General features: G+C 65.2%; 55 protein-coding genes (2 of these 55 cut by a window edge). 34 read left to right on the top strand and 21 right to left on the bottom strand.

Annotation, left to right across the window (positions count from 1 at the left end):
• Positions 1 to 237 carry the 5' portion of a hypothetical protein gene (locus AC1RUR_RS25200; RefSeq protein ID WP_492848954.1) on the bottom strand. Its footprint begins 123 nt before the window's first position, so the window shows 237 of its 360 coding nt (coding positions 1-237); it begins with the start codon at positions 235 to 237; its stop codon lies off the left edge, out of view.
• An 87-nt stretch (positions 238 to 324) separates the two neighbouring features.
• On the opposite strand from AC1RUR_RS25200, the gene AC1RUR_RS25195 reads away from it, so the two are divergent.
• Genes AC1RUR_RS25195 through AC1RUR_RS25180 form a run of 4 tightly spaced genes read left to right on the top strand, consistent with a single transcriptional unit; the run spans position 325 to position 3145 of the window.
• Positions 325 to 1305 carry an ABC transporter substrate-binding protein gene (locus AC1RUR_RS25195; RefSeq protein ID WP_492848952.1) on the top strand — a complete coding sequence of 327 codons (981 nt, stop codon included), beginning with the start codon at positions 325 to 327 and terminating at the stop codon, positions 1303 to 1305.
• Position 1306: 1 nt separating this feature from the next.
• Complete coding sequence (locus AC1RUR_RS25190; protein WP_492848950.1) at positions 1307 to 2044, top strand: ABC transporter permease; 738 nt, start codon at positions 1307 to 1309, stop codon at positions 2042 to 2044.
• The gene (locus AC1RUR_RS25185; RefSeq protein WP_492848949.1) at positions 2034 to 2744 is read left to right on the top strand and encodes an ABC transporter ATP-binding protein; all 711 of its coding nucleotides are present in this window, start codon (positions 2034 to 2036) and stop codon (positions 2742 to 2744) included. The genes AC1RUR_RS25190 and AC1RUR_RS25185 overlap by 11 nt, the downstream gene beginning before the upstream one ends.
• 47 nt (positions 2745 to 2791) lie before the next feature.
• Positions 2792 to 3145, top strand: a complete 354-nt coding sequence (locus tag AC1RUR_RS25180; protein WP_492848947.1) for a hypothetical protein — start codon at positions 2792 to 2794, stop codon at positions 3143 to 3145.
• 10 nt (positions 3146 to 3155) lie between these two features.
• Here AC1RUR_RS25180 and AC1RUR_RS25175 read toward each other — a convergent pair whose 3' ends face one another.
• The 4 genes from AC1RUR_RS25175 to lanM all read right to left on the bottom strand — a co-directional run bounded on the left by AC1RUR_RS25175 (position 3156) and on the right by lanM (position 5035).
• Entirely contained in the window at positions 3156 to 3365 is a 210-nt protein-coding gene (locus AC1RUR_RS25175) for a hypothetical protein (protein ID WP_492848946.1), read from the bottom strand.
• Between the two features lie 94 nt (positions 3366 to 3459).
• The gene (locus AC1RUR_RS25170; RefSeq protein ID WP_492848943.1) at positions 3460 to 4365 is read right to left on the bottom strand and encodes a DUF6662 family protein; all 906 of its coding nucleotides are present in this window, start codon (positions 4363 to 4365) and stop codon (positions 3460 to 3462) included.
• A gap of 25 nt (positions 4366 to 4390) precedes the next feature.
• Positions 4391 to 4471: a pyrroloquinoline quinone precursor peptide PqqA gene (gene pqqA / locus AC1RUR_RS25165; RefSeq protein ID WP_008562446.1), complete on the bottom strand. Its 81-nt coding sequence runs from the start codon at positions 4469 to 4471 to the stop codon at positions 4391 to 4393.
• Positions 4472 to 4642: 171 nt separating this feature from the next.
• Positions 4643 to 5035, bottom strand: coding sequence for a lanmodulin LanM (gene lanM, locus AC1RUR_RS25160; RefSeq protein WP_492848941.1), 393 nt, complete (start codon positions 5033 to 5035; stop codon positions 4643 to 4645).
• Between the two features lie 341 nt (positions 5036 to 5376).
• On the opposite strand from lanM, the gene AC1RUR_RS25155 reads away from it, so the two are divergent.
• The 6 genes from AC1RUR_RS25155 to AC1RUR_RS25130 all read left to right on the top strand — a co-directional run bounded on the left by AC1RUR_RS25155 (position 5377) and on the right by AC1RUR_RS25130 (position 11123).
• Entirely contained in the window at positions 5377 to 7041 is a 1665-nt protein-coding gene (locus tag AC1RUR_RS25155) for a methanol/ethanol family PQQ-dependent dehydrogenase (protein WP_492848939.1), read from the top strand.
• 11 nt (positions 7042 to 7052) lie between these two features.
• On the top strand, positions 7053 to 7409 hold the full coding sequence (locus tag AC1RUR_RS25150) for a c-type cytochrome (protein WP_492848937.1): 357 nt from the start codon (positions 7053 to 7055) through the stop codon (positions 7407 to 7409).
• Positions 7406 to 8329, top strand: a complete 924-nt coding sequence (locus AC1RUR_RS25145) for a substrate-binding periplasmic protein (protein WP_492848935.1) — start codon at positions 7406 to 7408, stop codon at positions 8327 to 8329. Before AC1RUR_RS25150 ends, AC1RUR_RS25145 begins: the two co-directional genes overlap by 4 nt.
• 114 nt (positions 8330 to 8443) lie before the next feature.
• Positions 8444 to 9457: an FUSC family protein gene (locus AC1RUR_RS25140; RefSeq protein WP_492848933.1), complete on the top strand. Its 1014-nt coding sequence runs from the start codon at positions 8444 to 8446 to the stop codon at positions 9455 to 9457.
• Between the two features lie 110 nt (positions 9458 to 9567).
• Entirely contained in the window at positions 9568 to 10557 is a 990-nt protein-coding gene (locus tag AC1RUR_RS25135) for a Bug family tripartite tricarboxylate transporter substrate binding protein (RefSeq protein WP_492848931.1), read from the top strand.
• A 140-nt stretch (positions 10558 to 10697) separates the two neighbouring features.
• A complete protein-coding gene (locus tag AC1RUR_RS25130; protein ID WP_492848929.1) occupies positions 10698 to 11123 on the top strand; it encodes a hypothetical protein in 426 nt (141 codons plus the stop codon).
• Between the two features lie 39 nt (positions 11124 to 11162).
• On the opposite strand, the gene AC1RUR_RS25125 is transcribed toward AC1RUR_RS25130, so the two are convergent.
• Positions 11163 to 12131, bottom strand: coding sequence for a helix-turn-helix domain-containing protein (locus tag AC1RUR_RS25125; protein WP_492848927.1), 969 nt, complete (start codon positions 12129 to 12131; stop codon positions 11163 to 11165).
• A 514-nt stretch (positions 12132 to 12645) separates the two neighbouring features.
• Between AC1RUR_RS25125 and xoxF5 the strand changes: the two genes are divergently transcribed.
• The 7 genes from xoxF5 (at position 12646) to AC1RUR_RS25090 (ending at position 20582) form a co-directional block, all read left to right on the top strand.
• On the top strand, positions 12646 to 14448 hold the full coding sequence (gene xoxF5 / locus AC1RUR_RS25120; protein WP_492848925.1) for a lanthanide-dependent methanol dehydrogenase XoxF5: 1803 nt from the start codon (positions 12646 to 12648) through the stop codon (positions 14446 to 14448).
• 109 nt (positions 14449 to 14557) lie between these two features.
• Complete coding sequence (locus AC1RUR_RS25115) at positions 14558 to 15049, top strand: c-type cytochrome, methanol metabolism-related (protein ID WP_492849046.1); 492 nt, start codon at positions 14558 to 14560, stop codon at positions 15047 to 15049.
• 60 nt (positions 15050 to 15109) lie between these two features.
• Entirely contained in the window at positions 15110 to 16219 is a 1110-nt protein-coding gene (locus tag AC1RUR_RS25110) for an S-(hydroxymethyl)glutathione dehydrogenase/class III alcohol dehydrogenase (RefSeq protein ID WP_492848923.1), read from the top strand.
• A gap of 32 nt (positions 16220 to 16251) precedes the next feature.
• Positions 16252 to 16815 (top strand): S-(hydroxymethyl)glutathione synthase, encoded by a 564-nt coding sequence (gene gfa, locus AC1RUR_RS25105; RefSeq protein ID WP_492848921.1) that lies wholly within the window; start codon positions 16252 to 16254, stop codon positions 16813 to 16815.
• A 655-nt stretch (positions 16816 to 17470) separates the two neighbouring features.
• Positions 17471 to 17923 (top strand): (2Fe-2S)-binding protein, encoded by a 453-nt coding sequence (locus AC1RUR_RS25100; RefSeq protein ID WP_027546456.1) that lies wholly within the window; start codon positions 17471 to 17473, stop codon positions 17921 to 17923.
• Between the two features lies 1 nt (position 17924).
• On the top strand, positions 17925 to 20237 hold the full coding sequence (locus AC1RUR_RS25095; RefSeq protein WP_492848919.1) for a xanthine dehydrogenase family protein molybdopterin-binding subunit: 2313 nt from the start codon (positions 17925 to 17927) through the stop codon (positions 20235 to 20237).
• A gap of 84 nt (positions 20238 to 20321) precedes the next feature.
• Positions 20322 to 20582: a hypothetical protein gene (locus AC1RUR_RS25090; RefSeq protein WP_492848917.1), complete on the top strand. Its 261-nt coding sequence runs from the start codon at positions 20322 to 20324 to the stop codon at positions 20580 to 20582.
• Between the two features lie 229 nt (positions 20583 to 20811).
• Here the strand turns inward: AC1RUR_RS25090 and AC1RUR_RS25085 are convergent, their stop codons facing one another.
• The 5 genes from AC1RUR_RS25085 to AC1RUR_RS25065 all read right to left on the bottom strand — a co-directional run bounded on the left by AC1RUR_RS25085 (position 20812) and on the right by AC1RUR_RS25065 (position 26620).
• Positions 20812 to 22539, bottom strand: a complete 1728-nt coding sequence (locus AC1RUR_RS25085) for a methanol/ethanol family PQQ-dependent dehydrogenase (protein WP_492849044.1) — start codon at positions 22537 to 22539, stop codon at positions 20812 to 20814.
• Between the two features lie 130 nt (positions 22540 to 22669).
• The gene (locus AC1RUR_RS25080) at positions 22670 to 23323 is read right to left on the bottom strand and encodes a QcrA and Rieske domain-containing protein (protein WP_492848915.1); all 654 of its coding nucleotides are present in this window, start codon (positions 23321 to 23323) and stop codon (positions 22670 to 22672) included.
• Between the two features lie 246 nt (positions 23324 to 23569).
• Positions 23570 to 24034 carry a group III truncated hemoglobin gene (locus AC1RUR_RS25075; protein ID WP_492848913.1) on the bottom strand — a complete coding sequence of 155 codons (465 nt, stop codon included), beginning with the start codon at positions 24032 to 24034 and terminating at the stop codon, positions 23570 to 23572.
• 137 nt (positions 24035 to 24171) lie between these two features.
• Complete coding sequence (locus tag AC1RUR_RS25070; protein ID WP_027546451.1) at positions 24172 to 25023, bottom strand: 3-hydroxybutyryl-CoA dehydrogenase; 852 nt, start codon at positions 25021 to 25023, stop codon at positions 24172 to 24174.
• Between the two features lie 73 nt (positions 25024 to 25096).
• On the bottom strand, positions 25097 to 26620 hold the full coding sequence (locus AC1RUR_RS25065) for an FAD-binding oxidoreductase (protein WP_492848911.1): 1524 nt from the start codon (positions 26618 to 26620) through the stop codon (positions 25097 to 25099).
• A gap of 228 nt (positions 26621 to 26848) precedes the next feature.
• Between AC1RUR_RS25065 and hisC the strand changes: the two genes are divergently transcribed.
• The 5 genes from hisC (at position 26849) to AC1RUR_RS25040 (ending at position 30404) form a co-directional block, all read left to right on the top strand.
• Complete coding sequence (gene hisC, locus AC1RUR_RS25060; protein WP_492848909.1) at positions 26849 to 27904, top strand: histidinol-phosphate transaminase; 1056 nt, start codon at positions 26849 to 26851, stop codon at positions 27902 to 27904.
• A 68-nt stretch (positions 27905 to 27972) separates the two neighbouring features.
• Complete coding sequence (locus AC1RUR_RS25055) at positions 27973 to 28317, top strand: ArsR/SmtB family transcription factor (protein WP_492848907.1); 345 nt, start codon at positions 27973 to 27975, stop codon at positions 28315 to 28317.
• A 70-nt stretch (positions 28318 to 28387) separates the two neighbouring features.
• Positions 28388 to 28798, top strand: coding sequence for an arsenate reductase (glutaredoxin) (arsC, locus tag AC1RUR_RS25050; RefSeq protein ID WP_492848905.1), 411 nt, complete (start codon positions 28388 to 28390; stop codon positions 28796 to 28798).
• Positions 28798 to 29490, top strand: coding sequence for an aquaporin (locus AC1RUR_RS25045; protein ID WP_492848903.1), 693 nt, complete (start codon positions 28798 to 28800; stop codon positions 29488 to 29490). Before arsC ends, AC1RUR_RS25045 begins: the two co-directional genes overlap by 1 nt.
• A 215-nt stretch (positions 29491 to 29705) precedes the next feature.
• Entirely contained in the window at positions 29706 to 30404 is a 699-nt protein-coding gene (locus AC1RUR_RS25040) for an ABC transporter permease (protein ID WP_492848901.1), read from the top strand.
• Here the strand turns inward: AC1RUR_RS25040 and AC1RUR_RS25035 are convergent.
• Positions 30378 to 31187: an ABC transporter substrate-binding protein gene (locus AC1RUR_RS25035; protein WP_492848899.1), complete on the bottom strand. Its 810-nt coding sequence runs from the start codon at positions 31185 to 31187 to the stop codon at positions 30378 to 30380. The two genes, AC1RUR_RS25040 and AC1RUR_RS25035, sit on opposite strands and share 27 nt — an antisense overlap.
• A 373-nt stretch (positions 31188 to 31560) precedes the next feature.
• On the opposite strand from AC1RUR_RS25035, the gene AC1RUR_RS25030 reads away from it, so the two are divergent.
• From AC1RUR_RS25030 to AC1RUR_RS25015, 4 genes are all read left to right on the top strand, one after another.
• On the top strand, positions 31561 to 32817 hold the full coding sequence (locus tag AC1RUR_RS25030) for a hypothetical protein (RefSeq protein ID WP_492848897.1): 1257 nt from the start codon (positions 31561 to 31563) through the stop codon (positions 32815 to 32817).
• 62 nt (positions 32818 to 32879) lie between these two features.
• Positions 32880 to 33152, top strand: coding sequence for a TonB-dependent receptor plug domain-containing protein (locus AC1RUR_RS25025; RefSeq protein ID WP_492848896.1), 273 nt, complete (start codon positions 32880 to 32882; stop codon positions 33150 to 33152).
• Positions 33153 to 33322: 170 nt separating this feature from the next.
• Complete coding sequence (blaBJP, locus tag AC1RUR_RS25020) at positions 33323 to 34207, top strand: BJP family subclass B3 metallo-beta-lactamase (RefSeq protein ID WP_492848894.1); 885 nt, start codon at positions 33323 to 33325, stop codon at positions 34205 to 34207.
• A 321-nt stretch (positions 34208 to 34528) separates the two neighbouring features.
• Complete coding sequence (locus AC1RUR_RS25015; protein WP_492848892.1) at positions 34529 to 36538, top strand: putative bifunctional diguanylate cyclase/phosphodiesterase; 2010 nt, start codon at positions 34529 to 34531, stop codon at positions 36536 to 36538.
• 7 nt (positions 36539 to 36545) lie between these two features.
• On the opposite strand, the gene hutU is transcribed toward AC1RUR_RS25015, so the two are convergent.
• Genes hutU through hutI form a run of 3 tightly spaced genes read right to left on the bottom strand, consistent with a single transcriptional unit; the run spans position 36546 to position 40999 of the window.
• Entirely contained in the window at positions 36546 to 38216 is a 1671-nt protein-coding gene (hutU, locus tag AC1RUR_RS25010; RefSeq protein WP_492848890.1) for a urocanate hydratase, read from the bottom strand.
• 12 nt (positions 38217 to 38228) lie between these two features.
• Positions 38229 to 39788: a histidine ammonia-lyase gene (gene hutH / locus AC1RUR_RS25005; RefSeq protein ID WP_492848888.1), complete on the bottom strand. Its 1560-nt coding sequence runs from the start codon at positions 39786 to 39788 to the stop codon at positions 38229 to 38231.
• The gene (hutI, locus tag AC1RUR_RS25000; protein ID WP_492848886.1) at positions 39785 to 40999 is read right to left on the bottom strand and encodes an imidazolonepropionase; all 1215 of its coding nucleotides are present in this window, start codon (positions 40997 to 40999) and stop codon (positions 39785 to 39787) included. The genes hutH and hutI overlap by 4 nt, the downstream gene beginning before the upstream one ends.
• A 99-nt stretch (positions 41000 to 41098) precedes the next feature.
• On the opposite strand from hutI, the gene AC1RUR_RS24995 reads away from it, so the two are divergent.
• The 7 genes from AC1RUR_RS24995 to AC1RUR_RS24965 all read left to right on the top strand — a co-directional run bounded on the left by AC1RUR_RS24995 (position 41099) and on the right by AC1RUR_RS24965 (position 47814).
• Positions 41099 to 42457, top strand: a complete 1359-nt coding sequence (locus AC1RUR_RS24995) for a formimidoylglutamate deiminase (protein ID WP_492848884.1) — start codon at positions 41099 to 41101, stop codon at positions 42455 to 42457.
• Entirely contained in the window at positions 42454 to 43182 is a 729-nt protein-coding gene (hutC, locus tag AC1RUR_RS24990; RefSeq protein WP_492848881.1) for a histidine utilization transcriptional repressor HutC, read from the top strand. The genes AC1RUR_RS24995 and hutC overlap by 4 nt, the downstream gene beginning before the upstream one ends.
• A 115-nt stretch (positions 43183 to 43297) precedes the next feature.
• On the top strand, positions 43298 to 44242 hold the full coding sequence (locus tag AC1RUR_RS24985) for an ABC transporter substrate-binding protein (RefSeq protein ID WP_492848879.1): 945 nt from the start codon (positions 43298 to 43300) through the stop codon (positions 44240 to 44242).
• A 67-nt stretch (positions 44243 to 44309) separates the two neighbouring features.
• Complete coding sequence (locus AC1RUR_RS24980) at positions 44310 to 45083, top strand: ABC transporter permease (protein WP_492849042.1); 774 nt, start codon at positions 44310 to 44312, stop codon at positions 45081 to 45083.
• Entirely contained in the window at positions 45080 to 45865 is a 786-nt protein-coding gene (locus AC1RUR_RS24975; RefSeq protein WP_492848877.1) for an ABC transporter ATP-binding protein, read from the top strand. The genes AC1RUR_RS24980 and AC1RUR_RS24975 overlap by 4 nt, the downstream gene beginning before the upstream one ends.
• On the top strand, positions 45858 to 47090 hold the full coding sequence (locus AC1RUR_RS24970) for a Zn-dependent hydrolase (RefSeq protein ID WP_492848876.1): 1233 nt from the start codon (positions 45858 to 45860) through the stop codon (positions 47088 to 47090). Before AC1RUR_RS24975 ends, AC1RUR_RS24970 begins: the two co-directional genes overlap by 8 nt.
• Positions 47062 to 47814, top strand: a complete 753-nt coding sequence (locus tag AC1RUR_RS24965; protein WP_492848874.1) for a phosphoribosyltransferase — start codon at positions 47062 to 47064, stop codon at positions 47812 to 47814. Before AC1RUR_RS24970 ends, AC1RUR_RS24965 begins: the two co-directional genes overlap by 29 nt.
• Positions 47815 to 47837: 23 nt before the next feature.
• Here AC1RUR_RS24965 and AC1RUR_RS24960 read toward each other — a convergent pair whose 3' ends face one another.
• The 6 genes from AC1RUR_RS24960 to AC1RUR_RS24935 all read right to left on the bottom strand — a co-directional run bounded on the left by AC1RUR_RS24960 (position 47838) and on the right by AC1RUR_RS24935 (position 55040).
• Positions 47838 to 48749: an acyl-CoA dehydrogenase family protein gene (locus AC1RUR_RS24960; RefSeq protein WP_492848872.1), complete on the bottom strand. Its 912-nt coding sequence runs from the start codon at positions 48747 to 48749 to the stop codon at positions 47838 to 47840.
• Between the two features lie 5 nt (positions 48750 to 48754).
• Positions 48755 to 49900: an acyl-CoA dehydrogenase family protein gene (locus AC1RUR_RS24955; RefSeq protein ID WP_492848870.1), complete on the bottom strand. Its 1146-nt coding sequence runs from the start codon at positions 49898 to 49900 to the stop codon at positions 48755 to 48757.
• A 6-nt stretch (positions 49901 to 49906) separates the two neighbouring features.
• Positions 49907 to 52048, bottom strand: coding sequence for an acetate--CoA ligase family protein (locus tag AC1RUR_RS24950; protein ID WP_492848868.1), 2142 nt, complete (start codon positions 52046 to 52048; stop codon positions 49907 to 49909).
• Positions 52045 to 52860, bottom strand: coding sequence for an SDR family NAD(P)-dependent oxidoreductase (locus AC1RUR_RS24945; protein ID WP_492848866.1), 816 nt, complete (start codon positions 52858 to 52860; stop codon positions 52045 to 52047). Before AC1RUR_RS24945 ends, AC1RUR_RS24950 begins: the two co-directional genes overlap by 4 nt.
• Before the next feature lie 27 nt (positions 52861 to 52887).
• Positions 52888 to 54036, bottom strand: a complete 1149-nt coding sequence (locus tag AC1RUR_RS24940; protein WP_492849040.1) for an ABC transporter substrate-binding protein — start codon at positions 54034 to 54036, stop codon at positions 52888 to 52890.
• Between the two features lie 281 nt (positions 54037 to 54317).
• A complete protein-coding gene (locus AC1RUR_RS24935; protein ID WP_492848864.1) occupies positions 54318 to 55040 on the bottom strand; it encodes a TetR/AcrR family transcriptional regulator in 723 nt (240 codons plus the stop codon).
• A gap of 275 nt (positions 55041 to 55315) precedes the next feature.
• On the opposite strand from AC1RUR_RS24935, the gene AC1RUR_RS24930 reads away from it, so the two are divergent.
• On the top strand, positions 55316 to 55356 hold the 5' portion of the coding sequence (locus AC1RUR_RS24930) for a catalase family peroxidase (protein ID WP_492848863.1). Its footprint extends 877 nt past the window's final position; the window shows 41 of its 918 coding nt (coding positions 1-41); its start codon is at positions 55316 to 55318; its stop codon lies beyond the right edge, outside the window.

Raw genomic sequence — 55356 nt, 5'->3', positions numbered from 1 at the left:
AGTCTCGGCGGTGACGTAGCGCTCATAGGTGACGATCGAGGCGACCACGTCGATCGAGCAGGAACATTGCTCGATCGCGGCGCGTGTCTCACCATTGGCCTTCATGCAGCCATAGACGTATTCTGCGCGCGCCGACGTCGGATAATCATTGGCCTCCCCGGCGCGCGCCGTGGACACGGTCGCCGCCAGCACCACCAATGCGGCGACAATCGGTCGTAGCTGTCCCGCCAGATTCATGAGCGTCCTCCCGCTGGTTGCGACGAAAGCTATGCTATGCGTATTGTCCTGAAAAGCATTCTATCTGAGGAAACGGCTCACAAGGTGATGAGAGCACTTGGTCGAACATTGGCGCTCGCGGCGACGCTGGCACTGACACAGGTCGCAAGCGTTAGCGCCGCGGATACCATCCGCCTTGCGGTGCAGAAGACCGGAACATTCTCCTGGGAGCTGGCCGCGATCCGGGCCGGCGGCCTCGACAAGGACGCCAACCTGGCGCTGGAGGTCACCGAGCTTGCGAGCCCCGAGGCCGGCAAGATCGCGCTGCGCGCGGGCAGCGCCGACATCATCCTGTCTGACTGGCTGTGGGTGTCGCGCGAGCGCGCGCTCGGTGCCAAGCTGACCTTCTACCCCTATTCCAGTGCACTCGGCGCGGTGATGGTGCCGGCGGCCTCGCCGATCAAGACGCTCGCCGACCTCAAGGGCCGCAAGCTTGCCGTCGGCGGCGGTGCGATCGACAAGAGCTGGCTGCTGCTGCAGGCGCGGATGAAGCAGGACGGCATCGACCTGAAATCGGAAGCGACCATCGTCTATGGCGCGCCGCCCTTGATCGCCGCCAAGGCGCTCGACGGCGAGATGGATGCCAGCCTCAACTTCTGGAATTTCTGCGCTCAGCTCGAGGCCAAGGGCTTCCGGCGCCTCGCCGGCATCGAGGACATCCTGCCGCAGCTGGGCGCCAAGGGCGCGGTCTCCGCGGTCGGCTATGTCTTCGACGAGAGCTGGGCGGCGAGCCATCGCGAGGCCGTGGCACGCTTCATCGCGATGACCCGCAAGGCCAAGCAGTTGCTGGTTACCTCCGACGCGGCCTGGGAGAAGATCGCGCCACTCACCGGCACCAGCGATGCCGTCATGCTCAAGACCTACCGCGACCGTTATCGCGACGGCATTCCGCGCCGGAGCATCACTGATGAGGAAGCGGATGCGCGCGTGCTCTACCGCGTGCTGGCCGAGACCGGCGGCCGCGATCTGGTCGGCCCAGCGGCCGAGCTCGATCCCGGGACCTTCTATCACGCAGTCCCTGGAGACTGAGGTGCTGCGTCTGCTCTCGTTTGTCCTGTTCCTGGCGATCTGGTGGCTCGCGGCGCTGTTCGTCGGCGGCGCAAAGCTGCCCTCGCCGCCGGCCGTGCTCAACGTCATCATCGCGGAAGCCTCGAACGGCGCGCTGTTCCTGCATCTCGGCGTTACGCTGGCGCGCGTCGCACTCGCCTTCGTGCTGGCGATGTCGCTCGGCAGCGCCATCGGCTATTTGATGGGGCGGGTGAAGCTCGCCGACCGGCTGGGCGATCCCTGGCTGATCCTGCTGCTCAACCTGCCGGCGCTGGTCGTGATCGTGCTGGCCTATATCTGGGCCGGCCTGACCGAGACGGCCGCGATCGCGGCGATCGCCATCAACAAACTGCCGACCGCCATCGTCACCTTGCGCGAGGGCACGCGCGCGCTCGACCGCTCGCTGGACGAGATGGCAAGCGTGTTCGCAGTACCGCGCTGGCGTGCCTTCCGTCATGTCGTGCTGCCGCAGCTTGCGCCCTATATCGCGGCCTCGGCCCGCTCCGGATTGTCGCTGGTGTGGAAGATCGTGCTGGTCGCCGAACTCCTGGGACGGCCGAACGGCGTCGGCTTCGAGATCGGTGTTGCCTTCCAGCTGTTCGACACGCCGCGCCTGCTCGCCTACTCCCTGACATTCGCCGCCGTCGTGCTCGTGATCGAGACGGTGCTGGTGCAGCCGTTCGAGGCCCGTGCAACAAGGTGGCGGCCCCGTGCGGCTTGAGGTCGATATCACAGGCAAGACGTTCAGGAGTGCCGCGGGCGAGACGCACGAGGTGCTGGCGCCGGTCAGGTTCGCGCTGCAATCCGGCGAGGTCGGCGTGCTGATCGGTCCCTCCGGCTGCGGCAAGAGCACGATGCTGCGCATCCTTCTCGGCCTCGACCGTGACTTTCACGGGACCATTGCGCGGCCACCGGACGCGCGGATCGGCATGGTATTCCAGGAGCCGCGGCTGCTGCCGTGGCGCTCTGTCGAGCAGAATGTACGCTTGGCTGCGCCTGATATCACCGACGCGAAGCTGTCGGAGCTGTTCAGGATCCTGGAGCTGGAGGCGCACCGCAGCCATTTCCCCGGCGAATTGTCGCTCGGCCTTGCCCGCCGCGTCGCGCTCGCCCGCGCCTTCGCAGTCGAGCCCGATCTGCTCGTGCTCGACGAGCCCCTCGCCTCGCTCGACGATGCGCTCGCAGGCCGCCTGCGCGACGAGATCGCGACGCTGGTGGCAAGCCGCCCCGTGATGACGCTGCTCGTCACCCACAGCATCGACGATGCGATCCGCCTCGGCGACCGCCTGTTCTTCCTGTCGCCGCGTCCCGCACGCATCGTGCAGGAGGTGCCGATTGCCGTTCCGCGCGCCGGGCGCAGCGAGGCCGAGCTTGGCCGGATCAGGGCGGAGCTCGCGGCCTTGCTGCTTGAATCGAAATGACAACTCGTGATCAACTGAACCAAACGAGAGCACCAGGGAGGTTCATCATGCGGCGTACGCTGATTGCGGTCGGCATTTTGTTGATTGCGATGCCGGGCGCAGCGCTCGCGCAGGCCAAGGGCAAGGGCATCAGGCTCTGGAATTTGACGACGGAGACGATCTCCGGCTTCCAGCTCTCGCCCGCGGGCAAGACCGACTGGGGCCCCAACCAGTGCCTGAACGACAAGGACAAGGAAGTGGACCACGACGAGCGGCTGCGCATCACCGGCGTCGAGCCCGGCCGCTACGATGCCAAGGTCAGCTATCCCAACGCGCGGCAATGCGTCGTCCGCGACATCGAGATCAGGGCGGACGCGGTGTTCTCGATCGCCGACAAGGATTTGAAGGACTGCACGAAGTAACGCCGGCGGCTCACGCCTTGTCGTTCGGATGCGGGTACTCGCAGCGCCAGCGCACCGCCTGCCACTTCGGATGCTCGCCGACCCATTGCGCGATATAGGGCGGCGCGGCCATCACACATTGCCTCGGCGACCCCGCATAGTTGAACACAATATGCTGCTCCTCGCAGGTCGCAGGCGAGAGCACCGCACACACAGTCACCACCAGGTCGATCGGGTTCATGCCGGGATCCTCGCGCAGGGACGCTGTACATTAGCACAAATGGATACGTCCCGAGGAGCCGGAAGTTTCAATCCAGCGTGAGGAAACCGCTCAGCTAGAAGTTAACACCGAACACCAGCCGGGCCTGGTGACGCTCGAAATTGACGAGGTCGAGATTGGCCCCCGTCCCGGCCGGACGGCCCCAGGCCTGCATGCTCCAGCTCAGGGTGAGGCGCGACGTCTCCGATAGCTGGAAATAGGCGGTCGGGCCGACGAACAGGGCCTGGCCCGAGAACTCGCCGAGGCCGATGCCCTCATACTGCCGGAAGTAGCGCAGCTCTCCGCCGAGCAGCATATTGGGCCGCACCCGCACAAGGCCGGCGAAGGCCGCGCCGATCGTGGAGCTTTTCTCGGACAGTCCGGCCACCTCGAAGCGCGCCCATTCCGGCTGATAGATCAGGTTGAGGGCCCCGATGGCGAAGTTCGGAATGAGCTCGCGGTCGAAGGCGAGCGTGAAGTCGGTGCCGTACATCCGCCCCTTCGCGCCAGAGGTCTCGTCGATGCGGTCGCCATGGAGCTCGGCGGCGACCGTCAATCCGAACGGCGCGCGCTCGCGGTCGAGCAGGCGATAGCGCAGGTCGAGCGAGGCGCCCTGGAAGTTGAACTGGCGGCGATCGTCAATATCGGGGACGCCGGTGATGTCGTGCAAACTGGCGGTGCCGCCGACCTCGACGCGAAAGTTCGGCAGCGGGACGACCTCGATCTCGACCTCCTGCTGGAGAGCGCGATAGGTCCCGCCGCCCCTGCCGAACCGCCCCGTCGTCTGGCTCTGGAATTCGCGCTCGCCGGGATTGCCGACATCGGTCCCGATCATGAAGCCGAAGATATGCTCGGTATCAAAACCTTCTTCGGCCCTGACGCCGGCCGGCGCGAGCGCAAGGCCGAACGCAACCGCCGTCCAAATGGTGTGGGCTCCAACGCGCATCGCGAACACTACCACGGCTTCGATGGCCTTCGCCACCGAAGCCGCGGCAGGTTCGTCAGTCTTACTTGCGCGAAGCGCAGGCGTACATGTTGATTTCCATGCCGACCGGCACTTCCACGATCTTCGGAGCTTTCCAAGCCATTCGGGGTCTCCCAAGGGATTGAGCGCGACATCGCGCGGGGCAAAACCTAGGGCTGCGTCAGGCACAGCGCAAGCCTGGAATCGGCGCGCCGACACAGCGAACTGTCGCATATCGCTCGCGAATTTCCCTCTCGGGCAAACCGTCTTCGCTCCCAGTCAAGCGCTGCTGCGCTCACCGCAACAAGCGCAACAGCGCGCGACCGGCGCGCGAGTTCAGCTCCTTCGCGTCAAGCGTTCCGTCCTTGTCCGGATTCGCCGCGTTGAAGCGCTGCTCGACCACGGACAGATATTCGTCGAGCGTGAGAGTCCCGTCGCGGTCGGGATCGGCGGCGGCGAGTTCTTTCGCCGTCAACCGTCCGCGCAATTCGCGCGCGTCCAGCGTGCCGTCGTGATCGGGATCGAGCTTTGCGAACAACGCGGCGGCCGCCTTCTTCACCTCGGCAAGATCGAGCGTGCCGTCATTGTCGGTATCGAGCATCTTGACGGCGTTGCCGGATGCCGACCACGCCGGACCCGACAACAATGCAGCCGTAAGCGCAAGTGCAACTGAGCGACGCGATATCATTCAGACCTCCCTGACCAAGAGCCCCGATTCGAGCCGGGATCAAAACAACATAAGTCCGCAAGCAAGCCCCGGTTCAAGTCCGGAATTGCAGTCCGCGCACTGCACAACTCGCGGAACCGGACTGCCCGAGCAGAACGGCCGAGCTGGCACCGCTCCACGTCACGGAATTTTTGCAGCGCCTGCGCACAAGTGAAAGCCGATTGTCAGGTTTCCGTAAGGTGACTGGCATCTGGCGTCCAACATATCGGCAGCGCACATTCGACTTTCGTATTGACGGGTTTTGCATTCGGGCGGAGTGTTGCGGTCGCAGCGTCAAAAGGCGCGCATATTGGGAGGAACGGATGAAACGCTTTGCGATGGCCGCGAGCCTCGTCATGCTTGCATCAACGTATGCAAGCGCCCAGACCACCGAACAGCTGGTCAAGGGTGCGACCGACACGTCGAACGTTCTCAACTACGGGATGGGCTACAATCTGCAGCGCTTCTCGACCCTGAATCAGATCAACAAGGACACGGTGAAAAACCTCGTCCCGGTCTGGAACTACTCCTTCAACGACGATCGCAGCGAGGAATCGCAGCCGCTGGTGTACCAGGGCGTGATCTACGTGACCTCGCACAACGCGACCATGGCGGTCGATGCCAAGACCGGCAAGCAGATCTGGAAGAGCAAGATCGAGTATCCCGCCGAGACGCCGCGCATCGTCTGCTGCGGGATCATCAACCGTGGCGCCGCGCTCTACGACGGCAAAGTGTTCCGCACCACCCTCGACGCCAACGTGATCGCGCTCGACGCCAAGGACGGCAAGGAGCTGTGGCGGCAGAAGGCGGCCGACATCAAGGAAGGCTATTCGATGACGGTGGCCCCGCTGGTCGCCGACGGCGTCGTCATCACCGGCATCTCCGGCGCCGAGTTCGGCACCCGCGGCTTCATCGACGGCTGGGATCCGGCGACGGGCAAGCATCTGTGGCGCACCCATTCGATTCCCTCGCCCGACGAGCCCGGCGGCGACACCTGGAAGGGCGACACCTGGAAGCTCGGCGGCGGCTCGACCTGGATCACCGGCTCCTACGATCCCGAGCTGAACACGGTCTATTGGGGCATCGGCAATCCCGGCCCGTTCAATTCGGCGGTGCGCCCCGGCGACAACCTCTACACCTGCTCCGTGCTGGCGATGGATCCCAAGACCGGCAAGATCAAGTGGCACTACCAGTTCTCGCCGAACAATCCGTTCGACTATGACTCGGTGGCCGAGATGGTCCTCGCCGACATGAACGTCGAGGGCAAGCCGACCAAGGTGCTGATGGATGCCAACCGCAACGGCTTCTTCTACGTGCTCGACCGCACCAACGGAAAGCTGCTCGCGGCCAATCCTTACGTGAAGGTGAACTGGGCGACCGGCGTCGACATGAAGACGGGCCGCCCGATCGAGACCGACGTCAGCAAGGACGCGCGCGAAGGCAAGAAGGTCACGGTCTATCCGTCGATCCTCGGCGGCAAGAACTGGGAGCCGATGTCGTTCAATCCTCAGACCGGTCTCGCCTACGCCAACACGCTCGCCTTCGGCGGCAAGTACAAGGCCGAGCCGGTCACCTTCAAGCAGGGTGAATGGTATCTCGGCATGGACCTCACCGATCCCTGGGAGTTCGGTGACGGCGCGCGCGGCCACCTGAAGGCGATCGATCCGATGACCGGCAAGGCGAAGTGGGAAGCACCCGCGGATATTCCGCGCTTCTCCGGCGTGCTGTCGACCGCGGGCGGCGTCGTGTTCACGGGCGCGCTCACCGGCGAGTTCGAGGCCTTCGATGCCGACACCGGCAAGAAGCTCTGGCAGTTCCAGACCGGCTCGGGCATCGAGGGACAACCGGTGACGTGGCAGCAGGACGGCGTGCAGTACATCGCCGTCACCAGCGGCTATGGCGGCGTCTATTCGCTGTTCTCCGGCGACGAGCGGCTTGCGAAGGTGCCGCCCGGCGGCTCGCTGTGGGTCTTTGCGGTCAAGCAATAGCCCCAGGCAAGATGCGGAGAGACATAACTCACAAGACGGCGGCGATCTTCGCCGCCGTCGCGGTGCTGACCGTCGCGCTTGCGGCGACCGTTCGCGCCGCCGATGACGCAACCGGCAATCCCATGCAGGCGCAGATCGACCATGGCAAGTCGACCTATGCCGAGAAATGCTCGCACTGCCACGGCCCCAATCTGATGAACTCCGGCGCCATCACACCGGACCTGCGCGCCTTTCCCGACGACAAGACGCGCTTCGTCACCACGGTGAAGAACGGCAAGAACAACAAGATGCCGCCTTGGGGCGACATCCTCAGCGACGACCAGATCGGGGATCTCTGGGCCTTCATCTCGAGCCGGAGGAAGCCATGAGGCACCGGCTCGCCGCCTGGAACCTCGCCGCGATCCTCGCGGCCACGGCCGCGCACGCGGCCGATGATCCCTTGAATGTCTGTCTCGACGAAGACCGGCCACCGCTCTCGATGCATCACAAGGGCAGGCCGGATTCCGGCTTCGACGTGCTGCTGGCCCAGGCGATCGCGGAGCGGATGGGGCGACCGCTGAAGATCCAGTGGTTCGAGAGCAAGCTGGATGAGGATTCCAGCCCGCAGCTCGAGGCCAACGCGCTGCTCTCCGACGGGCGCTGCTCGCTGGTCGGCGGCTATGCGCTGACGACGGATTCCCTCGTCAAGCCCGGCATGAAGACGGCGCGCTTGCCGGATTTCGCCGGTGCCACGCGCGAGGACCGGCGACGCCGCGTCGCGCTCGGCGTGCTCGCGCCAAGCCAGCCTTACGTCTACTCGCCGATGACGGTCGTGCTCGGGCCGAAGGCGAAGGGACGCAAGATCACCGACATCGGCGACCTCGCCGGGCTCCGCCTCGCCATCGAGAGCGGCTCGCTCGGCGATGCGATCCTGATGACCTTCGACAAGGGACGCCTGATCGACAACATCACGCATCTCGTCCCCGGCCGCGACAATCTCCTCGGCGCGCTGGCACGCGGCGACTACGATGCAACGCTGATCGACCTCGGCCGATTCGATGCCCATCGCGCTGCGCATCCGGACACCTCGATCACAGCGTCCGGCTACTACTATCCGATCGGCGCCAATCGCGGCTATGTCGGGCTTGCCGGCGACCTCGCCCTGATCGACGCCGTCAACAAGGCCCTGACCGAGCTCGCCACTGAAGGCAGGATCGCCGAATTCGGCAAGCAGGCCGGCCTCACTTACCTGCAGCCACGCGAGCCCGCGATCCTCGGCGATGTCTGGATGAAGATTATTCAGCGGTGATTCTGTTCATCATTCCGGGAGCGCCTGAAGGGCGAACCCGGAATGACGGCGGGTGTGGCTGGCGGCGTCCCACCTCGCATAATGCTGCCATTGATTCCGCCACGTGGTGAAGCCGTGCATCCCAGTGCCGCCAACCTGCGCGACCTCCTCTCCCGCGAAATCAGGACCGCCGAACTCCTTCGCGCCCTGATCGTCGTCGGTCCGATGGTGGCGGCCTATTTCATCGCGCGTGAAACGGCGCTGCTGAACCTGGGCCTGGTCGCCGTCTCGCTGCTCATTCCGGCGCTGCGGCTGCACCTGCCGCCGAAAGCGATCGCGTGGCACTATCTTGCCATCCTCGCGACCTTTGCCGCGCTCTTCCTTGCCGCCCCGATCAAGCCGCTCTTCGCAGTGCTGACGGCGCTCGCCGGTTTTCTGGCGGTGGCCGCGACGCGCTATGGCGAAGATTTGCGCTCTCCCGGCAATTGGGTGTTCATCCCCGCCGTTTATCTGGCCTGCGAGGTGCGGGAGGGCGTCAGCGCGTCCGAAGCGCTGCGCCACGCCGGCATGATCGTGGCGTCCTCTCCGATTGCGCTGGCGCTGGTCTGCGCCATCCGGATCTACGACCGGCCGCGGGCCGGCGATGCCGCGACGATCTCGTTCGGACCGCCTGCGGCCGAATGGTCTCTGCCCGCGCTCGCAACCGCCATGGCGGTCTTCGCGGCCGCCGCACTGGTCGAGATCCTCGACCTTGCGCAGGGACAATGGGTGATGTGGTCGGCCGCAAGCGTCGTGGTCGGCGATCTCACCGCCTCGACCGGCAAGCTGAAGCAGCGCGCGATCGGCGCGCTCGTCGGCGTCCCGCTCGGCTTCCTCGCCGGCATGGCGCTGCCGCAGAGCCGGGTCGGCTATGCGCTCGCGGTTCTCGCGGCCACCCTCACCCTGATCTCGTTTTCCCGCTACGTCGTCGGCTTCGGCCTGCGCTGCTTCTTCATTGCGCTGGCGGCCTCCTTTGCTGGCGGCGCCAGCGGGATCGCGGAGGAGCGTATCGCCAACGTGATGATCGGTGGCGCGTTCGGCCTGATTGCGGTCGCCCTGAGCGAGATTGTCTGGCAACGGGTGATGCGAAAGGGCCGATCGCCCGGATGACACGCGTGCGAGCGCGACGCCATCATACGAATGCGCCAATCTGTCTCGCCTGCCGCCCGTGGCAGGGACGGTGTGATGCAGTACCCTCGGCAAAAATCTGGGAGAGAATCATGTCCGCAAAATTCGATCGCCGCCGCTTCATCGCCGCGGGCACCACCGCACTCGCGATGCCTTTCGTGGCGCGCGGCGCCTCGGCGCAAGGCATCTGGCCATCGCGGCAGATCCGCATGATTTGCAGCTACCCGGCCGGCGGACAGACCGACCTGCTCGCACGCGCCTATGGCGAATTCATCTCCAAGCAGGTCGGCAAGACCGTCGTGATCGAGAACAAGCCCGGCGCCTCCGGCGCGATCGGCACGGCGGAGGTTGCCCGCGCCGAGCCCGATGGCCACACCATGCTGTGCTCGATCTCGACCACCTACATCATGAACCGGGTGGTGATGAAGAATCCCGGTTACGACATGGACAAGGATTTGACGCTCGTCAGCGTCATTCCCGGCGCCGGCCTTTTGCTGGTCGCGAACCCGAAGACCGGCGTCAAGACGCTGGAGGATTTCGTCGCTTTCGCGCGCAAGAGCGGCAAGGTCAACTTCGGCACCTACAGCGCGGGCTCGTCGCCGCACATGACGATCAACGAGCTCAACAAGCAGTACGGCCTCAACATCGAGCCGGTCCACTACCGCGGCGAAGCGCCGATGTGGACGGGCATGCTGGAAGGCACGCTGGATGCCGCAATGGGCAGCTACACGGCCGCGCAATCGGTCCTGCAAAGCGACCGCGGGACCGTGTTCGCCGTGCATTCGAAGAAGGTCGACGCGATCCCGGCCATCAAGACCCTGCCCGAACAGGGCGCGACGTCGAAATTCTTCACCGTGAGCGGGTTCACCGGCTGGGCGGTGCCGAAGGCGACGCCGCAGCCGGTGGTCGATCGCCTGGCCGATCTCTGCGTCGCCGCCAACAGCGACCCGAAAGTGAAGGAGGTGCTCGCGACCTTCGTGCTCGAGCCCGCGATCGGCTTCAAGGACACCAATGCCCTGTATCAGCGCGAGCTGCCGATCTGGATCGAGAGCGCGCGATCGCTTGGCCTCGAGCCGGCCTGAACCTTCGGACATGGCGCGGCGGGACAGCTTCCGCTGCGTGGCCCGGCATCCGACCAAAGCCTAAGTCGAAGTCGGCTACGGCATCCATTATCATGGGGGCTGCCGGAGAATCTCGGGGTCCGCAGAGAAGGGCCGACCGCATGACGCCAGATGCCATCGCCATAGCCGCCATGATCATCCTGCTGTTTCCGATGGGCTATTTCACGCTCGCTTCGCCCGCCTTCCTGCTGGTGAAGCTCGACATCCGGCCCGTCGCCCTGCTGCTGCGCGGCATGTTCAACGCCCATTTCCTGGTCATGGGCGTTGCCGGAATCATCGGGACGCTGGCTTTCCTCCTCGCCGGTCGGCTGCTCTTCGCCGCGGTCGTCGGCCTGCTTGCAGCTCTGGCGATTGGCGGGCGCCGCCGGTTCTTGCAGCGGATGGACGACCAGCTCAGCGCGAGTGACGCGGGCGACACCGAGGCGCCGCGTCGGCTGCGCCGGCTGCACTGGAGCGGAATGCTGTGCAACGCGGTCCTGCTCGCCGCCCTGCTGGCCAGCATTCCCTATATTGCGACGACGGCGTAAGCGCGCATTGGTCACCCGCCGGGGCTTCCCGGCGTGCGCTTAGTGCTCGTTGGCGGCCGCGGCGTTCTGCTGCGCCTTGTGGATCGAGGACGGCACCACGCCGAAATACTTCCGGAATACGCGGCTGAAATGCGATGAGCTGGAGAAGCCCCAGGAGAACGCGACGTCGGTGATGGTCTTGCCAGCGTGGGCCTCGAGCTCCTGGCGGCAGTTCTGCAAGCGGGCCTGCCAGATGTAGTCGCTCACCGTGGTGCCGCGCTCGGAAAACAGCATGTGCAGATAGCGCTTGGAGCAGCCGAGCTCGGCCGAGATCTGGTCGATGCACAGATCCGGATCGCGCAGGTGCTCGCGGATGAAGAACTGCGCGCGCACATACATCGCCTCGGGACCGACCCGATCGAACATCGTATCGGCTTCGCGCAGCGGCAGCAGCAACAGGTCGATCAGCGAATCGGCGACGCCGACCGCGCTGTTCGCCGACAGCTTGGCGGCCTCGTCGAAGGTCGCGTGGACGAAATCGTGGGCGATCCGCCCCGTCCCCGTCTTCGCCGACAATTTGCAGGCCGGCATTCGCTGCGATGGGAATCCGCGGTCGCGCAGCAGCGCTTTCGGCACGATCACGACGTCGTGGCGCGTGAAGGCGGGGCTGATGATCGAATGCGGGCAGGAGACGTCATAGGCGATGATGTCGCCCGGGTTCAGCTCGATGTGACGGCCTTCCTGCTCGAAATAGGACACGCCGTAGGTCTGGAAGTGGATCTTGATGTACGGGTGTTCGTTGGCCTTGGCGCGCGCCAGCGTATGCGCGATGCGATGCTGGCTGACCTCGATCTGACACAGCTTCAGGCGCGAGACCGAGGTGTAGTCGATGCGGCCTTCGAGCGAGGACGCCTCCAGCGGATCGACGTCGAAATGCCCACACAGGCTCGTGAGCCCGTCGATCCAGCTTTGGATCTGGCGCTTCGGCGTCATTCCGGTCGTCGAAAGCGTATGAATTGTGTCGGACATTAATCCAGCCACTGGTTTGATCCGGAAGTTCGACGCGAATCACGACCAGCGCTGCCGGAGCCCTCAGCCGAGATTGCGTGACGTTTACCTCGAATTTGAGCGGTCTTTTGCAACGAGCGCCATCGTTCCATTGCCACCCTTGAAATTTAATCCTCCGCCTTAGTTACAGCGCCGTCAAGGGGAACCTGAGCGTTGAACGCGGTCCGAAGGCGATGCGGAAACTGCTGAATTCGCTACTGCAAAATCAAAATGTTCGCGTCCGTGCGCTGTCAAGCAAACCGGCTTCTCTCTTGGGCAAGTTTCCCGATGACGAAGTCGTTAGGGATTGCAGCAGGAACAACAAGAACGGGCCGCTCCTGCACGTGGACCCGTGGCTCTCATCAGGAGGAGGAAACACCGCACCATCGTTTCTGGTCCCAATCGTGACCGCCCTGCACGAGCAGACGCCGGACGAGAAGCCCGGTGATTGAGCATTGCTTCGGAAACAATAAACGAGACCAACGGAGGAATAACTATGCGCAAGGTGCTACTGGCGACCTATCTTGGCTCCGCGGCGGCTCTCGCCGTCGGCAGCGCTTCAGCCAATGACGAGCTGATCAAGATGTCGCAGAACCCGAAAGACTGGGTGATGCCCGCGGGCGACTACGCCAATACCCGCTATTCCAAGCTGAACCAGATCAACGCACAAAACGTGGGCAAGCTCCAGGTCGCCTGGACCTTCTCGACCGGCGTGCTGCGCGGCCATGAAGGCGGCCCGCTGATCGTCGGCAACATGATGTATGTCCACACGCCGTTCCCGAACAAGGTCTACGCTATTGACCTTTCCAACGAGAACAAGATCGTCTGGAAGTACGAGCCGAAGCAGGACCCGAACGTCATCCCGGTGATGTGCTGCGACACGGTCAACCGCGGCCTGTCTTACGGTGACGGCAAGATCATCCTGCATCAGGCCGACACCAACCTCGTTGCGCTCGACGCCAAGACCGGCCAGGTGGCCTGGTCGGCAACGAACGGCAATCCCTCGAAGGGCGAGACCGGTACATCGGCCGCGCTCGTCGTCAAGGATAAGGTCCTGGTCGGCATCTCCGGCGGCGAATTCGGCGTGCAGTGCCACGTCACCGCCTACGACCTCAAGAGCGGCAAGCAGGTCTGGCGCGCCTTCTCCGAAGGTCCGGATGACCAGATCAAGTTCACCGCGGCCACCACCTCGCTCGGCAAGCCGGTCGGCGCTGACTCCAGCCTGAAGACCTGGCAGGGCGACCAGTGGAAGATCGGCGGCGGCTGCACTTGGGGCTGGATGTCCTACGATCCCGCTCTGAACCTCGTCTATTACGGGTCGGGCAATCCCTCGACCTGGAATCCGAAGCAGCGTCCGGGCGACAACAAATGGTCGATGACCATCTTCGCGCGCAACGCCGACACGGGCGAAGCCAAGTGGGTCTACCAGATGACGCCCCATGACGAGTGGGACTATGACGGCGTCAACGAGATGATCCTCTCGGATCAGCAAATCAACGGCCAGGCGCGCAAGCTCCTGACGCATTTCGACCGCAACGGCCTCGCCTACACGATGGACCGCGAGAACGGCGAGCTGCTGGTTGCCGAAAAATACGATCCGAAGGTGAACTGGACCTCCGGCGTCGACATGGACAAGAACTCGCCGACCTATGGCCGTCCGAAGGTGCTCGACGCAGCTTCGACCGACAAGGCGGGCGAAGACCACAACGTGAAGGGCATCTGCCCGGCCGCGCTCGGCACCAAGGACGAGCAGCCGGCAGCCTACTCGCCGGACACGCAGCTGTTCTACGTTCCGACCAACCACGTCTGCATGGACTACGAGCCGTTCAAGGTGAGCTACACCGCGGGCCAGCCCTATGTGGGGGCGACGCTCTCGATGTATCCGCCGCAGGGTGAAACCCACATGGGCAACTTCATCGCCTGGGACGGCAAGACCGGCAAGATCGTCTGGTCGAACAAGGAGCAGTTCTCGGTCTGGTCGGGTGCGCTCGCAACCGCCGGCGGCGTGGTGTTCTACGGCACGCTCGAAGGCTACCTGAAGGCGGTCGACGCCAAGTCCGGCAAGGAGCTCTACAAGTTCAAGACTCCCTCCGGCATCATCGGCAACGTCACGACCTATGAGAACGGCGGCAAGCAGTATGTCGCAGTGCTCTCGGGCGTCGGTGGCTGGGCCGGCATCGGTCTGGCCGCAGGCCTGACCGATCCGACTGCCGGTCTCGGCGCGGTCGGTGGCTACGCGGCCCTCAGCAACTACACGGCCCTCGGCGGTACGCTGACCGTGTTCTCGCTGCCCAACTAGGCCCGTCAGTATCGCTCCGGCGCGTGGATCAACTCCACGCGCCGGCTCGTCTCCATCGAACGCCTTCGAGGAAAATCTCTTGCGTAAAATCCGCTCTGTCATTGCCGCGATGATCTTCGTTGCGTCCGGAGGAATTGCTGTCGCGGACGGTCCGGGCGACCCGGCCGCCGTGAAGAAGGAAGACGACGGAAAGTGGCTCGATAAGGAAGGAAACCCGACCTACAAGATTTCAGCCGACGGCACCGTGGACTGGTTCACCTATTCCGGATACCGCCGCTATCACTCCGACTGCCACGTCTGCCATGGCCCGGATGGTATGGGCTCCACCTACGCCCCCGCGCTCAAGGACTCCGTCAAGACCATGAGCTATGGCGACTTCCTCGGTGTGGTCGCCTCCGGCCGCAAGAACATCTCGACCGCCCAGGAGAACGTCATGCCGGCCTTCGGCGACAACCCCAACGTCGCCTGCTACATGGACGATCTCTATGTCTATCTGCGCGCTCGCTCCACCGAAGCATGGGGCCGGCAGCGTCCCTCCAAGAAGGAAGAGAAGACGGAGGCCTACACCAAGGCGGAAGATGCCTGCATGGGCAAGAAATGAACGCTACGAGGACTGCCGGGGCCACGTCCTGGCGCCCTACGAGAATTTGAGGAGCTACCGATGAAGACACGAGCCGCCGTCGCTTTCGAAGCCAAGAAACCACTCGAGATCGTCGAACTCGATCTGGAAGGACCAAAGGCCGGCGAAGTCCTGGTCGAGATCAAGGCGACGGGCATCTGCCATACCGACGCCTACACGCTCGACGGCTTCGACAGCGAGGGAATCTTCCCGTCGATCCTCGGCCATGAGGGCGCCGGCATCATCCGCGAGATCGGGCCGGGCGTGAGCTCGGTGAAGCCGGGCGACCACGTCATTCCGCTCTACACGCCGGAATGCCGGCAGTGCAAAAGCTGCCTGAGCCAGAAGACCAATCTCTGCACTGCGATCCGCGCGACGCAGGGCAAGGGCGTGATGCCCGACGGCACCAGCCGCTTCTCCTACAAGGGCAAGCCGGTCTATCACTACATGGGCTGCTCGACCTTCTCGAACTTCACCGTGCTGCCGGAGATCGCGGTCGCCAAGATCCGCGAGGACGCGCCGTTCGACAAGAGCTGCTACATCGGCTGCGGCGTCACCACCGGCGTCGGCGCCGTGGTCAACACCGCGAAGGTCACGCCGGGCTCCAACGTGGTCGTGTTCGGCCTCGGCGGCATCGGCCTCAACGTGATCCAGGGCGCCAAGATGGCCGGCGCCGACAAGATCATCGGCGTCGACATCAACGACGCCAAGGAGGATTGGGGCCGCAGGTTCGGCATGACCGAATTCGTCAACCCCAAGAAGATCACGGGCGACATCGTCCAGCACCTCGTCGGCCTCACCGACGGTGGCGCCGACTACACCTTCGACTGCACCGGCAACACGACCGTGATGCGCCAGGCGCTGGAAGCCTGCCATCGCGGCTGGGGCACGTCCATCATCATCGGCGTTGCCGAATCCGGCAAGGAGATCGCCACCCGCCCGTTCCAGCTCGTCACCGGCCGCAATTGGCGCGGCACGGCTTTCGGCGGCGCGCGCGGCCGCACCGACGTGCCGAAGATCGTCGACTGGTACATGAACGGAAAGATCCAGATCGACCCGATGATCACCCACGTGCTCAAGCTCGAAGAGATCAACAAGGGCTTTGACCTCATGCACGAGGGCAAATCCATCCGTTCCGTCGTCGTCTACTAGCTCACCGCCATCACCCCAAGGAGGATCGTCCCATGACTGTTGCACTCCACCCATCGATCGACAACGGACTCAAACAGGGCAGCGGCAGCTTCGCCGGCGGCACGCTCGCCTGCAAATGCAAGGACCATCAGGTCAAGATCGGCATCAAGGGCGACGTCGCCCACAATCATGCCTGTGGCTGCACCAAGTGCTGGAAGCCGCAGGGCGCGACATTCTCCGTCGTCGCCGTGGTGCCCCGCCAGAACGTCACCGTGCTCGAGAACGGCGACAAGCTCCAGATCGTCGATCCCTCGGCGGTGATCCAGCGCCACGCCTGCAAGGCCTGCGGCACGCACATGTACGGCCGCATCGAGAACAAGAACCATCCGTTCTACGGCCTCGACTTCATCCATCCCGAACTGTTCCAGGAGCAGGGCTCGCAGGCGCCGCAATTCGCCGCCTTCGTCTCCTCGGTGATCGAATCCGGCGTCAAGCCCGAGCAGATGGCCGGCATCCGTTCACGGCTTAAGGAAATCGGGCTCGAGCCCTATGACTGCCTGTCACCGGCACTGATGGACGCGATCGCGACCCATGTGGCGAAGGCCAAGGCAGCCTGACGGAGGCAGCCTGACGAAAGCAGCTTGAACGAGGCGGCCCGAGCAGCGCCGCCAGACCCACGCCACGTCCGCTCGCTGGTCCCGACCAGCACCAGCGAGCCGGACGGAGGTGGTTTCACACGACCGCGGCGAAGCCCGCCGCTTCTGCACTCTGCGTCTATGAGGGCCACGCGCTCCCTCAGTCCTGGTCTCTGAATGACTGCGCAGGACCGCCCGCTTCCCGCTTGAAGTCCGCGGCTCCTGCGTTTCTCCCTCCCTCGACTGAGGTATCCTGCTTCGTCCGTACAGTCTTTCTGGCGGACGAAGCTTTTTTTGCGATCTGCCTTGCAGTTGCGCAATCGACGCGGCGCAATGCCGCGCCCTGCTTTTGACAAATCACTGAGGCAACCTGCTCACGTTGAGAACACCCGGCTGTGAATGCCGGGCCGGCCCGATCCCTGCTACGATCGCGCCGTCACGATGCCGCGCGAAGTTCAATCAAGCAAAAACAATACGGGAGGTATCGAGCACATCCAGACATCGCCATCAGCGCTCCTGCCTCCCTCCGGGATTTGCCCGCGCGGGACGACGGCAGAGACGCGGCGACGACGCACGAGCCGCAGCTGGCGTAAGCCGGCGCATTTGAATTCATGCTTATGAAGAGCGAGGGACGATCATGATCAAGGTAAAGATCAACGGCCAGGAACAGAGCTGGGACGGCGACCCGAATCTCCCGCTACTCTGGTTCCTGCGCGACGAGGCCGGGCTGACCGGCACCAAGTTCGGCTGTGGCCAAGCCCTGTGCGGCGCTTGCACCGTCATCGTCGACAAGGAAGCGGTACGCTCCTGCATCACGTCGGTCAACGACGTCGCCGGACGCGAGGTCACGACGATCGAAGGATTGCATCCGAACGGCGATCACCCGGTTCAGAAGGCCTGGCGCCAGGTCAACGTACCGCAATGCGGTTTCTGCCAGGCCGGCCAGATCATGCAGGCCGCGGCGCTCTTGATGGACAACCCGAAACCCTCGCACGACCAGATCCGCGAGGCGATGTCGGGCAATATCTGCCGCTGCGGCTGCTACCAGCGCATCGAGAACGCGGTCCATCTCGCATCGACGGGAGTGTGACATGAATTTCATCGACAGTCCCCGGAAGCTCCACAGCTTCGAAAAGAACATCCGCGTCGAGAAGGTCTCGCGCCGCAGCATCCTGAAGGGGCTCGGCGTCACCGGCGGCTTCGTGCTCGCCGCGCCCGTGATGTCGCGCCAGGCGTTTGCCTATGAGACCGGTGCCGGAAAGATGCCGCATGGCGTCGTGGTCGATCCGCGCGTGTTCGTTTCGGTCGCCCCGGACGGCATCGTCACCATCGTCGGGCACCGTTCGGAAATGGGCACCGGCGTGCGCACCAGCCTGCCGCTGATCGTGGCCGAGGAAATGGAGGCCGACTGGTCCAGGGTCAAGGTGCAGCAAGCCCATGGCGACGAGGTCAAGTTCGGCAACCAGGACACCGACGGCTCCCGCAGCACGCGGCATTACCTGATCCCGATGCGCCAGATCGGCGCCGCCGCCCGCACCATGCTGGAGCAGGCCGCCGCCAAGCGCTGGGGCGTGCCCGCGACCGAGGTCAAGGCCGTCAATCACGAGGTCGTCCACAGCGCCAGCGGACGCAAGCTCGGCTTCGGCGAACTCGCGGCTGACGCCGCCAAGGAATCGGTGCCTGCTGTCGAAGGCCTCAAGCTGAAGGACCCCAAGGACTTCCGCTATCTGACCAAGGGCCAGGTTGGCATCGTCGATCTCCACGACATCACCACCGGCAAGGCCCGTTACGGTGCGGACGTCCGCCTGCCCGGAATGAAATATGCCGTGATCGCGCGGCCGCCAGTGACCGGCGGCAAGCTGGTCAAGTTCGAGCCGGACGAGGCGCTGAAAGTCCCCGGTGTCGAGAAGGTGATGCAGGTGCGCGGCTGGCCCTGGCCCTCGAAATTCCAGCCGCTCGGCGGCGTCGCCGTGATCGCGCGCAACACCGGCGCTGCGATCAAGGGCCGCGACGCGCTGAAGCTCGTCTGGGACGACGGCCCGAACGGCAAATACGACTCCGTAGCCTATCGCAAGGAGCTGGAGGAGGCCTCCCGCAAGCCCGGCCTCGTCTTGCGCAAAGAGGGCGATGCGGACGCCGCGCTGAAGGGCGCCGACAAGGTGATCGTCGGCGAGTACTACGTCCCGCATCTGGCCCATGTCAGCATGGAGCCGCCGGTGGCGGTGGCCGACGTCAAGGGCGACAAGGCGGAGATCTGGGCGCCGGTGCAGAGCCCCGGCGGCACCCGCGAGGACGTCGCCAAGACGCTCGGCATTCCCGAAGCCAATGTCACCGTCAACGTGACCCTGCTCGGCGGCGGTTTCGGCCGCAAGTCGAAATGCGACTATGCGCTCGAGGCAGCGCTGCTGTCGAAGGAGCTCGGCGCGCCGGTGAAGGTGCAGTGGACGCGCGAGGACGACATCCATAACGGCTTCCTGCACACCGTCTCGGTCGAGCGGATCGAGGCCGGTCTCGACAAGAACGGCAAGGTGACCGCCTGGCGCCACCGCAGCGTGGCGCCCAGCATCGCCTCGACTTTTGCCGCCGGAACGGTGCACCAGGCGCCGTTCGAGATCGGCATGGGTCTCGTCGATATGCCCTTCGAGATCGCGAACATCTCCTGCGAGAATCCGGAAGCAGCCGCCTATACCCGCATCGGCTGGTTCCGGTCCGTCTCGAACATTCCCCGTGCCTTCGCAGTGCAGTCGATGGTCGGCGAGATCGCGCAGGCCACCGGCCGCGACCAGAAGGACATGCTGCTCGAGCTGATCGGCTCGCCCCGCATCGTCAAGCCCAACGTGAAGGACCTCTGGAACTACGGCGAACCCTATGACAGCTACCCGATCGACACCGCGCGCCTGCGCAAGGTGGTCGAGCTGGTCGCCGAGAAGGGCGAATGGGGGCGAAAGGTGCCGAAGGGCCACGGCCTCGGCATCGCGGTGCACCGCAGCTTCGTCAGCTACATCGCGACCATCGTCGAGGTGGCCGTCGACGACAAGGGCAAGCTGACCGTGCCGCGGGTCGACACCGCAATCGACTGCGGCACCTATGTCAACCCCGAGCGCATCGCCTCGCAGATCGAGGGCGCGGCGATCATGGGTCTCAGCCTCGCCAAATATGGCGAGATCTCCTTCAAGGACGGCAAGGTGCAGCAGAAGAACTTCGACGACTTCCAGGTCGTCAGGATCGACGAGTCTCCCGTGGTGACCAACGTCTACATCGTGCCGCCCGCACCAGGCACGCCGCCGAGCGGCGTCGGTGAGCCCGGCGTTCCGCCGTTCGCACCGGCGCTGATGAATGCCATCTTCGCCGCGACCGGAAAACGCATCCGCGCGCTGCCGATCGGCAAGCAATTGGAGGCGTGAGAAGAAAGCGCGGTAGAAGTCTATCGCGGCTGGGAACATCGGACGGCCTCGCGCCGTTTGCATCGATCTGACAGGAGCAGATCGATGACCAACATCACAAGGGCGCTCGCAGTCTCGCTGCTGTCGAGCGCCTTTCTTTTGACCGTTGCTGGCGCCTTCGCCCAGAGCAACACGACGCCGCCGACCACGGCCACGCGCCCGACCGCGCCGGACCAGAACTCGCTGCCCAACGCCACCGCCCCGCCCGCCTCGACCACCCAGACCACCGGGCAGAGCAGCACCGATCCGAAGGTTCAGGAAATGAACCAGAAGGAAAAGGACAAGGTGGACCGGCAAGGGAAGTAGCGACGTAGCTCTTTTCCACGCGGCTGTTTCCGCGTCATGGCCGGGCTTGTCCCGGCCATCCACGATCTTTGCATCGGCAGGAAGAACGTGGATGCCCCGGGGCATGACGAATTCGTGGCGCGGACGTCTGCCTCGCTACTGGCCACGCATACAGAATGCGGCGGACGTTTCCGTCCGCCGCATTCGCCACCCCCCTTGCGGCTCCGCTTCTTTCGATCCGCCCGCGGAGCTATTTCTTCAGCGCGAACACCCAGATCACGCCGCCCTGCGGTACGTTGGACTCGATACCGATATTGTTGGTGGCCAGCGCATCCTGGATGCGCTGCGCGTCCACACCCCATCCCGACTGGATCGCGATGTATTGGGTGCCGTCGACCTCATAGGACACCGGCATGCCCATGATGCCGGAATTGGTCTTCTGCTCCCACAACAGCTCGCCGGTCTTGGCGTTGAAAGCGCGGAAGTTGCGATCGTTGGTGCCGCCAGCGAAGATGAGGTCACCTGCGGTCGCCGTCACCGAACCGAACAGCTGCGACTTCGGGAAGTTGTGCTGCCACACCTTCTTGCCGGTGGTGGGGTCCCAGGCCTGGAGCTCGCCGAAATGATCCGCGCCGGGCTTCGTCTTCAGGCCGATGTCTTCCGGCTTGGTGCCGAGCCAGAGCTCGCCGGGCTTGAGCGGAAGCTTCTCGCCGGTGAAGCCGCCGCAGAAGTTCTCGTTGGCCGGCACATAGACGAGCTTGGTCCTTTCGCTGTAGGCCGCCGACGGCCAGTCCTTGCCGCCCCACAACGACGGACAGAACTCCACGCGCTTGCCAACCACCGGCTTGTGCGCGGGATCGACGATCGGCTTGCCGGTTTCGGCATCGATGCCCTTCCAGACGTCGGTGGAGACGAACGGCCAGCCCGCGACGTAGTTGATTTTGGTCGGCGTCCGCTCGAGCACCCAGAAGATCGCATCGCGCCCCGGATGGACCAGACTCTTGATGTTGCGGCCGTCGCGTTGCAGGTCGATCAGCATCGGCGCTTCGACCTCGTCCCAATCCCAGGAATCGTTCTGGTGGTACTGGTGATAGGTCTTGATCTTGCCGTTGTTCGGATCGAGCGCGAGCACCGACGAGGTGTAGAGATTGTCGCCGGGATGCATCTCGCCGGGCCAGGGCGCGGCATTGCCGACGCCCCAATAGATCGTCTTGGTCTCCTTGTCGTAATTGCCGGTCATCCAGGCCGAGCCGCCGCCGTTCTTCCAGTCGTCGCCCTGCCAGGTGTCGTGACCGGGCTCACCTTCGCCGGGAATGGTGTAAGTCCGCCACAGCTCCTTGCCCTCCTTGGCGTCATAGGCGGCGACATAGCCGCGCACGCCGAACTCGCCGCCGGAACCGCCGACGATGACCTTGCCATCGACGATCAGCGGCATCAGGGTCATGTACTGGCCCTTCTTGTAGTCCTGCACCTTGGTGTCCCACACCACCTTGCCGGTCTTGGCGTCGAGCGCGACGACATGGTCGTCGGTGGTGGCGAGATAGAGCTTGTCCTCCCAGAGGCCGACGCCGCGGCTGGTCGGATGCAGCTGGAACAGGTCGTCGGGGAGCTGCCGCTTGTAGCGCCAGTACTCGTCACCGGTTTTCGCGTTCAGCGCGATCACCTGCCCCATCGGGGTCGCCACGAACATCACGCCGTTGTTGACGATCGGCGGCGCCTCGTGGCCCTCGACCACGCCTGTCGCAAACGTCCAGACCGGCGTGAGACCCTTCACGTTCGAGGTGTTGATCTGGTCGAGCGGGCTGTAGCCCTGCCCGTCATAGGTGCGCCGATAGAGCATCCAGTTGCTCGGTTCCGGATTCTCCAGGCGCTGCGCGGTGACCGGAGAATAATTCTCGATCGGGCCAGACACGGCGGCGGTCGAGACAAGACAGGTGAAGGCGACGAAGCCGGACAGGTACCATTGCTTCCTGGTCATGGACGTTTTCATGGACGTTCCCCTTTTTCATCCGTTTGAATTCTTGTTGCGAATTCTTGTCGTTCGTCCCGTCGTCCGCCCATCGGCGGATGCGGCTTATCGTGACGCGGGCACAACCCGCGACCGTCCATCATCCTGGCTGCGCGCCACCTACCTTTCCGACGAAGTTTCCGGCGACGCTGAGCGAACCGTCAGCGAACGCCAGCGGCAGCGCCGCGAGCCGTCGTGGTGCCGGCCCGAACACGACCTGCGCGCCCGCGCGAGGATCGTATTCGGAGTTGTGGCACATGCACTTGAGCACCTCCTTGTCGCCGACGTCGCTCTTCACCCAGGCGGTGACGGGACAACCGGCATGGGCGCAGATCGCCGAATAGGCGATGATGCCGTCGACGGCGCGCGCGCGGGTCTGCTCGTCGAGCTCGGCGGGATCGAGCCGGATGATCAGGATTTCGTTGAGGCGCGAGGCGTTGCGCACGACCGAGGTCTTGGGATCCTTCGGCCAGGCGTGCACCGGCGGCCCGCCGGCCGGCAGATCGGCCGCGGTGATCAGCTTGCCCTCCTGGTCACCTTCGGAGAAGACGAGCACGTCGCCCTTCTGGGGCCGCTCGTCCGAGCCGGGCGGATCCTCGCCCGCGCGCGTCTGTGTGGAACAACCGAGGTAGGCGGAGGTGGCGAGCGCGCCCAGCAGCAGCGTTCGCCGCGTCTGCTCCACCCGCGCATCAACTTCAGGTTCCGCAGTGTTCTCGGAGGACGAGGAATTGGTGTTGAAGGATGCGCGCGACATGCCCGCTAGCAGGCGCTGGAACTCTGCCGAAAACAAGGCGAAGAATTGGCGCCGCAGTGCATCAATATGGCTCTGCTCGCTTTGATTGAACGAGAGTGAATGCGTTCAAACGCATTTTCAGCAGTTCAACGTCACCTCACGCGAGTGGCATGATGATTTTGCAGATCAGACCGATGCTGTTGGAATTGGTGCAACGCGCCATCACGCGATGTGAGCTGCATGTTTCTCAGGCAGGCATCCGGTATGTCAGGGCCTGAGCACGTGACGCGGCGAAGCGATGCGGCCTGCGACGGTTGCCGACGCCATTTCAAAACTGTCGGCGATGCGGCGCGCCTTGTCGATGAAGAGGGCGGCCGCCGCGGGCGGGCAGACGTCGCGCGCGGTCTGTTCGAACAGGTCGAGCCAGCGGTCGAAATGATCGCCGACAAGGCCGAGCGGCAGGTGCGCCCGCATCGGCGAACCATGATAACGGCCGCTCATCAGCACGACCGACGACCAGAAATCCCCGAGCTTGGCGAGATGCTCGTCCCAATTCCGCACGACAGCGAACACCGGCCCCAGGAGCGCGTCCTCGCGGACCCGTCCGTAAAACCGGGTGACGAGTTCCGCGATCATCTCCTCGGTGATCCCGGTGCGCTCGATCGCATCCTGGGTCAGCAGGTTCCGCCGTGCGGCCGCCGCCTCACGCTCGGCCTTCAGTCGATCCGACATTGTCCTTGTTATCCGTTCCGTTGTTCCCGCGGGGCCGCCCATTCGACATTGTCGGGCCAATTGCGCGCGGCGTCTTTGTCGCAACGCAAATTGCGGGATCGGCAGCGGGCGCGGAGCGCCCACTGCCTGCGCCAATATCAGGCGCCGTAAGTGTAAAAGCCCTGCCCGGTCTTGCGGCCGAGATGGCCGGCATCGACCATTTCCCTGAGCAAGGGAGCCGGACGATATTTGGGGTCGTTGAAGCCTTTGTAAAAGACCTCCATCACCGACAGCATGGTGTCGAGCCCGACGAGATCGGCGAGCGCCAGCGGCCCGATCGGATGGTTGCAGCCGAGCTTCATGCCGGCGTCGATCTCTTCCGCCGTCGCGATCCCCTCCTGGAGGGCGAAGATCGCCTCATTGATCATCGGGCACAGGATGCGGTTGACCGCGAAGCCCGGGCTGTTCTTGGCGGTGATCGCCACCTTGCCGACGCGCTGGGCGAAATCGAGTGCCTTGGCGTGGGTGTCGTCGGAGGTCTGCAGGCCGCGGATGAGCTCGAGCAGCGCCATCACCGGCACAGGATTGAAGAAGTGCATGCCGATGAACCGATCGGGGCGATCGGTTGCGGCGGCAAGCTTGGTGATCGAGATCGACGAGGTGTTGGTGGCAACGAGCGTGCGCGGCGACAGCGTCGCGCAGAGGTCCTTCAGGATCTTGACCTTGAGCTCCTCGTTCTCGGTGGCGGCCTCGATCACCAGGTCGCAATCGGCCAGCTTCGCCCGGTCGGTGGTGCCGGTGATGCGCTTGAGCGTCGCCTCGCGGTCGGCCGCCGACATCTTCTCCTTCTTGACCAGGCGCTCGAGGCTGCCGCCGACGGTCGAAAGCCCGCGGTTCACCGCCGCATCGGAAATGTCGACCATCACGACCGAGAGCCCGGCCGCGGCGCAGATCTGCGCGATGCCGTTCCCCATGGTCCCTGCCCCGATGATGCCAACGGTTTGGATCATTGCTTCATATCCTTCATCCCTGCGGGCCGTGCCAGCACTGGCCCCATTGTTCCTGCATCAGGGTCTAGCACCGCTACCTGCGGGGTGCCAAGGTGCCGGGAACCCCGGCCTGGTCAGCGGCGCCGAGCCGGAACACCTTGCCCGGATTCATGATGTTCTTGGGGTCGAGGGCCCGCTTGATCGTGCGCATGACGTCGAGCTCGGTCCTGGAGCGATAGTGCTGGAGCTCGTCGAGCTTCTCGATGCCGATGCCGTGTTCGGCCGAGATCGAGCCGGCCATGGAGGTGATGAGGTCGTTGACGACCCGCGTGATCGCCGTGGAATACTGGGTGAGCGTGTCGCGGTCCATGCCCTTCGGCCCCATGAAGGAGAAGTGCACATTGCCGTCTCCGATGTGGCCGAGCGGATAGGGGCGGATCGCCGGCAGGATGTCGAGCACGGCCTTGAGGCCCCTGTCAATGAATTCGGGAATCCCGGAGATCGCGACCGACACGTCGTAGCTCAGGCCCGGCCCCTCGGCGCGCGATGCCTCGGCCACGCTCTCGCGAATGCGCCACATGTTGCGCGACTGCGCTTCGGTTTGCGCGATTACCGCATCCAGCACCCGGCCCGCCTCGAGCTGATCGGCCAGGAACTGCTCCATCCTGTCCGACATGCCAGTGCCGCCGTCCCGCCGCGGCCGGGCCGACGACCATTCGAGAAGGAGATACCATTCGGTCTCCGCCTTCAGGGGATCCTGCGTGCCGGGGATGTGTCGCAGCACCATGTCGGTGCAGGCGCGGCTCATCAGCTCGCAGGAGCCGACATTGTCGTCGGACGCGGCATGCGCCTCCGACAAGAGCTCGATCGCCGCCCTGGGATCGCGGATCGCGAGCCACGCCGTGCACACATCCTTCGGCGCCGGCCAGAGCTTCAGCACCGCCTTGGTGATGATGCCGAGCGTCCCTTCGGCGCCCATGAACAGATGCTTGAGGTCGTAGCCGGTGTTGTCCTTCTTGAGTGCGCGCAGCCCGTCCCAGATTTCGCCGCTCGCCAGCACGACCTCGAGACCCAGCACCAGATTCCGCGCGTTGCCATAGCGCAGCACCTGCACGCCGCCGGCGTTGGTGGAGAGATTGCCGCCGATCATGCACGAGCCCTGGGCACCCAGGCTGAGCGGAAACAAGCGATCATGGCGCGCGGCCGTGTCCTGGAGCGTCTGGAGGATGCAGCCCGCCTCCACCGTCATGGCGTAGCCGACGGAATCGACATTCAGCACGCGGTTCATGCGGCCGAGCGACAGCACGATGCCGCGGTGCGCGGGCCACGGTGTGGCACCGCCCATCAGGCCGGTGTTGCCGCCCTGCGGCACGATGGCGATGCCGTTGTCGAAGCAGAGCTTGACGACATCCGAGACTTCCGCGGTGCTGGCCGGACGCACGATCGCCGCGGCTTGCCCCGCCAGCTCGCCGCGCCAATCGGTCACGAACGGGTGCTTGTCCTGCTCCTCCAGGATCAAGCCCTTGTCGCCCACGACGGCTCGCAGGCGGTCGAGAATGGCTGGCGTCACCGGCGCGGTCGGAATGGAGGGAGCGGTGACAAGTGCTGCACCCGGCATGTGTTCCTCGCTTTGCGGCTCTTCTGCGCAGCCCTGGGGCACGCCGGCCTTCGTTCTTGTTTTCAATTCTTGACGCTTGCGCGATGAACCTAGCACGAAGGTGGCGTTTGCGGGAACGTCCCCGGCTGCGACGCTCGTGCAGTCCGGCCTCGACTGCCGAACGGGAAGCGCACTTCCGCCGGGGCCCGGCGTGCCCTACTGTGCCACGATCAACCTGGATTGGAGATCATGAGCCGCTTCTGGAGTCCTATCGTCCACACGCTTTCGCCCTACGTCCCGGGCGAGCAGCCGAAGCAGGACGGCATCGTCAAGCTCAACACCAACGAGAATCCCTATCCCCCCTCGCCGCGCGTGCTGGCGGCGATCGCATCGGCTGCGGAGCGGCTGCGCCTTTATCCGGATCCGCGCGCCACGCGCCTGCGCGAGGCGATCGCGGCGTCCTGCGACGTTGCGCCCGAGCAGGTGTTCGTCGGCAACGGCTCCGACGAGGTTCTGGCCCACACCTTCCCGGCCCTTCTGAAGCACGACGACAGGCCGCTTCTGTTTCCCGACGTCACCTACAGCTTCTACCCCGTCTATTGCCGCCTCTATGGCGTCGCTCACCAGGAGGTGCCGCTTGACGCCGCGATGCGGATCGAGATCACCGACTACAGGCGGGCGTCGAGCGCCATCCTTCTCTGCAATCCGAACGCGCCGACCGGCATCGCCCTTCCGCGCGACGCGATCGCGGCACTGCTCGCCGAAGATCCGGACCGCCTGGTGGTGGTGGACGAGGCCTATGTCGATTTCGGCGCCGAGAGCGCCGTGCCGCTCGTTGCGCGCCACGACAATCTGCTCGTCATCCAGACGTTCTCGAAGTCTCGCTCGCTCGCCGGCCTGCGGGTCGGCTTTGCCATCGGCCAACCGCCGCTGATCGAGGCGCTGGAGCGGGTGAAGGACAGCTTCAACTCCTATCCCGTCGATTGTCTCGCCATCGCCGGCGCCGTCGCCGCCATCGAGGACGACGGGTGGTTCCTCAGGACCCGCGCCCGTATCATCGCAAGCCGCGAAGCCCTGGCCCGCGATCTCGGAGGACTCGGCTTCGAGGTGTTGCCTTCGCTCGCAAACTTCGTGTTCGCGCGCCATCGAACCCGAAGCGGGGCCGATCTGGCAGCCGCACTTCGCCAGCGCGGCGTTCTGGTCCGGCATTTCAACAAGCCGCGCATCGACGATTTCCTGCGCATCACGGTCGGAACGGAGGAGCAATGTGGCCGGCTGATTGAGGTGCTGCGCGGCTTGATCTGATCCAGGGCGCGCGACGGACGCCGTCGGTCCGGTTGACAGGCAGCCATCATTTCAATAATCGTTGAAATATGGAAACGACAGATGCCGTCACGGCGCTCGCTGCGCTCGCCCAGGACAATCGCCTCGACGTCTTCCGTCTGCTGGTCCAGGCGGGCCCCGACGGCATGGCCGCCGGCGCGATCGCGGATGCGCTGGACCTCGCCCCCAACACGCTGACATTCCACTTCGACCGGTTGCGGATGGCGGGTCTGGCCACCGTCCGGCGCGAGGGGCGCTCGATGATCTATGCGGCGCGGTTCGAGACCATGAATGAGCTCGTCGGCTTCCTGACCGAAAATTGCTGCGGTGGAACGTCCTGCGCTCCGGCCGCCGCCTGCAAGCCCGCGCGCAAGCGCAGCAAAATTCCGGCCTGAAAGGACAGAGCATGAAACGCCCGCATGTTCGCGTGTCCCCGGCCTGCCGCTGAGAACCAGGGATTACGCCATGGATGCGATCATCTACCACAATCCCGATTGCGGCACCTCGCGCAACACGCTCGCGATGATCCGGAGCGCCGGCATCGAGCCGCATGTGATCGAGTATTTGAAGACGCCGCCGTCGCGGGCGCTGTTGCGGCAACTCATCGCGCGCATGGGACTGTCCGTGCGCGCACTGCTTCGCGAAAAGGGCACGCCCTTTGCCGAGCTCGGGCTCGGCAACGCGGCGCTGACCGACGATCAGCTTCTCGACGCGATGATGGCGCATCCCATCCTGATCAACAGGCCGATCGTGGTCACGCCGAAAGGCGTCAAGCTGTGTCGCCCCTCGGAGCTGGTGCTGGACCTCCTGCCGGCGCAGCAGGGGGAATTCGTCAAGGAAGACGGCGAGCGCGTCCGGCTGGACCGCGGCGCCTGATGCCGGGGCTTGCGCAGCGCGCCTTCGCCGAGTGGCTCGGGACCGCGTTCCTGCTGGCCGCGGTGGTCGGCTCGGGGATCATGGCCGCGAGGCTCTCGGGCGGAAACGTCGCGCTTGCGCTCCTGTGCAACACGATCGCCACCGGCGCCATCCTGGTCGCGCTGATCCTCACCTTCGCCACCATGTCGGGCGCCCATTTCAATCCGGCGGTGACGCTGGCCTTCGCCCTGCGCGGCCAAATGGCCTGGAGGGACGCGGCGATCTACGTCGCCGCACAGATCTCCGGCGCAATCATCGGCGTGTGGATCGCACATCTGATGTTCGAGCTTCCACTCCTCCAGCTTTCGCTAACGCAGCGCATGGGAGCCGGACAATGGCTCGCCGAGGCCGTGGCGACCTTCGGCCTGCTGCTGACGATCCTCGGCGTCGCGTCTCGAACGCCCGCCGCCGTTCCTTACGCCGTCGGCCTGTACATTACCTCGGCGTACTGGTTCACGGCCTCGACGTCCTTTGCCAATCCGGCGGTCACCATCGCCAGATCGCTGTCCGATACCTTCGCAGGGATCGCCCCACAGGGCGTGCCAGCCTTCATCGCGGCACAGATCGTCGGGGCACTTGTCGCCGTTCCGCTCGCAGGCTGGCTTTGGGGCGGTGATCCGGCAAGGCGGGACACCCGCCCGCTCGCGTCCTGACGCCGAAATCGCGCGGCTGCGGCATTCGCAGCCGGATGAAGCGGGTTTTCAAAACGCTCCTGCCGGGTATTCTGTGCGCCGCCTCCCACGGCGGCGGTGCCTCGCTGCTTTTGCCCACACACCAAACCTTGCAGGGACCACCCCGTGACGCACTCTTGCAGCCTCGACCTCGTCGCCCCGGAGGCCTCCGCCCGGACGCTGAAGTTCAGGCGCGGATGAACGATTTCGCACGATCCGTTGGTGCCGCCTTCGCGCTGATCGGCGAGGCCGATTCCGAGCTTCTGGGCATCGTCGCATTGTCGGTGCGTGTCAGCCTGACCGCAAGCATCGTCGCGCTCCTGATCGGCGCACCGTTTGGCGCCTTGCTTGCGATCGCCCGCTTCCGCGGACGTCAGGTCATCATCGTGCTGACCAATGCGCTGCTCGGCCTGCCGCCGGTCGTGGTCGGGCTCGCGCTTTATCTGATGCTGTCGCGGTCCGGCCCGTTCGGGGCGGCCGGCCTGCTGTTCACGCCGGCCGCCATGGTGATCGCGCAGACGCTGCTCGCGACGCCGATCGTGGTGGCGCTGGTGCACCGGCCGGCGAGCCTGCTGTGGGCGGAGTATGGCGATCTGGCGCGGATCGACGGGCTGTCGGTCCTGCGCAGCATGGGGCTCCTGTTCGCGCTGGGGCGGACCTCGCTGCTGACGGCCTTTCTCGCGGCCTTCGGGCGGGCCATCGCGGAAGTCGGCGCCATCATCGTGGTCGGCGGCAACATCCGCGGCTTCACCCGCACGATGACGACCGCCATCGCGCTGGAAACCAGCAAGGGCGATTTGCCGCTGGCGCTCGGGCTCGGGCTGATCCTGCTCGCGCTCAGTGTGGCGGTGTCGACCGTCGCCTTCTTGCTAGTTGGACGCGTTGGGGAAAAATAGCTGCTCGCCGCCGACCTTGTAGCCGGCAATCGCCTGCTGTCCCCTCGGGGAGACCAGCCAGTCGATGAAGGCCTGCCCATCCTGCGCCTTCACGTTCGAATGCTTTGCCGGATTCACCAGCATGACGCCGTACTGGTTGAAGAGCCGCTTGTCGCCCTCGGTCAGGACGGCAAGCTCGCCACGGTTCTTGAACGACAGCCAGGTGCCGCGATCCGACAGAAGATAGGCGTCCGAGGACGAGGCCATGTTCAGCGCCGGACCCATGCCCTGGCCGATCTCGCGATACCAGTTGTCCTTGCCGGCACCGAGATCGACGCCCGCCTCCTTCCACAATCTCAGCTCGGCTGCATGCGTGCCGGACTTGTCGCCGCGCGAGATGAACGGTGCCTTGGCCGCCGCGATCTTGCGCAGCGCATCGGCGACATCCTTGCCGCCGGCAATCTGCGCCGGATCGCTCTTCGGCCCGACGATGATGAAATCGTTGTACATGACGTCGAACCGCTTCACGCCCTGCCCTTCGGACATGAACTGGTCCTCGGCGGGTCTGTCATGGACGAACACCACGTCGGCATCGCCGCGCCGACCGATATCCAGCGCCTGACCGGTGCCGACGGCAACGACCTTCACGTTGATGCCCTCGGCCTTCGAGAACAGCGGCAGCAAATATCCGAACAAGCCCGACTGTTCCGTCGACGTCGTCGAGGCCACGGTGATCGTGCGATCCTGCGCGAATGCGATGGTGGACCAGAGCAGAACCGCTCCGATGGTGACTATCCTCTTCATGCGTCGTCCTTACACCAGATGCCGGGTGTTCCAAACTACCTTCGGCGGAGCGGCGCAGGGAACCCCGACATTCGGCGCAACGCACGCGTGACGCCGTATCTCGCGGCGCTAGCGTCTGTCCCGAGCAAGCATATCCACGTTCCGTGCAGTGGTACCGTGGGCGTCATCGCCGTGGCGACCGGCGATACTGTCGTGGCTTCATCACGATCGCAGCTTCCATCGCGCGATGGAGCGCAGATGTTCTGCAATTGGTCCCACCTAGATTGACATCGATGTGACGGCCGGGGCAGTTTTTTACATTGCTGGCGAATCAGCGATTGCCTCACGCCGAGTACCTCTTGGACAACTCCCAGTGCTTTCGAGACTGATATCGTTGCTGCGCCGCATCCCTGCGGTGAAATGGGCGTTTACGAGGCTTCGGCCCTTGCCGCACAGCGGCAGCATTGACGTCGCGCCGGTTGCCACGAGCGATTCGCCTGCCATCGTCGTCGACATTGCCGAAGCCGCGCCGACGCCCGACATCAGCATCAACGCCGATCCGCTGCTCAGCGACGCAAGAATCCCGGTTGCGCCTCCGGTCGCCGAGGACGACATCGCGATCTCTGTCATCGCGGAGAGTCCGCCAGCAGCGCAAACGGATACCGGCGTCAGCGACGGTTCATCTGCGGAGGCGCCGACGGAAGCCGAGCCAACCGTCGTGGCGGAGGCTTCAGTCGAGCCTGTCGAAGTTCCCGAACTCACCATCAGCAACGCTCCACTTGCGGAACTTCCGGCGAATGTCGAATCCGCCCGCACGGAAGAGGCCTCGGCCCCGCCCGTCGACGTCGATCCCGAGCCGCTTGATATTCCCGAGCCCGTCGTCAGCGGCACTCCATCTCGCGACCTCTCGACCGACGCTGAGCCTGCCGTCGCTGAGGAGACACCTGTCCCGTCTGTCGACGCGGAGATCGTTCCGGTTGATGCCCTCGACCTCATCATCAGCCAGGAGATCAGTCAGGAGCCGTCCTCTGGCGTCCTCATGAACGTTGAGCCGGCCATTGTAGACGACTCGTCTGTCGCTCTCGCCGATATCGACGCCTCTATGGCTGATGTCCCTGCCGTCAGTGTCGACAGCGGTTCATCCCCCGAGGTCGCGACGGAATTCGAGCCGGTCCTTGCAAGCGATCCTGCACCCGTCACAGCGGTTGCCGTAGAGGACTCGTCCGCCGAGATCGCCGACGTCGTCACCGCCATCACGCCGGAGCCGGTCCTTGCGTCCCCCGCTCCGGAGAGCCGCCGCGCATCGAAGGTTCGCGCAAAGGCGACGGAACCTGCCGATCGCGCCGCGCTGATCCGGCAGCGCTGGGCGGAGACCGGGATCAGGATGTGGAATCCGCGACTTCACGGCACCGGCGATGCCACGCTGAACATCCAGGGCCGTGTCGAACTGCTGCCGCCCGCGCCCGGCGAGACCATGCCGCGCTACGACAAGCTCGAGTTCCGGACGCTGGGCGGGCAGATCGTCTGCGAGGGTGTCATCGTCGAGGCGCCCGCGCAAGCGAGCCATCGCAGTTTTACCCGGCTCGCCGAGCCAGCGAAACCAGACCGGGTCCGCGAATCGGTGCGGGAACGCCAGGCCGCTCTCGCCTGACGCTTTCCCCTGCGACGACGCGCGCCATATGCTAGGCTGATGTCCTGGATATGGGAACTCGCATGCCCACCAAATCATTGCGATTGATTTTGATCGTCTTCCTCTGCGCCTCGCAGGGAGCCTTTGCCGCGTCCAGCCGGCGGTCGCACCACGCGCTCGCCACCGATCCGGTCGCGCCCTACAAGGCCGACCGGCTCTCTTCCTCGCGCGGCGAGACGATCCTCAGCACGCCGGGCCAGACCACCGTGCTGACGCGGCAGGTCCTCGACGACATGAACGCGAGAAGCCTCCGGGACGCCATGCGCTCGACCGCAGGCGTCACGATCGGGCGCTAGGGCCCCACTCGGCTTTCGCCAACCGCACCGTTATTCCCGCGCGGCCCAAGCATTTTCCGGACACGAAGCAGTTGCCCGCGAGACGGGCAACGACGTAACTTGCGCATCGGTCGGGCCACACGACCTTCGCGCCCGATCAAGAACGACAAGAACACTATGGGAGGCAAACTATGAGAAAGCTCACGGCCGCACTGTGCGCGTTGGTGTTGTTCGTACCTGCTGCGCAGGCACAGACCATCAAGGATTTTCTGGCAGTGGCCATGAAGAAGTGGACGGCGCCGTTCGAGCCGTTCCAGCTCATCGACAACATCTATTATGTCGGAACCGACGGCATTGCCGTCTATGTCATCAAGACACCGCAGGGCCTGATCCTGATGGACACGGCGATGCCCCAGTCCACGGGCATGATCAAGGACAACATTGCGAAGCTCGGCTTCAAGGTTGCCGACATCAAGATCATCCTCAACACGCACGCGCATCTCGACCACACCGGCGGCTTCGCCGAGATCAAGAAGGAAACCGGTGCGCAGCTCATCGCCGGCGAGCGCGACAGGCCGCTGCTCGAGGGCGGCTATTATCCGGGTGACGAGAAGAACGAGGACCTCGCCTTCCCCGCGGTGAAGGTCGATCGCACCGTCAAGGAAGGCGACAAGGTCACGCTCGGCGACACCACGCTGACGGCACATGCAACGCCCGGCCATTCGCCGGGCTGCACGAGCTGGGAGATGACCGTCAAGGACGGCAAGGAGAACCGCGAGGTGCTGTTCTTCTGTAGCGGCACGGTGGCACTGAACCGGCTGGTCGGCCAGCCGACCTATCCCGGCATCGTCGACGACTATCGCGCGACCTTCGCCAAGGCCAAGGCGATGAAGATCGACGTGCTGCTCGGGCCGCACCCGGAAGTCTATGGCATGCAGGCCAAGCGCGCGGAGATGAAGGAGGGCGCGCCGAACCCGTTCGTCAAGCCGGGCGAGATCGTGACCTACGCGACCGGCCTGTCGGAGGATTTCGACAAGCAGCTCGCCAAGCAGACCGCGGCGCTGGACAAGAAGTAGCAGCTGTCTTGCGCTCACTCGCCTCTCCTCGAGCGGGGGAGAGGTGGGTTGGGTGAGCGCGCGGCAATACGCAGCACCGCGCCGTCACTGACGCGCGTGGTTAGCAAGTCGTAGCTGCGGCGATTACGGGCGAGTTGTACCAGAAAGACCCGCCTCCGCCACGGGATATCCTTAACGCCGCCTCACCAATGCACGTGGCCGGAAGATCTACGGTAACGTGCAACCTGCACTGGCTTTCGCACGGAACCCGATCTAACGCGCCCTTTACCCCCGCCATGCAAGATCCCCCGCGTTTTGAAGGGATCCGGGGCGCGTATTGCAATGCCTGTTGCCGACTTGAAGTTACATTTCGCCGCCGCAATGCGGCTGTTTCGCGTACCGGCTGACAACCCGGATCTGACGCGCGCGCAGTTCGATGCCTTCTCCAAGCAGGTCCCGCTGCTCTACTTCATTCTCATGAGCAACACGATCGCCGTCGCCTACACGTATGTGAACGTGGCGCCGGACTGGCTGACGATGGTCGTGCCGAGCGTGCTGACCGTACTCGCCGCGCTCCGGACGTTCTGGTGGCTGCGCCAGCGTCACCTCGTGCGCAGCGACGCCGACATTCTGCGCAATCTGCGTGCCACCAACTGGATGGCGTTGCCGATCGGTGCCGGCTTCACCATCTGGTCGTTCGCGCTCTATCCTTACGGCGATCCCTTCGCCAAGAGCCAGGTCGCGTTCTACATGGCGGTGACCGTGATCGGCTGCATCTTCTCGCTGATGCATCTGCGCTCGGCGGCGCTGATCGTGACGCTGGTCGTCGACGTCCCCTATGTGCTGTTCTTCTGGGCCACGGGTGAGCCGACGCTGAAGGCGATCGCGGTCAACAACCTGCTGGTCTCCGGGGCGATGGCGACGGTACTGTTCATCTATTACCGCGACTTCGCCGATCTCGTCGCCAGCCGCAAGTCGCTGCTCGCGCAGCAGGCGGCAACGCAGGCGCTCTCGGACGAGAACTTCCGCCTCGCCAATCTCGATTCCCTCACCGAGCTGCCGAACCGCCGCCGCTTCTTCGCCGAGCTGTCGAGTGCCTTTATCGACGCCGAGCGCAGGAACGTTCGCGTCGCGGTCGGGATCATCGACCTCGACGGCTTCAAGCCGATCAACGACAATTACGGCCACTCGGTCGGCGACCGCGTCCTGATCGAGGCCGGCCGGCGCATCCGCGAGATCTGCGAGGGCTTTGGCCCGCAGCGGGTGGAATTCGCAAGGCTTGGCGGCGACGAGTTCGGCCTCGTCGTGTGCGGCGACCCCGATGAGGCGGACCTGATGCGGCTCGGCGAGCGCATCAACAGCCAGGTCAAGCTGCCTTACCAGCTCGACACTGCCCATACCGGGCTCTCCTGCTCGATCGGCTTTGCACTGTTCCCGAACGCCGCAACGACGTCGGAAGCGCTTTATGAGTGCGCCGACTATTCGCTCTATCACGCCAAGCGCCATCTGCGCGGCCGCACCGTGATCTTCTCGAGCGAGCTCGAGGCCGAGATCCGCAGCCGCGGAGTCATCGAAAATCTGCTCCGCACCGCCGATTTCCGCACCGAGATGGACCTGGTATTCCAGCCGATCGTGGACGCCATGAGCGAGCATACCGCCGGCTTCGAGGTTCTGGCCCGCTGGCACAATTCCCGCCTCGGCCTGGTTTCGCCGGCCGATTTCATTCCAGCCGCCGAGCGCATCGGCCTGATCCGTCCGCTGACACAGGCGCTGCTGGCACGCGCGCTCGCGACGGCCAGGACCTGGCCCGACAACATCCGCCTGTCGTTCAACCTCTCCGCGCACGACGTCTGCGCGGCAGAAGGCATCCTGCCGCTGATCTCCATCATCGAGAAAAGCGGCTTGCCGCCGCACCGGATCGATTTCGAGATCACCGAGACCGCCGTCACGTTCGACTTCGTACGCGCGCAACAGGCGATCGCAACGCTGAAGGCGATGGGCTGCGGCATTTCGCTGGACGATTTCGGCACAGGTTATTCCTCGCTGAGCCACGTGCACCGGCTGCCGCTCGACAAGATCAAGGTCGACCGCAGTTTCGTTGCCGACATCAACGACAATCCCGTCAGCTACAAGATCATCAAATCGCTCACGGGCCTGTGCGACGACATGGAAATCGCCTGCGTCGTCGAGGGCGTCGAGACCCGCGCCCAGCTCGACACCCTGCGCCGGCTCGGCTGCGACTTCATCCAGGGCTATTATTTCGCAAAGCCGATGTCCGGCGAGGCAATCGCCGACTACCTCGCGAAAGAGCACCACCGCCTCGACGGCGCCGAGGCCAAGGTGGTGGCCTGAGGCTCGGCTACTTCGAAAGGCTCGGCAGATCGAGCCCCTTGTCCCACGCGCAGTCGATCGCGATGTCGTAGCCCGCATCGGCATGGCGCATGACCCCGCTGGCGGGATCGTTCCACAGCACGCGCTCGATCCGCTTCGCCGCTTCCGGCGTGCCGTCGGCGACGATCACCATGCCGGCGTGCTGCGAATAGCCGATGCCGACGCCGCCGCCATGGTGCAGCGACACCCAGGTCGCACCGCTGGCGCAATTGAGCAGCGCATTGAGCAGAGGCCAGTCGGACACCGCGTCCGAGCCGTCCTTCATCGCTTCGGTCTCGCGGTTCGGGCTCGCCACCGAGCCGCTGTCGAGGTGATCACGGCCGATCACGATCGGCGCTTTCAACTCGCCGCGCGCCACCATCTCGTTGAAGGCAAGGCCGAGGCGATGGCGATCGCCGAGGCCGACCCAGCAGATTCGTGCCGGCAGCCCCTGGAACTTGATGCGCGCCTTGGCCATGTCGAGCCAATTGTGCAGATGCTTGTCGTCGGGCATCAGCTCCTTGACCTTGGCGTCGGTCTTGAAGATGTCCTCGGGATCACCCGACAGCGCGGCCCAGCGGAACGGGCCGACGCCGCGGCAGAACAAGGGACGGATATAGGCGGGCACGAAGCCGGGGAAATCGAAGGCGTTCTTCAGGCCCATGTCCTGCGCCATCTGGCGGATGTTGTTGCCGTAGTCGAGCGTCGGAATCCCCTGTGCATGGAAATCCAGCATGGCCTGGACGTGCTCGACCATCGAGGTCTTCGACGCGCGCTCGACGGCCTTGGGATCGGACGCGCGTTTCGCCTCCCATTCAGCGAGCGTCCAGCCCTTGGGGAGATAGCCGTTGATCGGATCATGCGCGCTGGTCTGGTCGGTGACGATGTCGGGCTTGACGCCGCGGCGCACCAATTCCGGGAATATCTCGGCCGCATTGCCGAGCAGGCCGACCGAGATCGCCTTCTGCGTCTTGGCAGCATCGGCCATGATCGCGAGCGCCTCGTCGAGCGTTGCCGCCTGTCGATCGAGATAGCCGGTGCGCAGCCGCATCTCGATCCGGCTCGGCTGGCATTCGACCGCGAGCATCGAAGCCCCGGCCATGGTCGCCGCCAGCGGCTGCGCCCCGCCCATGCCGCCAAGGCCGGCGGTGAGGATCCATTTGCCGGCGAGGCTGCCGCCATAATGGCGCCGGCCGACCTCGACGAAGGTCTCGTAGGTGCCCTGCACAATGCCCTGGCTGCCGATATAGATCCAGGAGCCGGCCGTCATCTGGCCGTACATCATCAGGCCCTTGCGGTCGAGCTCGTTGAAATGATCGAGCGTCGCCCAATGCGGCACGATGTTGGAGTTCGCGATCAGCACGCGCGGCGCATCGGCGTGGGTGCGGAAAACGCCGACCGGCTTGCCGGACTGGACCAGCAGCGTCTCGTCGCCTTCGAGCTTGCGCAACGCCGCCGTGATCCGGTCAAAGCTCTCCCAGTCGCGCGCGGCGCGGCCGATGCCACCATAGACGACGAGCTCGCTCGGGCGCTCCGCGACATCAGGATCAAGATTGTTCATCAGCATGCGCAGGGGCGCTTCGGTCAGCCAGCTCTTGGCGCTGATCTCGCTGCCACGGGGGGCGCGGATGGTGCGGTCGTTGTCCAGTCGGCGGTTCATGCGGAAACCTCTTCAGGCGAGTCTTGGAAACGGGTCGGTTGGAAGCGCCGTGAGCGCGATGGTCGGCAAGGCATCGGATTCGATCAGCGTAGCGGCCTTGGCGAGATCGCCGGCCATGTAGCGATCGGCACCGAGCGCAGGCACCTGTTCGCGAAGGGCGGCGATGACCGCGACGAGCGGAGCGCTGGTCGCATGCGGCGCGCGCAACGTGATGCCTTGCGCGGCGACCAGGAGTTCGATGCCGAGAATGGCGGCGAGATTGTCGGCCATGTCGGACAGCCGCCGCGCGGCATGCGCGGCCATCGAGACGTGATCTTCCTGGTTGGCGCTGGTCGGCGTCGAATCGATCGAGCAGGCCGCCGCGCGCTGCTTGTTCTCGGCATAGAGCGCGGCCGCCGTGACCTCCGCAATCATGAAGCCGGAATTGATGCCGGGATCTGGCGTGAGGAACGGCGGCAGGCCGAAGTTCAGCGCGGGATCGACCAGCGTCGCAATGCGTCGCTCGCTGATCGCGCCGACCTCCGACAGGGCCAGTGCAATGGTGTCGGCGGCAAAGGCCACAGGCTCAGCGTGAAAGTTGCCGCCCGAGACGATCTCGCCGGTCTCGACCAGAACGAGCGGGTTGTCGGTGACGGCATTGGCCTCGACGATCAAGGTTCGCGCAGCCTGCGAGATCAGATCGAGCGCGGCGCCTGCGACCTGCGGCTGGCAGCGCAGGCAGTAAGGATCCTGCACGCGCTCATCGCCTTCGAGATGCGACAGGCGGATGTCGCTGCCGTCGAGCAGCGCGGTCAGCGTCGCGGCCGCGGCGATCTGCCCGGCATGGCCGCGCAGTGCCTGGATTTCGGGGCGGAATGGCGCCGTGGAAGCCATTGCCGCATCGACCGACAGCGCGCCAGTGACGAGCGCCGCACGCGCCAGGCGGAAGGCTCGCAGCACGCCGGAGATGGCATAGGCGGTCGAGAACTGCGTGCCGTTGATCAGCGCGAGCCCCTCCTTGGGGCCGAGCGTCAGGGGCGCGAGCCCCGCGCCGGCAAGAGCCTCGCCGCCGGACACAGTCTTGCCGTCGACGATCGCCTGCCCCTCGCCGATCATCACGGCGGTCATATGCGCGAGCGGCGCGAGGTCGCCGGAGGCGCCGACCGAGCCCTGCTGCGGCACCAGCGGATAGATGCGCAGCGCCAGCATCTCCTGCAACTGCTCGATCACCTCGCGCCTCACGCCGGAAGCGCCGCGCCCGAGCGAGATGATCTTCAGCGCCATCATCAGGCGCACGATCGGCTCCGGCGTCGCCGGACCGACACCGCAGCAATGCGAGACGATGAGGTTGCGCTGGAGCAACGCGGTCTGATCGGGCGGGATGCGCTTCGACGCCAGCTTTCCAAACCCAGTATTGATGCCGTAGACCGGCGCGGCGGCGTGTGCCGCCTTCGCGACGATCGCCGCGGCCGCCCCGACACGCGGCCAGAACGACGGATCGAGCACGACGGGCTGTCCGGCAAGCACGCGCGCGAGATCGTCGAGGCCGACCGTTCCCGGTTTGACGACGATCACCGCGCCCTGCCCCGTCACTGTCCCCTCCATACCCTGCGATGCAGCGGATTGAAGCCGATGCGATAGACGAGCTCGGCGGGACGCTCGATGTCCCAGATCGCGAGATCGCACCATTTTCCGGCCTCTAACGTGCCGGTTTCATCGCGCATGCCGAGCGCTCGCGCGCCTTCACGGGTGACGCCGGCGAGGCATTCGGCCACCGTCATCCGGAACAGCGTCGCGCCCATGTTCATCGCCAGCAGCAGCGAGGTCAGCGGCGAGCTGCCAGGATTGCAGTCGGTCGCCAGCGCCATGGGGACGCCGTGCTTGCGGAACGCCTCGACCGGAGGCTTCTGCGTCTCACGGATGAAGTAGAAGGCGCCGGGCAGCAGCACGGCCACAGTGCCCGACTTCGCCATCGTAGCGGCACCAGCATCATCGGTATGCTCAAGGTGATCGGCCGACAGCGCCGAGAATTTTGCGGCGAGCGCGGCACCGCCAAGGTTCGACAGTTGATCAGCGTGGAGCTTGACCGGCAGCCCGTGTCCTCTCGCCGTCTCGAACACCCGTGCGGTCTGCTCCGCCGAGAACGCGATGCCCTCCATGAAAGCATCGACGGCATCGGCAAGACCAGCCCTTGCAACTGCGGGCAACATCTCCTTGCAGACGAGATCGATATAACGATCCTTGTCGCCGTTGGCCTCGGGCGGCAGCGCGTGCGCGCCAAGGAAGGATGTGCGGATCGCAACCGGCCGCTGGCGGCCGAGGCTGCGGGCAGCTGCGAGTTGCCTCATTTCGGTCTCGGCATCGAGGCCGTAGCCGGACTTGATCTCGACCGTGGTGGCGCCCTCGCCGATCAGTACGTCGAGCCGCGGCAGCGCGCTCGCGACCAGCTCGGCCTCGCTCGCCGTGCGCGTCGCGGCGACCGTCGAGACGATACCGCCGCCGGCACGCGCGATTTCCTCGTAGCTCGCGCCCTTCAGGCGCAGCTCGAATTCGTGCGCGCGGTTGCCGCCGTAGACGAGATGCGTGTGGCAGTCGACGAGGCCGGGCGTGATCCAGCGCCCCCCACAATCGATCCGCTTGATGGCATCCGCATCAACAGGGAAGTCCGCCGCTGCGCCCGCATAGGCGATGTGACCGCCCCGCGCGGCGATCACGCCATGCTCGATCTCGCCGAGATCGGGGCGATCTGCCCGCATCGTGGCGAGGCGGGCATTGTGCCAGATCCGGTCGAAGCGCTCTGCCATGCAACTGTCCCTTCGCGGATGTCCCTGCGCCCTGGGATGCTTGACTTATATGTCTAGACATATAATCGTAAGGCGGTTCTGTCCAGCCGGCGTGTAATCATGACCCGACTGCATTTCGCCTCCGCGCTCCTGCCCTCGGGCTGGGCCAATGACGTGCAGGTGGTCATCACCGCCGGCGCGATCGCGGCGGTGACACCGGGCGTGGCGCCGGCCGCCGGCGACGAACGCCACGACATCGCGCTTCCTGGCCTTGCGAGCCTGCACAGCCACGCCTTCCAGCGCGGCATGGCGGGACTTGCGGAACTGCGCGGCGACTCGACCGATACGTTCTGGACCTGGCGCGAAACGATGTATCGCTTTGCGCTGGCGATGACGCCGGACGACGTCGCGACTGTTGCGACGCTGCTTTATGTCGAGATGCTGGAGCAGGGTTTTACCCGCGTCGGCGAATTCCACTATCTGCATCATGATCGCGACGGTTCACCCTACGCCGACCTTGCCGAAATGGCCGCGCGGATTGCGCAGGCCTCTGAGACGTCGGGCATCGGCCTGACGCTGCTGCCCAGTTTTTATGCGCATGGCGGCTTCGGCGGCGCAGCGCCGCATGCCGGCCAGCGCCGCTTCATCTGCTCGGTCGATCGGTTCGCCGCGCTGATGGCTGCATCGCGCAAGGCGATCGCAACATTGCCAGGGGCCAATATCGGCATCGCGCCGCACAGTTTGCGCGCGGTGGCGCCGGACGAGCTCGCGGCGATCATTCCGCTCGCCGGCGGCGGCCCCGTGCACATTCATGCCGCAGAGCAGGTGAAGGAGGTCGAGGATTGCCTGGCCTGGTCGAGCCGGCGCCCGGTGCAGTGGCTGCTTGAGCACGCCCCCCTCGATCGGCACTGGTGCCTCATCCACGCGACCCACGCGACGGACGAGGAGGTCACCGCGTTCGCAAAGACCGGCGCGGTGGCGGGCCTCTGCCCCATCACCGAAGCAAGCCTCGGCGACGGCATTTTTCCGGCCCGCGAGTTGCTCGACGCCGGCGGCCGGTTCGGCGTCGGCACCGATTCCAACGTGCTGATCGGCGTCGCCGACGAGCTGCGCCAGCTCGAATACGGCCAGCGGCTCAAGCATCGCCAGCGCAACGTGCTGTCCGGCGGCGCAGGCGCCTCGACGGGACGGACGCTGTTCGATCATGCCCTCGCCGGCGGCGCGCAGGCACTGGCGCAGGCGACCGCCGGTCTCGTGCCGGGCGGGCGTGCCGATATCGTCACGCTCGACACCGCGCATCCGTCGCTGGCAGGACGTAAGCAGGACGCCATCATCGATGGCTGGATCTTTGCCGCAGGCAGCGGCGCGATCGATTGCGTCTGGGCCGGCGGCGACAAGGTCGTCGAAGGCGGACGGCACCGGCTGCGTCAGGCCGCGCGCGAGCGCTTCAACGCATCGGTGCGGAGGCTGCTCGCATGAGCCTCGCCACGGGCACAGCCGACCAGCCGACGCTCTACAAGCGGATCCGCGCCGACATCGAGAAGCGCATCCTGACCGGGGAGTGGCCGCCTGGCCACCGCATTCCGTTCGAGCACGAGCTGGTGGCGCGCTACGGCTGCTCGCGCATGACGGTGAACAAGGCGCTGTCGGAGCTCGCCCAGGCCGATTTGATCGAGCGGCGCCGGCGCGCCGGATCGTTCGTGCGCCGGCCGCAGCACCAGTCGGCCGTTCTCAAGATCGCGGACATGCGTGCCGAGATCACCGCGCTCGGCCGCAGCTACGGTTACGAGATGATCGGCCGCAAGCTGCGCGCTGCGACCGCCGCGGACCGCGAGCGTCTTGGCGTGAAGAAGGCCGGCAAGGTGGTCGCGATCAGCTGCCGCCACAGCGCCGACAACGTGCCCTTTGCCGTCGAGGACAGGCTGATCGATCTGTCATCCGTGCCGGATGCTGCGACCGCGGATTTCTCGCGCGAACCGCCCGGCTCGTGGCTGCTTCACCACGTCCCATGGACAGAGGCCGAGCACACCATCAGCGCTATCGTTGCGGACGATCGCACGGCGGGGGCGCTCGACATCGCAATCGGCGCGCCCTGCCTCGTGATCGACCGCTATACCTGGCGTGGCTCACGCACGATCACCGCGGTTCGGCTGCTCTATCCCGGTGACTCTCACCGCCTTGTCGCCCGATTCAAGGGAGGCTGAGAGAAGAATGTCGGCACAAATCGTGCAACGGCTCGGGCAAAGGTCCATGCAATCCGGATCGAAATAGACAGATCAACAGGACGTCAATCCATCGATCGGCAAGAGGACGACAAACATGCGTAGTACAAAGGTATTTGCGACAATCATTGCCCTCGCGGCCTCCACACCGGTGCTCGCCGACGACGTCAAGGTCGGCGTCGGCATCTCCGGATGGACCGGCTTCGCGCCGTTGACGCTGGCGAAGGAGGCCGGCATCTTCAAGAAGAACGGTCTCGACGTGACGATCAAGAAGATCCCGCAGAAGGACCGCCACCTGGCGATCGCCTCCGGCGACATCCAGTGCGCCGCGACCACGGTCGAGACCTGGATCTCCTGGAACGCCAACGGCGTCGCCACCAAGCAGATCTTCCAGCTCGACAAGAGCTATGGCGCCGACGGCATGGCCGTGCGCAACGACGTCGCCGCGATCAAGGATCTGAAGGGCAAGACGGTTGCGGCTTCCGCCCCCGGCACCTCGCCCTATTTCGCGCTGGCCTGGATGCTCAAGAAGAACGGCCTCACCACGAAGGACGTGACCGTGGTGAATCTCGAGCCCGCCGCGGCCGCGCAGGCCTTCGTCTCTGGCCAGAACGACGCCGCGATGACCTATGAGCCGTATCTGTCGACCGTGCGCGCCGCCCCCGACAAGGGCAAGATCATCGCGACCACACTGGACTATCCGATCGTGATGGACACCTTCGGCTGCACGCCGAAATTCCTCAGCGAGAATCCGAAAGCAGCGCAGGCGCTCGCCGACAGCTATTTCGAGTCGCTCGACATGATCGCCAAGGATCAGGCCAAGGCCTATGAGATCATGGGCGCCGACGTGAAGCAGACCGGCGAGGCGTTCGGGAACTCCGCAAAATACCTGCGCTGGCAAGACAAGGCCGCGAACCAGAAGTTCTTCGCCGGCGACTTCCTGACCTTCAACAAGGAGGCTGCCGACCTCCTGCTCGAGATCGGCATCATCAAGGCTGCGCCGAAGGTCGAGGACCTCTTCGACGCCAGCTTCATCAAGTAGACTCCTGCAAGCTGCCGGTTCCGTCATGAGGCGGAGCCGGCGCATGACCATTCGGATAGACAGTTTGATGCGTCCCCTGGACCCTGTGACATCGAGGCAGCGCGTGGCCTATGGCCTTGCGTTCTTCGCGCTGTTCGTCGCCCTCTGGTCCTGGGCGACGTTTGGCGGCCACGTCTCGAAGACCTTCCTCGCCAACCCTCTGACCATGGTGCAGGAAGGCTACGACCTCTTGGCCAAGCAGGGCTTCCTGTTCGACATCGGCATGACGATCTGGCGCGTCGTCGGCGGCTTTGCGCTGGCCGCGATCATTGCGGTGCCGTTCGGCGTGTTGATGGGCGCCTACAAGCCGGTCGAAGCTTTCCTCGAACCGTTCGTCTCCTTCGCGCGATATCTGCCTGCTTCCGCCTTCATCCCGCTCCTGATCCTGTGGGCCGGCATCGGCGAGATGCAAAAGCTGCTCGTCATCTTCATCGGCTCGGTGTTCCAGGTCATCCTGATGGTCGCCGTGACCGTCGGCGCGACGCGGCGCGATCTGGTCGAGGCCGCCTATACGCTGGGCGCCAGTGACCGCGGCGTCATCCGCCGTGTGCTGCTGCCCTCCTCAGCGCCGGAGATCGCGGAAATTCTGCGGCTGGTGCTGGGCTGGGCCTGGACCTATGTCATCGTTGCCGAGCTGATCGGCTCGTCCTCCGGCATCGGCCACATGATCACCGACAGCCAGGCCCTGCTCAACACCGGCCAGATCATCTTCGGCATCATCGTGATCGGGCTGATCGGCCTCGTCTCCGACTTCCTGTTCAAGGCGTTCAACGCCTGGCTGTTTCCGTGGAAGCTCGCATGACGAGCCTCAAGATCGAACAGGTCTCGCGAACCTTCCCCGCGCGCCACGGCAATGCGCCGACCAGGGCGCTGGAGCCGACCGACCTCACCATCGGCAACAACGACTTCGTCACGATCCTTGGGCCCTCAGGCTGCGGCAAGTCCACGCTGCTTCGCATCGTCGCCGGCCTCGACCGTCCGACCTCGGGCCGCGTTACGCTCGACGGGCGCGAGGTGTCCGGCCCGGGCGCCGATCGCGGCATGGTGTTCCAGTCCTACACACTGTTCCCGTGGCTCACCGTGCGCGAGAACATCGCCTTCGGCCTGCGCGAGCGCGGCGTGTCCGAGGCGGAGCGTCACAAGGTCGCCGACACCTTCATTCGCCAGGTCGGGTTGTCCGGCTTCGAGAACCACTGGCCGAAGCAGCTGTCCGGCGGCATGCAGCAGCGCACCGCGATTGCCCGCGCGCTTGCCAACGATCCGAAAATCCTGCTGCTCGACGAGCCGTTCGGCGCGCTGGACAACCAGACCCGTGCCCTCATGCAGGAAATGCTGCTCGGAATCTGGGAGCGCGACCAGAAGACCGTCCTGTTCGTGACCCACGACATCGAGGAGGCGATCTTCCTCGGCAGCCGCGTCGTCGTCATGAGCGCGCGTCCCGGCCGGATCAAGGCCGAGATTGCCATAGACCTGCCGCATCCGCGCTCCTACAAGATCAAGACCACGCCGGAATTCGTCCAGCTCAAGGAACGGCTGGTCGAGGAAATCCGCACCGAGGCGCTGAAGGTTGCCGAACATGCCTGACACTCAGTCCCGCGCCAATGGCGAACGGGTTCTCGCCGACCTCAATGCGCTCCGTGCCATCGGCGCCTATAAGACCGGTGTGCACAAGCCGACGTTCTCCGAGCCGCACAAGCAATCGCTGGAATGGCTCGTGCGCAAGCTGCCCGATGCGAATCTCGCCGCCGCGATCGACGGCATCGGCAACGTCTTCGGCACCAGCCCAAAGTCTGGGCCGAAGCTTCTGGCGGGCTCGCATCTGGAAAGCCAGAATTATGCCGGCTGGCTCGATGGTCCGCTCGGCGTCGTCTATGCGCTCGAAGCCGCCCGTGTGCTCAATGCCGATCCCGCCGTGAAGGGCGCGGTCGAAGTCGCCGCCTGGTGCGACGAGGAAGGGCATTTCGGTAGCTTCCTCGGCTCGCGCTCCTATGTGGGGCAAGTGACCGAAGCTGAAATCGACGCCGCGCGCGACCGCACCAACGGACGGCCCATGCGCGATGCGCTCGCCGAGATGGGGCTCGCCGGACGCGCGCGTGTCGCCGTCGAGAAGGGGCGGCACGTCGGATATCTGGAGGCGCATATCGAGCAGGGCGACACGCTCGAGAGCGGCAAGCTCGCGGTCGGCGTCGTGACCTCCATCGTCGGCATCTGGCAATATCGCATCAATTTCACCGGCGAGCAGAACCACGCCGGCACGACACGCATGGCGGCGCGCAAGGATGCCGGCCTGGCGCTGGCGAAGTTCTGCGTCGCGATCGATGAGCGTTTCCCGGCCGCTTGCGGCCCGCGCACAGTCTGGACCACCGGCCGCATTACGCTCGATCCGGGCGCGCCGAGCATCATTCCGGGCGGCGCCGAAATGCTATTCCAGATCCGTGACGACGATCCTTCCGTCATCGCGCGGCTCGAGGAGCTGCTGCGCACGATGGCCGATGAGGTCAGCGCGAAGGGCCCCTGCAGCGTCACCATGGAAAAGATTCGCACCGGCGCGCCCGCGATGATGGACGCCGGCTTTCAGGATGCGATCGAAGCTGCGAGCAAGGCGGTCGCCGGCGGACGCTCCATCCGCATGCCCAGCGGCGCCGGCCACGATGCGCAGATGCTTGCGAGCATCATGCCCGCGGCGATGTTGTTCGTGCCGTCGATCGGCGGCATCAGTCATCACTGGACCGAGAATACTGCGGACGCCGACATCGTCGCCGGCGCGCAGGTCTTCGTCGATGCCTGCCGGCGGATCCTCGGCGGTTGATGCCGGCATCATGACCGGGAACGGCACCTATACCGAGGCTACGACCGGCTATTGGCAGGACTTGGCGCCGGACATCCCCGCACCCTTTTCGGCGACGCCACCCCATCGCTTCGGCTATCCCGTCACCCTGCCCTGCGGCCGCGTCCTCGTCCTGCCGCTGCGCCAATTGCCCGATGGCGACCGCGCCGTCGCCTCGCTCATCGCCAACCAGGCTTCAAACCTCGTCGTCGCCGCGCTTGCAGACCACATGGCGACCCAGGCGCGCGCATTGGATGCCGAGATCATCGTCGGACTGCCTACGCTCGGTCTTGCCTTCGCATCGCAGGTCGCCGAACGGCTCGGGCAGCCGCGCTATGTCCCGCTCGGTTACTCCCGCAAATTCTGGTACGACGATGCGCTGTCCGAGCCCGCGACCTCAATCACCAGCCCCGAAGCCGGGAAGAAGCTGCGGCTGGATCCGAATCTGCTGCCCTTGATCGAGGGCCGCCGCGTGGTGCTGGTCGACGATGCGATCTCGACCGGCGCAACCGCGATTGCTGCGGTGCGCCTGTTGCAGAAGATCGGCGTCGACATTGCCGGCATGGTCGTCGCGATGAAGCAAACCAATCGCTGGCAGGCTGTGACCGCGGCACTTCCGGTTCGCGCGGTCTACGGGTGCCCGCTCTTCCAGCGCAGCGACGCGGGCTGGATCCCGCTGGCGGAGACGCAGCCCGCCATTCCCTGATTGGCCGGGCGTCTCGCCCGACGTCACCAGGCGAGGTCTGCCAATTCGCGATTGCTGCGCGAGGCGCCGCCGAGCTCCGACTTGAGCAGTTTGGCGCGATAGGTCCAGCGATACAGCGGGTGCTCCAGCGTCAGCCCCATGGCGCCGAGGAATTGATGCAGGTCGTAGACGATGGGGTCGACCATGGTCTGCGCATAAGCAAGCGCCGTGACGGCGTCGGCATGCGTGGCGCTGTCGCTGCCGGCCTTGAACGCCAGCCATTTGGCCGCGGCGATCTTCGAGGCACAGGCGGCGAGCCGGTGCTGTATCGACTGAAACGTACCGAGCGGCCGGCCGAACTGACGGCGGTCGGTGACGTGCACGACGACACTGTCGAGGCCTCCCTGGAGTACACCGGGAATCTCGGCCGCCACAGCGAGTTGGGCGAGACGGCGCGCCAAAATCGGATCGGCGACGGCGCGCGCCCGTGCGAGGCAGCGTTCGGAATGGCGAAGCCGGCCCATGGGATAGGCGAAATAGGCATCGACGGTCTCGACGTCGTCGGCCGAGACCGGAAACCACGACGCGCCCACCTCCGACAGGACGAGGACTGAACGAGCAACCGGCAAGAAGCGCACCGCTTGCGCGGGATCACCAGCCAACACGGCCAGCGGCCGCGGCGCCTCAGGACAGATCAACGGCCGGATCACGGCTGATGCCGCGGCTTCCGCAATGGAAGCACTGCGGCAGACCTCGTGCACGACGAGGGCTGCTGTTGACACGCCGAATTCCGGGTAGGAGGCCGCGTCGAGCACGCCGTTCTCTTCCAGATCCGCATCAAGCTCGATATCGAAGGACGCTTTACCTCCAAGCACGAGCCGGCTCCTGGCGCGCGCGAGGACGGCCGATACCGTCGTCAGCAATGCGTCCTGGTCGTCGCTGATATCGAGAAACATGCGCCCTAGCTCCGCGGCAGGTTCAGATAGTCGGAGGCGACGATGCCGAGCTGGATCTCGGCCGCGCCCGAGGCGATGCCGGCCGCGATCGCGCGTTCATGATGCGGCTTGAGCAGCGGAAGAATGTCGCCCGAAAACGCCTCGGGAAGAAAGTCGAGCGCGAAATTGGCGACCGCGTGATCGGCCTCGACGATGGCGACACGCGCCAGCGACGATTCCGAATTCGGCGGCAAGCCGCGCGAGCGCTGGTCGACCACGCGATAGACCAGCATGCGCGCCGCCTCGCAGGTCGCGAGCGCCTGCCCGGCCCTGAACCTGACGATATCGTCGTTCCACGAGCCGTTTGTCTTCAGCTGCTCGACCATCTCGCCGAGCACGCGCGTGGACAGCTGATAACGCGGCAGGCCGATCCGCTCGTTGGCGAGCGCATAGGTGATCAGCGACCAAGCCTTGCCCTCTTCGCCGAGCATGCTGGATACGGGAACGCGGACGTCCTGGAAGAACACTTCGTGCAGGTCGCCATTGCCGACCAGCGCCGGGATCGGCCGCACCGTGATGCCGGGTGTCTGCATCGGGATCAGGAAGATGCAGATGCCGTCCTTGCGGCTGCCGCCGGTGCGCGCCAGCAGGAAGCAGTGCTGGGCAAGGCCGGCATAGGAGGTCCACACCTTGGAGCCGTTGATCACGAAATGGTCGCCGTCGCGATCGGCGCGCGTCCGCAGCGAGGCAAGATCGGAGCCCGCGGAGGGCTCCGAGAAACCCTGGCACCACACCGCATTGCCGGCAGCGATCTCAGGGATGTAGCGGGCCTTCTGCTCCTCGGAGCCGAAACGCAGGATGGTCGGGCCGATCCAGTTGACGTTCATGTATTGCGGGCCGCGCGGCTCGCCGACCGCCCACATCTCCTCGCCCAGGATGAAATGCTCCCACACCGAGCTGCCACGACCGCCATGCTCCTTCGGCCAGTGTGGGACGAGCAAGCCGGCCTCAGCGAGTTTGGCGCAGAACTCGCGCGAGAATTCGGTCTGCTGCTGCGAGCCGGGGCCGTGGCGCGCGATCTTCTCCCAATCGGGCGGCAGCTCACGCGCGAGAAACGACCTGACCTCGTCACGAAAGGCCTGGTCTCGGGCACTCCATTCGAAATTCATCATCCCCTCTCAGACGTTCGGGCCGATTGCGGCGAGGCCATCGACCGCGACGACGGATTCGCCGCGGCAGATGAGCGGATTGACGTCGAGCTCGCGCAGACGATCACGGTGGGCACAGGCGAGTGCGGAGATGCGACTGATCGTGCGCGCGAGCACGCGGCGATCGACCGGCGGCGAGCCGCGGAAGCCGTCGAGAATCGCAGCGCCCCGAAGCCGGGTGAGGAGCCACAACGCCTCGTGCTCGTCGACCGGCGCGAGCGCCGTTACACAGTCGCTCAGAAGTTCGGTCAGGACGCCGCCGAGGCCGATGACGATCATGGGCCCGAACAGCGGATCATTGCTCACGCCAACGATGATTTCCACGCCGGCCGGGACCATCTCCTGCACAATCACACCCCGCAGCCGCGCCGTCGGCGCCACGCTGGCGCAAGCGGCCATGATCCGATCATAGGCCGCGCGCACGGCCACATCGCCCGCGATACCGAGCACGACCCCGCCCGCGTCTGACTTATGCGCGATATCAGGGCTGTCGATCTTCATGGCGACCGTGCCGCCGATCGCGCGCGCAGCCTCCGCCGCGTGATCCGCGCTCGTGACCGTGACGTCGCGCGACGTCGCAATGCCGTAGGTCGCGAGCAGCGCCTTGGTCTCGGTCTCGCCGAGCACGGCCTCCTGCGGCGGAAGCAGCGCAGCGGCGCGCGCCTTGCGTTCGGCATCGATGACGAACCCGACCGGCAAATGCGCCGCACGCTCGGCCCGCGCAGTCCAGGCTGCAAGTGCCGCGAAGCAACGATCCATCGAGCGGAAGATCGCGATGTTGGGATCGCGCTCGATCACTTCGGAACCCGGCCCTTCCAGATATTGCGTCAGCCACACCGCGCAGATCGGCTTGCCATGCTTGCCGGCGAGCGCGCTGAGATGCGGAAGCCGTTCTGTCGCAGGTGCGTAGGCGTAGGGACAGCCATAGACCAGCGCGCCGTAGCCGGGATCGGAGAGCAGCGCGTCCGCGCAGGCCATCAGCGATTCCGAATCCGAGATCACCTGCGCCGTGACGTCGCAGGGATTGCGCGGAGCGCCAAACGGCGGAATGCGGGCCTCGAGCACGGTGCGCACGCGCGGCTCCGGCTGCGGCAGGGGCACGCCGTGCTGCTCGGCGCTGTCGGCCCCCATGATCGCGGCGCCACCAGAGCCTGCGAGCACCGCCACGCCCTCGGCGTTGGGCCGACCGACCTTGCCGAAGAAGGCGGCCGTCTCGATCAGGTCCTCGAAATTGTCAACGACGACGGCGCCGCCGCGCTCCAGCAAGGCGCGCCAGGACGCGTCCGAGCCGGCGAGCGAACCGGTGTGGGACAGTGCGGCGGCAGCACCGGTCTCGCCGGTGGCGAGCTTGAACACGATCAGCGGCTTGTCGTTGTCCCAGGCACGTTCGGCCGCAGCGAGCATCTTCAGGGGATGCGCGACGCCCTCGAAGGCGCAGGCGATGACGGCGCAGGCCGGATCTTCCGCCAGCACGGCAATCCAGTCGGCGACGTCGACATCGCCGGAATTGCCCGATGTCAGCACATGGCTAAACGACACGCCGCGCTCGATGGCCTGGGCCAGCGCGAAACCGAGCGCACCGGACTGGCTGACCAGCCCAATCGCGAATGGTGCCAGCGGCCGCGTTTCCGGCACCGCCGCAAACGTAATGCGGGCGCCGCTGGTGTAGTTCAGAAGGCCAACACAGTTCGGCCCGAGCAGGCGGAGGTTTGCCTGCCGTGCGCGGCGAACGATGCGGTTCTGGGTTTCGACGGCCTCGCGCGTGCCGATCTCGGCAAACCCCGAGGCGTAGAGCATGACGCTCGGAACGCCAGCCTCGATACAGGCCTCGATGATCGGCTCGACGGTGGCCGCGGGCGTCGTGACCAGGGCGACGTCGGGAATCGCCGGCAGCGCACGCAGGCTCGGATAGCACGGCGTCTCGCCGATCCGGTCGTATTTGTCGTTCACGAGAAACGTGCGGCCGCCGAAGAAGCCCTTCAGATTGGCGGCGGTGCGCGCGCCGAAGGACGCCGGCCGCGGCGAAGCACCGATGATCGCGACGCTTCTGGGGTCGTAAAGCGACCGCAGGTCGGCGCGACGATAGGGGTCGAGCCGTTCCGATGACGTCATGACGCGGCCGAAGCTTCGTGCTTCGCCTTCGCAATCTTGTGCAGATAAGCGAGATATCCGAACGGGATCCGGCTTGCACCATTGGCCTGGATGACAACGCCGGAAATCCAGGCCGCCTCATCGGAAGCGAGATAGACGCAGAGCGGGCCGATGTCGTCGGGCGTGCCGAGCCGGCCGAGCGGCACGACGTCGATCTGCTTCTGCGCTCGCGGGCCGGACATGAACTCGGAATTATCCTCGGTGAGCACCAGCCCCGGTGCGATCGCGTTGACGCGGATGCCGAGATGGCCCCACTCCACCGCCATGGTTCCCGTAAGATTGTCGACGCCGGCCTTGGCCGCGCCGTACTGGCCCGTCATGGGGTTGGGCTGCGAGGCGGAGCGCGACGTGATGTTGATGATGGAGCCGCCTGCCGTCATCGCGCGGGCCGCGGCCTGCGCGGCAAAGAAGGTCCATTTCAGATTGAGATCGACGACCCGGTCCCACTGCCCCTCGTCGAGATCGATCAGCGGACCGACATCCTCGCGCGCGGCACTGCCAGCATTGTTGACCCAGATGTCGAGCCGGCCGAATTCCGATAGCGCACGATCAACGATGGACTGCGCGGCACCGGGCTGTGCGATGTCATTGGCGAGAACCCGTGCATGACCGCCCTGCTCGCCTATTTGGGCCGCCGTGGCCTCCAGTGGCGCCGCGGTGCGTCCGGTGCAGATCACGGTCGCGCCCGCTTGTGCCAAAGCGCGGCTGATGCCCTTGCCGATGCCGCGACCGCCGCCGGTGACCACCGCGACCTTGCCCGCGAGAGAAAACATGACTTGCTCCTTCGGGCTTCCCCGCAATCAATCGTTGCCGACGAGATCGCCGAAGAGCTGCCACTTGCTCCTCTCGAAGCGCATCAGCTGCCACTGCTTGATCGGCGCGTAATCGGTCGGCGACGTCGATATCTTGATGCCGGGCAGCAGCGTGCCGACTTCGACCTCCTTGAGACTCGCGGCCTGCTTCATGACGTTCTCGCGGCTGAGATCGTCACCGCACTGCTTCAGCACCTCGACCAGCAGCAGCGCCGGGTTGTAGCCGTTGATGATCAGCGTGTCGGTACGATTGGCCTCCGGCAGATATTTGTCGAGGAAGGCGTTCAGCGCCTTGAAGTCCGCATCGTCGTTCCATCGGGTATCATTGGGATCCTTGAAATAGGTCGCCGAAACGATACCTTGCGCGTTCTCGAATCCAACCGGCTTGATCACGCTGCCGATCGAGGCCGAGGCAAAGCTCAGAAGCTGGAGCGGCTTCCAGTTCAGCTCGTTGATCTTCTTGATGGCTTGCGCCGCGAATTTCGGCGTTGCCATGTTGAAGAAGACGTCGGCGCCGCTCGCCTTCAGCTTCACGATGTGGGAGTCGATGGTCGGTTCGGTCACGTCGAAGGATTCCTCTGCGACGATCATCGCCTGCGCCTTGTCGCCGAGGCCGGCCTTGATGCCCTTGAGGTAATCCTTCCCGAAATCGTCGTTCTGATAGAAGATGGCGATCTTGGCGCCCGGCTTCTCCTTCAGGACGTATTTCGCGTAAGCCTTGCCCTCGGTTTCGAGCGAGGGCGCAAAGCCCATGCTCCAGGGGAAATTCTTCGGATCGTTCCACTTCGCGGCCGCGCTGGAAACGAAGAGCTGCGGCACCTTCTTCGCGTTGAGATATTTCTGCACGGCCGAGTTGGTCGGGGTGCCGACCGCGTTGAACATGAAGAGCACCTCGTCGCTCTCGACGAGCTTGCGGGTCTGCTCGACCGTCTTCGGCGGCGAATAGGCGTCGTCATACGACAGGAACACGATCTTCCGGCCGTTGATGCCGCCCTCCTCGTTGATCTTGCGGAAATAGGCTTCGCCGGTCTTGGCGATGAGACCGAAGCCCGAGGCGGGCCCGCTATAGGCGGCGGTGTTGCCGATCTTGATCTCGGTGTCGGTGACGCCGGGACCGTATTTCTTCTCGCCCGCCATCGCCTGACAGCTGACTGCCAGCAGCGCCCCGACCGCGATGATGCCCGCCCTGATCGCCACCTCTTTCCTCCCGCAACGTCTGTTTCAGTTGTTGACGGGTTACCTACCACGTTAGTTGCTTGCTGACTAGCAAGTAATTGAAGGGCCACCCACGCAACGCGAACGGCCATGCGGCCCCGCGCCGCAGCGCGCGGGGCCAGCGCCGAAAGGTCTTGATGGAGGGAATGCCGTCGTACCGGGCCGTCAAGTGGGCTCGATCGGCCGGAAGCTACCGGCGCGCTTCAGCGCGCAACTCTCCGCGGCGCGGACCTCGCCTTGGCACCGGTCCCGGCTTTGGTCTTGCCGGAGGGGGCTGGCTTCGAGGCCGGCGCCGTCAGGCGGTCGATGAAGAGATCGGCGACGAATTCGGCATCCTCGCCGAGCTTTCTCGTGTCGCCGGTCACCAGCGCCTGGATGCAGATGCCGCTGATCGCGCCGGAGATCGCGCGCACGTTCTGCTCGATATCGACGTCCTTGCGCAGTTCGCCCATCTTGCGCGCCTGCAACAGGTAGGCGCGGAGATTATCGCGATAGAGCGCATGCAGCTCGGCGATGCGCGGCTTCAATTCGGGCACCGTGCCGGTGGAATCTACGATCAGATGGTACAGCGCGATCGCCGAGTCCGGCATGTCGCGCACCGCCTCCATCTGGATCCGGATGCGCTCGGCGAGCGCCGCACAGCCGGTGCGACCGTCTATCCGCCGCTCGACCTGGCGCATGAAGCGGTCCTGGATCGTATCGATCACGGTCTCCAGCAGGTGGAGCTTGGTACCGAAGCGCTGCACCGGAAGACCACGGCTGTAGCCGGCCTCGACGCCGATATCGGCGAGGCTCGCACCGGACGTGCCGTGCCTGCCGATCAGCGCCACCGCCGCCCGCAGCATCCGCCGGTCCGACTCCTTACGCCGCCGCTCCTTGGAGCCGATGATCGGCGCCGCCTTCTCTGTGTCGTTGCCGGCTGTCACGAACCGTCGATTCCCCTCACCCACGATGAAACCGCGGGCACGGTACACGCGGGTGGGAGGTTTGTCAGTGGGGTCGGCGGAGCTATCTGCGCGATTGGCCACGTCCAATTTGCGGGCGCGATCGAATGATCCCGGCCTGGTCGCCGGCCACCCGAGCCGGCGTTGCGCCGGTCGAGTTGAGCCGGATTGAGCAAAGCATGGCTGCTTTGGGAAAGACGCAGGAGCGGCGCGACACCTACAATTTGGCCCCAGAAAGCCCACGCCGAAGGTCTTCCATGTCCAGTATCGCCGCAACCGCCGCCTCCATTGTCGATGC

The organism is Bradyrhizobium sp. GW821-FHT12B03 (assembly GCF_058807535.1).
This window is presented reverse-complemented; position numbering and strand designations above follow the sequence as displayed.

What these genes read in the sequence shown, in the direction of transcription:
- hutI (WP_492848886.1), bottom strand. Translation starts at nt 40,999, where the DNA reads ATGGCAGAGCGCTTCGACCGGATCTGGCACAATGCCCGCCTCGCCACG.
- AC1RUR_RS25150 (WP_492848937.1), top strand. Translation starts at nt 7,053, where the DNA reads ATGCGGAGAGACATAACTCACAAGACGGCGGCGATCTTCGCCGCCGTC.
- AC1RUR_RS25085 (WP_492849044.1), bottom strand. Translation starts at nt 22,539, where the DNA reads ATGACCAGGAAGCAATGGTACCTGTCCGGCTTCGTCGCCTTCACCTGT.
- AC1RUR_RS25130 (WP_492848929.1), top strand. Translation starts at nt 10,698, where the DNA reads ATGACGCCAGATGCCATCGCCATAGCCGCCATGATCATCCTGCTGTTT.
- AC1RUR_RS25195 (WP_492848952.1), top strand. Translation starts at nt 325, where the DNA reads ATGAGAGCACTTGGTCGAACATTGGCGCTCGCGGCGACGCTGGCACTG.
- AC1RUR_RS25115 (WP_492849046.1), top strand. Translation starts at nt 14,558, where the DNA reads ATGATCTTCGTTGCGTCCGGAGGAATTGCTGTCGCGGACGGTCCGGGC.
- AC1RUR_RS25015 (WP_492848892.1), top strand. Translation starts at nt 34,529, where the DNA reads ATGCCTGTTGCCGACTTGAAGTTACATTTCGCCGCCGCAATGCGGCTG.
- AC1RUR_RS25040 (WP_492848901.1), top strand. Translation starts at nt 29,706, where the DNA reads ATGAACGATTTCGCACGATCCGTTGGTGCCGCCTTCGCGCTGATCGGC.
- AC1RUR_RS25065 (WP_492848911.1), bottom strand. Translation starts at nt 26,620, where the DNA reads ATGCCGGGTGCAGCACTTGTCACCGCTCCCTCCATTCCGACCGCGCCG.
- AC1RUR_RS24960 (WP_492848872.1), bottom strand. Translation starts at nt 48,749, where the DNA reads ATGTTTCTCGATATCAGCGACGACCAGGACGCATTGCTGACGACGGTA.
- AC1RUR_RS25155 (WP_492848939.1), top strand. Translation starts at nt 5,377, where the DNA reads ATGAAACGCTTTGCGATGGCCGCGAGCCTCGTCATGCTTGCATCAACG.
- AC1RUR_RS25095 (WP_492848919.1), top strand. Translation starts at nt 17,925, where the DNA reads ATGAATTTCATCGACAGTCCCCGGAAGCTCCACAGCTTCGAAAAGAAC.
- AC1RUR_RS25055 (WP_492848907.1), top strand. Translation starts at nt 27,973, where the DNA reads ATGGAAACGACAGATGCCGTCACGGCGCTCGCTGCGCTCGCCCAGGAC.
- AC1RUR_RS25125 (WP_492848927.1), bottom strand. Translation starts at nt 12,131, where the DNA reads ATGTCCGACACAATTCATACGCTTTCGACGACCGGAATGACGCCGAAG.
- AC1RUR_RS25135 (WP_492848931.1), top strand. Translation starts at nt 9,568, where the DNA reads ATGTCCGCAAAATTCGATCGCCGCCGCTTCATCGCCGCGGGCACCACC.
- AC1RUR_RS25080 (WP_492848915.1), bottom strand. Translation starts at nt 23,323, where the DNA reads ATGTCGCGCGCATCCTTCAACACCAATTCCTCGTCCTCCGAGAACACT.
- lanM (WP_492848941.1), bottom strand. Translation starts at nt 5,035, where the DNA reads ATGATATCGCGTCGCTCAGTTGCACTTGCGCTTACGGCTGCATTGTTG.
- hutC (WP_492848881.1), top strand. Translation starts at nt 42,454, where the DNA reads ATGAGCCTCGCCACGGGCACAGCCGACCAGCCGACGCTCTACAAGCGG.
- blaBJP (WP_492848894.1), top strand. Translation starts at nt 33,323, where the DNA reads ATGAGAAAGCTCACGGCCGCACTGTGCGCGTTGGTGTTGTTCGTACCT.
- AC1RUR_RS24995 (WP_492848884.1), top strand. Translation starts at nt 41,099, where the DNA reads ATGACCCGACTGCATTTCGCCTCCGCGCTCCTGCCCTCGGGCTGGGCC.
- gfa (WP_492848921.1), top strand. Translation starts at nt 16,252, where the DNA reads ATGACTGTTGCACTCCACCCATCGATCGACAACGGACTCAAACAGGGC.
- AC1RUR_RS25100 (WP_027546456.1), top strand. Translation starts at nt 17,471, where the DNA reads ATGATCAAGGTAAAGATCAACGGCCAGGAACAGAGCTGGGACGGCGAC.
- xoxF5 (WP_492848925.1), top strand. Translation starts at nt 12,646, where the DNA reads ATGCGCAAGGTGCTACTGGCGACCTATCTTGGCTCCGCGGCGGCTCTC.
- AC1RUR_RS24975 (WP_492848877.1), top strand. Translation starts at nt 45,080, where the DNA reads ATGACGAGCCTCAAGATCGAACAGGTCTCGCGAACCTTCCCCGCGCGC.
- AC1RUR_RS25025 (WP_492848896.1), top strand. Translation starts at nt 32,880, where the DNA reads ATGCCCACCAAATCATTGCGATTGATTTTGATCGTCTTCCTCTGCGCC.
- AC1RUR_RS25075 (WP_492848913.1), bottom strand. Translation starts at nt 24,034, where the DNA reads ATGTCGGATCGACTGAAGGCCGAGCGTGAGGCGGCGGCCGCACGGCGG.
- hisC (WP_492848909.1), top strand. Translation starts at nt 26,849, where the DNA reads ATGAGCCGCTTCTGGAGTCCTATCGTCCACACGCTTTCGCCCTACGTC.
- AC1RUR_RS25035 (WP_492848899.1), bottom strand. Translation starts at nt 31,187, where the DNA reads ATGAAGAGGATAGTCACCATCGGAGCGGTTCTGCTCTGGTCCACCATC.
- AC1RUR_RS25070 (WP_027546451.1), bottom strand. Translation starts at nt 25,023, where the DNA reads ATGATCCAAACCGTTGGCATCATCGGGGCAGGGACCATGGGGAACGGC.
- AC1RUR_RS25090 (WP_492848917.1), top strand. Translation starts at nt 20,322, where the DNA reads ATGACCAACATCACAAGGGCGCTCGCAGTCTCGCTGCTGTCGAGCGCC.
- AC1RUR_RS24945 (WP_492848866.1), bottom strand. Translation starts at nt 52,860, where the DNA reads ATGTTTTCTCTCGCGGGCAAGGTCGCGGTGGTCACCGGCGGCGGTCGC.
- AC1RUR_RS25045 (WP_492848903.1), top strand. Translation starts at nt 28,798, where the DNA reads ATGCCGGGGCTTGCGCAGCGCGCCTTCGCCGAGTGGCTCGGGACCGCG.
- AC1RUR_RS25145 (WP_492848935.1), top strand. Translation starts at nt 7,406, where the DNA reads ATGAGGCACCGGCTCGCCGCCTGGAACCTCGCCGCGATCCTCGCGGCC.
- AC1RUR_RS25180 (WP_492848947.1), top strand. Translation starts at nt 2,792, where the DNA reads ATGCGGCGTACGCTGATTGCGGTCGGCATTTTGTTGATTGCGATGCCG.
- AC1RUR_RS25175 (WP_492848946.1), bottom strand. Translation starts at nt 3,365, where the DNA reads ATGAACCCGATCGACCTGGTGGTGACTGTGTGTGCGGTGCTCTCGCCT.
- AC1RUR_RS24985 (WP_492848879.1), top strand. Translation starts at nt 43,298, where the DNA reads ATGCGTAGTACAAAGGTATTTGCGACAATCATTGCCCTCGCGGCCTCC.
- AC1RUR_RS24970 (WP_492848876.1), top strand. Translation starts at nt 45,858, where the DNA reads ATGCCTGACACTCAGTCCCGCGCCAATGGCGAACGGGTTCTCGCCGAC.
- AC1RUR_RS24955 (WP_492848870.1), bottom strand. Translation starts at nt 49,900, where the DNA reads ATGATGAATTTCGAATGGAGTGCCCGAGACCAGGCCTTTCGTGACGAG.
- AC1RUR_RS24950 (WP_492848868.1), bottom strand. Translation starts at nt 52,048, where the DNA reads ATGACGTCATCGGAACGGCTCGACCCCTATCGTCGCGCCGACCTGCGG.
- AC1RUR_RS24965 (WP_492848874.1), top strand. Translation starts at nt 47,062, where the DNA reads ATGCCTGCCGGCGGATCCTCGGCGGTTGATGCCGGCATCATGACCGGG.
- AC1RUR_RS24980 (WP_492849042.1), top strand. Translation starts at nt 44,310, where the DNA reads ATGCGTCCCCTGGACCCTGTGACATCGAGGCAGCGCGTGGCCTATGGC.
- hutU (WP_492848890.1), bottom strand. Translation starts at nt 38,216, where the DNA reads ATGAACCGCCGACTGGACAACGACCGCACCATCCGCGCCCCCCGTGGC.
- AC1RUR_RS24940 (WP_492849040.1), bottom strand. Translation starts at nt 54,036, where the DNA reads ATGGCGGGCGAGAAGAAATACGGTCCCGGCGTCACCGACACCGAGATC.
- AC1RUR_RS25110 (WP_492848923.1), top strand. Translation starts at nt 15,110, where the DNA reads ATGAAGACACGAGCCGCCGTCGCTTTCGAAGCCAAGAAACCACTCGAG.
- arsC (WP_492848905.1), top strand. Translation starts at nt 28,388, where the DNA reads ATGGATGCGATCATCTACCACAATCCCGATTGCGGCACCTCGCGCAAC.
- pqqA (WP_008562446.1), bottom strand. Translation starts at nt 4,471, where the DNA reads ATGGCTTGGAAAGCTCCGAAGATCGTGGAAGTGCCGGTCGGCATGGAA.